We start from the raw sequence: 57671 nt of genomic DNA, 5'->3' as shown, positions 1-57671 counted from the left end.
TCATTTTAGTTTTAGCATCTCCAATGAAATCATTACAAACCTCAGCAAATTTCAAAGCTTCATCATCTGTTACTGCAATGTTTCCAGAGGTCTGATAAACCACATGAACATCGTGTCCTTGTTTTATTAATTTAGAAAAAGTTCCTCCCATAGAAATCACATCATCATCAGGATGCGGACTAAAAAGGATCACTCTTTTCTTATCAGGATTAGCCCTTTCCGGTCTATGGGAATCATCAGTATTAGGTTTACCTCCTGGCCATCCGGTTATGGTGTGCTGCAATACATTGAACATATTTATATTCAAGTCGTAAGCGGAACCTTCTAATGCTAAAAGATCAGACATTCCGTTATTATTGTAATCTCTGTCGGTCAATTTCAAAATAGATTGATTGGTACTTTGACACAGCCAAACAATTGCTTTGCTTTTTAACTCTTGAGTCCAAATACATTCGCCCACTAACCACGGTGTTTTAAAACGGGTTAATTCCGAAGCTGCCGATTGATCTAAAACGAACGTAGCATTAGCATGATTTTGCAAAAATGTCGCAGGAACTTCAGAGCTAATATCGCCTTGAATTGTTCTTTTTATTATATCTGCTTTGTTTTGGCCCCAAGCCATTAATACAATTCTTTTAGATCTTAGAATAGTTGAAACTCCCATGGTAATTGCTCTTTTAGGAACATTGTCAATCCCATTAAAATCAGATGAAGCATCGACTCTTGTAATGTGATCCAAAGTAATTATGCGAGTGCCCGAGTTGATATGGGATCCTGGTTCATTGAACCCTACGTGACCCGTACGACCAATACCTAATAATTGAAAATCAAGTCCGCCAGCATTTTTAATATTCATTTCATAATCAATACAGTATTGATTCAGCTCTTCAATGGCTATAGTTCCGTCTGGGATATGTATGTTTTCAGGCTTAATATCAATATGATTAAAAAGATGCTGATGCATAAAATAATGATAGCTTTGATTGTTCTCTTTAGTCATTGGATAATATTCATCCAGATTAAAAGTGATTACATTACTAAAACTAAGGCCTTCTTCTCTATACATTCTAACTAGTTCTTCATACACTTTAATAGGTGAAGAGCCAGTAGCCAAACCAAGAACACAAGATTTATTTTGCTTTTCTTTTGATTTAATCAATTCGGCAATTTCCTGCGCTACAATTACAGAGGCTTCTGTTGAGTTTTTGAAAATTTCATTATGAATTTTTTCAAATCTAGTTTCTTCGAATTTACCGGCACTTTTATAGCTGATGTCTGGTTTAATTTCTAAAGCACTTTTCATTTTTATTTTATTTTAATTCTACTTTATAAAGATATGCATTTTTTTAAATGGTGTAAGTAATAGGAATCACTTACACCATTTCTATTTTCAATCTATATTATCTTTTTAGAAGTTAGGTCCGGTAGTATCCCACCAAAGTCTAGTTCCTCCAGTATCAGCTCCGCCAAGTTTTGTTAGTCCAGTGGCTACACCACCTGCATTTCCATCTTTTTCAGACTGTACAAAGTTTACCCTTCTTACCCCTAAATTAGAATCTATTTTACCTCCACTTGTGTTTTTAAGAACCGGTAATAATTTTGGATATCCTGTTCTTCTATATTCTGACCAAGCTTCTTGTCCTTCCGGAAAACTAGCAATCCATTTCTGAGTAATGATTTTTTGCAACTTCACTTCATTTGTGGCAGCAACATCCCAAGCAACAGTCACATTATTTAATGCTGCACCATTATTTGCTGGAAAATTAGGATCTACATACGCTTTTGCTGTTTTCACATTATCAGCAATGTAAGCCGTAGCGCCTGAAACTCCATGTTGACTGAAAGAAGCAGTTATACCCATTTCATACAAACTTTGAGCTGTTTCACCCATATTCCAACCTCGTAAAGCTCCTTCAGCTCTTAATAAATATACTTCGGTTGTATTCATCAAAACAATCTCTTTTGAATTGACAATTGGACCAATCGCTGAAAAATCAACATGGTCAGCTTTAGCAGCAATTTCTATTCCAGTACGAACTCCTTTGAACTGACCAGGAAATTGAACTGATGTATTAAAGAAAATTGGTAACCTTGGATCAGCATAACCACCCATTATTGATTCCATATCTGCTGACATACGAATGTCTCCCCATGCTGTGCTAATTGTAGCAATTGGATTGTTGTATGTAGGAGATACTACTTTGAAAGTATCAGCATTTACAGTCATAACTCCATATTTTTGAGTAATGGCTTTTTCTGCTTGCGCTTTCGCCAAAGTTGAATTCTTTTTAACAATACGCATTGCTAATCTTAGACGTAATGAATTAGCAAATTTAACCCATTGTTTATAATCCCCTTTATAAGATGAAAGATCAGTAGTTACAAATGTAGAAGTTTCATTTGCATCTACTCTTTTTGTTAATTCAGCAACTGCAACATCTAATTCTTTAAACATCTGATTGTAAACTTCGTCTTGAGAATCATAAGCAATTACCGGATCAGTAGTTCCAAATTTTGAATATACAATAGGTCCATAAGTGTCCGTTATCCTATGCATTCCTTCAACTTTCAAAATCAAAGACAACGCATAAAATTGATCGTATTTCCCTTTTGCTTTTTGTTCTACATTGTAAGCATTAAACATTACATCGCCATAAGCGGATCCCCAAGCAAAACCATTCCAACCGTCTACAAGATCATAAGTAGTGTTGTTTGTTCCTCCTCTAAAAGCAGTTCCTGTAGCCATATAACCTGACCAAATATCTCCTTGTAATCCTTGTTGAACTTGGTATTTCCATTCTGGTGTAAGAACTATTATATTATTGAACATTGGTCCAAATGAACCTTTTATATGATTAAAATCTTGTTCTAATAATTCTTGGGTAATACCGTTTGGATTAGTATTTATTTCTTCAAAATTATCTGTACAACTCACTACAGCAAGCAAGGAAATACAAATAGCTGTTCTTTTTATAGTATTTAATTTCATGATTTTTTGATTAGAAAGTTACGTTTAAATTAAGACCGATACTTCTTGTAGATGGCATTCCGTAAACATCAATACCTTGTAAACCTTCCCCTGTACTTAATGAAATATTAGGATCAAATGGAGCATCTTTGTAAATAAAACCTAAATTTCTGGCAATTAATGACAAACTGGCGGTTTGTAAGAAAGGTAATCTTTTAGTATTAAATGTGTACCCTATTGAAACTTCTCTTAAGCTTACATTAGTAGCACTATAAACATATTCTCCTGTTGCTCCTGCTCTACCGCCGGTTTGTTTATAATAACTTTCGGCTGGATATTTTCCTGCATAAGCAGAACCATCAGGATAAACTGCATTAATAGCAACTCCACCAGCATTTCTAGCATCTCCTGTAGCTTTTGAAACTCCAAATTCGTCATTTATAGCTTCAGTTAAACTCATTACGTTCCCACCAAATCTTCCATCAATAAGTACATTTGCAAAGAAAGAACCAAATTTAAATGAGTTAGAAAAACCTAACATAAAGTCTGGATTTGAATTTCCTACTTCTTCAAAACCTGTTTTTTGAATTGTCCCGTCAGCATTTAACAGCACTCTGCCTTGAGCATCTCTTTTAATATTTACACCTTCGATAACACCATAGGGTTTACCTTGTTCTAAAACGTAACGGTAGTTATTCACTCCAGCTTCAGTCAAAATTACTTTTCCTCCTAATTCAGCTGGAATTTCTTTAACTGTATTTTTATTTTGAGAATAATTTACCGTTGCATCCCAAGAGAACTTATCGGTTTTGACAATTTTTCCGGTAACTACAGCTTCAAAACCTACGTTTTTAATACTACCTGCATTAATACCGTAGTATTTTACACCAAGCGGATTCGTTAGTGGAGCAAGAATTTGTAAATATTGATGTTTAGTTTCTGAATTATAATAAGACAATTCGAATCCAAGTCTGTTATTAAAAATTCTCCATTCTGTACCAATTTCAACTTCTGATTTTAATTCTGGACGCAATGACGTTCCAGGTTTTGGAGCTGCAATAGCAGGCTTATTACCTTCTGAAGTAAAACCATTAGTTGGAGAAGTAACAAAAGGAAAAATATCATTCCCTACTTGTGCATAAGTGGCACGAACTTTTCCGAAATTAATAAAATCTGGCAAAGTTGTCATTTCGCTAATAATAGCAGTTACACCCACAGATGGATAGAAGAAACCTGAATTATTCGTATTGACTAATGTAGAAGACCAGTCGTTTCTTGCTGCAAGATCTAAAAACAACATGTCTTTGTATCCAAAAGTAGTAGCTGCAAAAACAGATTGTACTTCTTTCGAAGAATCTAGCGTTTGTAAATTTCCGGCATTGTTCACAAAATTACCCAATGTAAACCAGTTTGCTATTTGTAAACCTCCACCAATACCAGAATCCAAAGTTGTTCTTTGATTTCCTATTGTATTGGTAATACTTGTTCCTACATTAGCATTAAAACTAAAATCCTCATTGAATTTAGTATTAATTGTAGCAATCAAATCACCATAACGTTGCGTGCTTAAAGTATTCACGTTTATGTATCTTCCGTTTGTGTGAGATAAAGTACCTTGTGTAGTGGCATATATCTTTTTATCAAAACCACTTTCTACACGATTGTAACTGTATCTTGAAGCAACACTTAACCAGTTATTTACTTTATAATCTAAAGCAATTGATCCGTTAAAAAATTGATTGGTATCTTCTGACTTATTTCTATTGATTCCCCAATATGGATTTTGAAGAATGTCTCTGTTAGTCATCCAGTTTTGAACCATCATATTTCTTGAAGGATCAAAAACTTCGAAGTTCTCTTTGTAGGCATTAAAATCATTGCCTCGTGGCATCAAATAAACGCCGGTTAAGGGATTAAAATACAGTCCATTTACAGGTCTATTAATGACTTTTTGAGTAGTATAATTTGCATTCGCGGCAACATTCAATTTATCATTGAAAAATTTTGCTGTTTGACGAATCCCAAAATTATTTTTCTTTAAACCACTTCCTGGTATAATTCCAGATCCACTAGTATTAGCATAAGATAAAGTAGTAGATGATATTGCCGAAGCCGAAGAAAAAGCCAATGAAGTAATTTGTGTGTTTCCGGTATCAAAGAAATCTTTCACATGGTCATTAGAAGCTCCTTTTGCTCCCCAAGTTTCTTCGCCTCCTGCTACAGCAACATATTCATTTTGAAATTTTGGTAAATATGCAGCCGACTCAAAAGTAGTTACTGAGGAAGCTTTAAGATTTGATTTTCCTTCTTTTGCTTTTTTAGAAGAAAGTAAAATTACTCCATTTGCACCTTGACTTCCGTATAATACAGATGCAGCAGCACCTTTAAGAACTGTCATCCCTTCGTAATCATCTGGATTAATAAGAGATACAACATCTCCTCCATCACGGTTTCCACCGGCAGTGTCGCCAAAAGCAGCATTAGGTTGACCTGAAGTTCCATTAAACAAAGGAATACCATCAATTACATAAAGTGGTTGGTTGTTACTCACGGAAGAATTTCCTCTAATAACCACTTTTGTGGAACCACCCGTACCACCAGCACTTTTTGTTACGGCAACACCAGCAATTTTACCCGCAATTGTATTAATGATATTTGCATCTTTAACACGGGTTAATTCTTCTCCTTTTAATTCTTGAGCGGAATACGTTAATGATTTTCTGGTTTTCTTGATACCAAGCGAAGTTACCACTACTTCAGTAAGCGCTGTGGAAGCAGCTTCTTTCAATTGTACTTTAATAGCACGATCGTCACCCACTAGAACTTTTTGGGTTTCGGAGCCAAGGTAAGAAATAACCAAGGTCTTTCCTTTTAGCACTTCAATAGAGAAATTACCGTCAAAATCGGTAATAGTTCCTTTTGATTCTCCTTGTACTGTAATAGATGCCCCAGGCAATGGTGAACCGACAACATCGGTCACTGAACCTTTGACAGTTTTTACTTGTGCAAGCATAACTTGCGAAGTAAGAATAATCATAAAGATTAAGATAATTTGTTTCATTTTCAAAGGTTTTTGTTAGTTATGGGGTAAATTTATCTTTAAGGGTATTCTAAAAAAAATAATTTATACCAACTGTACTTTATTTTAAACCAACGACATAATTTTATCAACAATACGTTTTTCAAGTACACTTTTTATGTGTTTTTTTTACCTGTTTTCTGTTTTTTGATATTTTTATTTAAAAAAAAGTGTTTTTTGTTATCAAATTGATTAAAGTTGTAAAAAAATTAAGAGCCAATATTTTAATGCATAAACCATTAATTATTAAGTAAAAAAAGTGCGCAAAAAAAAAGAAATAAAATTTGATATCAGACATCAGAACCATTTTTGGTTTTGGGGATTGTTTTTTTTAATGAACTTTCTTCGTTGGGGCGCTTATTTTAATGATTATACATATTCATTAAAATCTAATATTTTAGAATTTTCACTTCACATTCCATTAGTATATTTCAATCTATATTTCCTTATACCCCGCTATGTATTAACTTCAAAGTATTTTAAATATAGTGTAGGATTACTATTGAGTCTAATGGTGGTTTATTTATTGAAAACTGAATTAACCTATTATATCATTTCTGAAGATATTTGGCCAGAAGCCAACAGAGAATACAAACCTTTTGAATTGAATCATATTGTAGCTGTATGCATTGGTGAAATTTATGTCCTTGCGATCGCATCCTCGGTATATTTAACTTTAATCTGGCTTAAGGAAAGGGAACGAAATAGAGCCATAAAAGAAAATCAATCTAAAATTGAATTAAAATATTTAAAAAATCAAATTCAGCCTCATTTCTTCTTTAATACTTTAAATAATTTGTACGCTTTATCGCTTGAATCCTCTGATAAAGTTCCAGATGTGATTATAAAACTTTCAAAATTGATGGAATATGTCCTATACGATATTGAAGGAACTAAATTTGTTCCCTTGATAAATGAAATTAATTATATTCAGAATTATATTGAAATCGAAAAACTTCGTTTTGAAAACGTAGAAGTAGCCATAAATATAGATTCTAATATTGATGAAATTAAAGTTCCACCTTTACTTTTTATATCTCTTGTAGAAAATGCGTTTAAACATGGTGGCATAAATAATGGCAACCTCAAAATAAAGATTAACTGCAAAGTCATTAATGGAACTCTCTTGAGTTTTGAAATTCTGAATAATTTTGTACTTTCACAGCATACAAAAACAAAAAAAGGTATCGGTCTAATAAATACTAAGAAGCGGTTGAAATTAATTTTTAAGAACCAATACACTTTCGAACATAAAATAAAGTTCAATTATTATATCATCTCTTTACAAATACCTATTCATAATGAAGATTAAATGTGTTTTAGTAGATGATGAACCATTAGCTATAAAAGTACTTCAAAATTATTTTACCAATTTTCCTGATTCTGAAATTATTGGCACGTTTAGCAATGCACTGGAAGCACTTGAGTTTATCAATAACAATAGTGTAGATGCCGTATTTCTTGACATCAACATGCCTATGATGACAGGATTTGAATTGATCCGATTAATAGAGTATAAAACTAAAATTGTAATCACCACAGCCTTTAGGGAATTTGCTGCCGAAAGCTATGAATTAGACGTTTTAGACTATTTAGTAAAGCCAATCCCCTTACCCCGATTTATTAAGTGCATCAATAGGATATCAACAGAAATCAATTTAAAGAATAACATAAAAATTGAAGCACATCGAATTGAACCCCATGTTTTTATCAAAGTAGACAAGAAAATGGTAAAAGTAACAATAGATGAAATTCTGTTTATCGAAGGAATGAAAGAATACATTAAGGTCGTGACAATTGATAAAACTTACATTACACACAAGTCATTAACTTCATTATTCGAGGGATTGCCAATTGATCGATTTGTAAGAATTCATAAATCGTTCATCATTGCAATAGACAAGATAAAATCGATAGAAGGAAACCGAATTCAAATACTTTCTTACACTTTGCCCATAGGACGAAATTACAGTAAAGATGTAAAAAGTAAAATTTTAGAATAGAAGTCATTTTAATATTTTACGTGAAAGCTTAAAAAAATAAAAAAAAAGCATCATTTTCTAATAAAACGTGATTATTCTATAATTTTAAAAATATTTATTCTAAATAATTTTTTTTTAATTTACTTAACAAATATATTTACCCGTCGTACTGCAAAAAAAACAAAAAATTAAACTAAAAAAACCAAAAAAAATTATGAATTCAGAACAGACGAAGTCGAATAATTCGGCTCTTTATACCTTAATTACAGTATTCTTCTTTTGGGGATTTATTGGAGCATCAAATGGTGTTTTTATCCCTTTTTGTAAAGCTAAATTTGGTTTAGACCAGTTCCAAAGCCAGCTTATCGATTTTGCCTTTTATGGTGCTTATTACATAGGAGCTTTACTTCTTTTCATTTTTAGTAGTTTAGCCAAAAATGATATTCTAAATGCTTGGGGATTCAAAAAAGGAATTATATACGGATTATTGATTAGTACTTTTGGAGCCGCTTTAATGATATTAGCTGTTACACAAGGTAGTTATTTATTCATCTTAGGTGCTTTATTCATAGTTGCTTTAGGTTTCTCTTTACAACAAACTTCCGCACAACCTTTTGCGGCTTCGTTAGGTGAGCCGCACAGCGCATCAAGCAGATTGAATCTTGCTGGAGGAATCAATTCCTTTGGAACTACAATAGGACCAATAGTTGTTTCTTTCGCTTTATTTGGCGTTTTTTCTGGAGTGAGTATTGAAGAATTCGCTCAAAAAGCAAATTCATTGGATTCTATGAGAATTCTATATGTGTTTGTTGGCGGACTTTTTTTATTGGCTGCAGCATTATTCCATTTTTCTAAAAAATTACCGTCAGGAAAAAGTGATTCATCTTTTGAAACAGCTCGTAATGCAATGAAAACACTTATTGCTATTACAGTAATATTAGTAGCTATTTTTGCTTATATCTTCTCCCGTTATGAAGATCCTGAATTTATAACTCGTTTTATAGATAATAAAGAAAAAGATTATTTAGGTTTAAGTCTTTCTGTAGCAACATTATTAGTTGTTGTAATGGGATTATTATTCTCTAATGTAACCGCACAAAAAAATGCTGAAGGTTGGGGCGCAATGAGATATCCTCAATTAGTTTTAGGAATGTTAGCGCTATTCACTTATGTAGGTGTAGAAGTAACTATTGGTAGTAATCTCGGTTCATTATTAGAAACAGATGTTTTTGGTAAAATTACAGGACCGGCTTTAGCTCCATATATGTCTATGTATTGGGGGAGTTTAATGATTGGTCGTTGGGCAGGTGCAATTTCTGTTTTTAACCCATCATCTCAACTTAAAAAAATATTATTAATCGTTATTCCTTATTTAGCTTTTGGTGTGGTTTTGGCCGCTAATGCAGTTTCAGGTCAGGATGTTACCCCATTATATGGTTACGCATTCGTAATTGTATTCCAAATTGCTGGTTTCTTTTTAGGTAAAGATCAACCTTCTAGAACCTTAATGATTTTTGGTTTAATGGGAATGATTGCTATGTTAATTGGTTTATTCACTACTGGGACAATCGCTATTTTTGCTTTTATGAGTGGTGGTTTATTTTTAAGTATCATGTGGCCATGTATTTTCTCACTAGCAATTGCAGGTTTAGGAAAATATACATCTCAAGGATCTGGATTCTTAGTAATGATGATTTTAGGGGGTGGAATTATACCACCATTACAAGGAAAACTTGCCGATATCATTGGAATTCACGCTTCATATGCAATCCCAGTGCTATGTTTTGCTTTTATAGCATTCTACGGTTGGAAAGTAATCGGAATACTTGAAAAACAAGGAATCGGTCACGAAATAGAAGTTGGTGGAGGTCACTAATTTTCAAATAGAATAACAAACCAAAAAACCAAACCAACTAAAAAATCCCATTCGCCGCGGCGAATGGGATTCTTTTATTTAATTCAATGAGCTTGATCAACTGTTTCCTGAAAACAAAAATATTATTTATTACCTTTTTCGAAATCAGCAACAAACTGCGCTAATCCAATATCAGTCAATGGGTGTTTCAACAAACCATAAATTGCAGAAAGTGGCCCAGTCATAACATCAGCACCAATTTTAGCACAATTTACAATATGCATCGTGTGACGAACAGATGCAGCAAGAATTTGAGTTTCATAACCGTAGTTATCATAAATCAATCTGATTTCTTCAATCAAAGCTAAACCGTCCGTAGACACATCATCTAAACGACCAATAAACGGAGAAACATAAGTAGCTCCAGCTTTAGCAGCCAATAAAGCCTGTCCTGCAGAGAATACTAAAGTCACATTCGTTTTTATTCCTTTATCCGAGAAATATTTAGCAGCCATAACTCCTTCTTTAGTCATAGGCAATTTTACAACGATTTGATCGTGCAAATCAGCTAATTCTTCCCCTTCTTTAACCATTCCGTCGTAATCCAAAGCATTCACTTCAGCACTTACATCCCCATCAACAAGATTACAAATATCCACATAATGCTTCAAAATACTGTTTTTTCCAGTAATCCCTTCTTTAGCCATCAATGATGGATTTGTAGTAACTCCATCCAAAACGCCTAATGCTTGTGCTTCCTTAATTTGAGCTAAATTAGCCGTGTCAATAAAAAATTTCATAGTATTTATATATTTAATTGTGTGTGTGTTTTATTTGGGCGTGACCACAAGGGTCAGGCTTTTCGCTGTATCCTCGCTAAAAAGCGAGGGATGCCGCTACAATCCTTCACGCAAATTTGGTGCAAAATTACAACTTATAATGGTTCATTAGCATTTTTTCATATACTTTATCTGGTAAGACTCTTTTGAGAACAATAGAGAACTTTTGCATAAAAGCCCCTACTTTGTAATGAATTTTAGGTTCCGGAGTTTGAATTATTTTATACACCGCTTCTGCCATTTCATTTGGATTACTACCGCGATCTACATGCTCATCCATTGCTTTCAATGTATTTCCGTATGGACTTTCATAAGCAGAACCTTTAATTAAAGGAGCGTGAAAACGTCCCAAAGCGATATTTGTGGCAAAATCGCCTGGTGCTACATTCGTAATATGAATGCCAAAAGACTTTACTTCCATTCGCAAGGCTTCTGTAATTATTTCAAGAGCTCCTTTTGAAGCCGAATAAATACTTCTGTAAGGCAAACCCATATATCCGGCAATAGAAGTAATATTAATAATAAGCCCAGATTGCTGTTGACGCATTTGTGGCAACACCGCTTTCATCACTTCAATAGGTCCAAAGAAATTCGTCTCAAAATTATTTTTGATTTCGTGCATTGGAATTTCTTCCAACGGTCCGGTAATTCCAACACCAGCATTATTGATTACAACATCCAGTCTTCCAGAAATCGCAATTACTTTGGCTACAGCCGCATGAATCAAATCCGTATCCCGAACATCTAAAGCGACCAAAGGAAAAACCGAATTTAAAACTCGTTCCGGATTTCTGCTGGTACCATAAACCATAAAACCCTTATGATGCAAAAATTCACCTATTGATTTCCCGATTCCCGACGAACCTCCTGTAATTAGAACAACTTTATTATTCATCTTAATAGCTATTTCTTAGTGTTTATGATACGAAAGGTCCAAAAATAAAAAAATCCTCCCGAAGGAAGACCACTTTTGTACGAAATAATTCAAAAAAAAAATCTTCCGCAATGGAAGATTAAAAAAAAATGGCAAGCGACCTACATCGCACCGCTCAACCACGTACCCTTGCTATGTTCCCATCCTGGGGGAGTCTGCAGGAGCTGGTCGTGTAGGACTTGCCGGTGCAAATATACAATACTTTTTATATTTTTGCAATACCTTTGCACCTATAAAATAACGTTGTATATTGGGGTATTAAAATTTTAAACTATGAAAAATTATAACTTCCTAACTATCATTTTATTAGGAATTACGTTAGTAAATTGCAACGATACAAAAAAAGACGAAAATTCTATATTTACCATCGATAATACTAAATTTAAAGCACAATATCAGCCTCAAGAGTCACTACAAATTGGGATTTTAAACCCAAATGACAAGGCTGTAGATAGTATTATTTACTATGTCAATGATAAAAAAATTGCTTCAAAAAAAGATCTTGATAAAGTAGCTTTTGAATTGAAAGATCAAAAATTAGGGTATCAAAACCTAAAAGCTTTAGTTTATTTCGGAGGCGAAAACTCAGAAGCTACCGCCAGAATCGAACTAGTTTCCAATGTCACACCAAAATTATTGAGCTATAAAATTATAAATACGTTCCCTCATGATACAGCGTCTTTTACCGAAGGATTAGAATTTTATAAAGATACTCTATATGAAAGCACCGGATTAAAAGGCAATTCATACTTTAGAAAATACGATTATCGAACAGGAAAAGTTTATAAACAAATTAATCTTGATGCCAAATATTTTGGAGAAGGAATTACTTTTATAAATGATAAAATGTACCAACTGACTTGGCAAGAAAAAACAGGTTTTATTTACGATGCAAAAACATTAAAACTAGAAAAAACTTTTACATATGATAAAGATATTGAAGGTTGGGGAATGACAAATGACGGGAAATACATTTATCAAACGGACAAAACGGAGAAAATTTGGAAAATGGATCCAAACACTCAAAAAATGATTGATTATATAAACGTGTATTCTGGAGATTCTAAAATAAAATCTATCAATGAATTAGAATGGATTAACGGTAAAATTTATACCAATGTATGGCAAAAAGATGCGATTGCCGTTGTAAATCCTAACAATGGTGCGGTAGAAGGAATTTTAAACCTCTCAGGTTTGCGAAAATTAATAAATGCAACTGCAGATGATTATTTAAACGGTATCGCTTATAACCCAAAAACTAAAACCATTTTTGTTACTGGGAAAAACTGGGACAAAATGTTTGAAATAACGGTTTCCGAATAATTCTTTAGAAATGATAACATTAATCATCAATATCAAAGAATTGCTTCAAATTCGGGATTCTTCAATTTTGAAAGTTTCCGGTGCCGAAATGGCGATTCTTCCAACGATCAAAAATGCTTATTTAGTAATTCAAAATGGGCTTATTTCTGATTTTGGTTCAATGGACGATTTACCGAACATAAATCCAGAAAAGTGTATTGACGCCGACGGAAAAATAGTTTTACCCTCCTGGTGTGACAGTCATACTCATATCGTGTATGCAGGAAATCGAGAACAGGAATTTGTTGATCGAATAAATGGCTTGACTTATGAGGAGATTGCCAATCGTGGTGGTGGGATCTTAAATTCTGCTACAAAATTAAACGAAGCTACTGAAGACGAGATTTATGACCAATCAAAAAATCGTCTGGAAGAAGTGATTAGTTTGGGAACTGGAGCTGTCGAAATCAAATCAGGATACGGATTGACCGTTGATGGAGAACTAAAAATGCTTCGTGTTATCCAACGTTTAGCACAAAACTATCCAATAACCATAAAAGCGACTTTTCTAGGCGCTCATGCATTCCCTCTAGTATATAAAGAGGACCACAAAGGTTATATTGATTTAATCATCAATAAAATGCTTCCTGAAATAGCGAAAAACAAACTGGCTGATTATATCGATGTATTTTGTGAAACCGGCTATTTTACAGTTGAAGAAACAGAACAAATCATGGAAGCGGGAATTCGTTTTGGCTTAAAACCAAAAATCCATGTCAATCAATTCAACTCTATCAGAGGAATTCAAGCGGGAGTAAAACACAATGCACTTTCTGTAGATCATCTGGAAATTATGAAACCCGAAGATATTGAAGCATTAAAAAATACAGACACAATGCCTGTTGCTTTACCTTCGTGTTCCTATTTCTTGAGTATTGCTTATACTCCAGCTCGTGAAATGATTGCAGCTGGTCTTCCATTAGCACTCGCAACAGATTACAATCCGGGCTCAACTCCATCAGGAAATATGAATTTTGTAGTAGCAACCGCCTGTATTAAAATGAAAATGACTCCAGAGGAAGCCATAAATGCGGCGACACTTAACGGAGCGTATGCAATGGGAATTTCTGAAACGCACGGAAGTATATCCATTGGCAAAAAAGCCAATTTGATTATTACAAAACCTATTTCCTCCTATTATCAATTACCTTATGCTTTTGGGAGTAATCTAATTGATATTGTAATTCTAGAAGGAGAAATAATTGCATAAAAAAAGAGGAACCCAAGTTCCTCTTTTTTTATGCAATTATTTAAAATATTATTTTAAAGAAAAACTTGTTTTAGAAACCAATTGATCCTTATCAAAAATATTTACAAAATAAGTTCCTTTGGGAAAGTCTTTCCCTCGTAAATTCTCTGTTACATCAATTGTTTTGTTTTCATAATTAACATTAGATACAAAACTGTAAGTTAAAGTATTATCACCAAAAGTTTCTGTTTTCTTGTCTCCTAAAACATTGTTTTTACTGTCAATAACTTGAACATAATAAGATTTAGTCCCTGATTGCGCTACTTGATTTTCAGCAATAGTAAAACTAATTTTAAGAACATCCGCTCTACTTGCTTTATCTGTAGCAACTTCTTTTCCAGAACTTTTTAATTTATAAGCTGAACCTCTTGTATTCAAAACAGTTAATTTTGCTGCTTTTTCAACTACTTTAGATAATTCTTCATTTTGCCCAGCTAATGCTTCATTAGATTTTTTTGCTTCTCCTATTACAACTACTGCGCTATCACGTTGTGTTGTTAAGGTTGTATTTTGTTTTTTCAACCCTTCATTTTCAGCCATCAAAACTTTCATTTTTGACTGTAAAGCAATTGATTGCGTTTTGTATTTTGCTAATGAAGCCACATCTCCTTTTGATTTACTAAGATCATTCATTAAGTTTACCACTTTATCTCTCTCTTGAGTTAACTCATCAGACATTGAAGTGTTTTCTGAAATTGCAGCATCATAAGTAGATTTTAATTCCTGCAAATCTTTCATGACGGACTCTTTTTCAGTTAATGTTGTTTTTAATTCTGTTTTAACAACATCAGTATCAGAAGTCATTTTAAAAATATATACTAAACTTCCCACTAATAAAACTGCTAAAACTGCAATAACCGCTTTTAGACTTGAACTGCTTTTTTGATTTTCCATATTCTATTTAATTTATTTTTTACAAATTTAACAATATATAACTACCATATAACGTAAGTTAACACAATTATAGTATTTTTGGAAAAAACATTTTTTTAAAATGGAAAAGATTACCCCTTTTACAATCAATGATCTTGCTAAAGTTACCAACCATAGAAGTGGCGAAATAAAATTTGGTGAGAAAATGATAACAATACCGAAAGACAGCGATGCATTAGATTTTCTTAAAGCTTCCGATGCTAAATATGTATTATTTGGAATCCCGGAAGATATTGGCATACGCGCTAATTTTGGGCGGCCAGGAGCAGCATCTGCGTGGGAAAGTGCAATAAAAAGCATTGCTAATATTCAGCACAATCGGTTTTGCAAAGGCAATCAACTAATTGTTTTAGGCCAATTAGAGGTTAGCAAAGAAATGAAGGAAGTTGAAAATTTAGATTTTAATGACATTGATGACCGGGCCAAACTAAGTCAACTGGTAGAGCAAATAGATAAAGATGTATCTCATATAATTTTTAATATTGTAAAATTAGGAAAAACCCCAATAATCATTGGTGGTGGACACAATAATTCTTACGGAAATATTAAAGGATCGGCTCTGGCCAAAGGTAAATCTGTAAATGCAATAAACTTTGATGCCCACTCCGATTTTAGAATTTTAGAAGGACGACACAGTGGCAATGGTTTTTCCTATGCCTATGAAGAAGGTTTTCTGAAAAAATATTTTATTTTTGGTTTACACGAAAACTATACCTCTAAAAGCGTTCTTGATATAATTAAAAAAATTGAAGATCGGGTGCGCTACAATACGTATGACAGTATCAACATTAGACGAGAAAAAGAGTTTAACCAAGAAATGGAACAAGCTTTAGAATTCATAAATGATGATTTCTACGGCATCGAAATTGACTTGGATGCTATTCCCAACATAGCTTGCAGCGCAATGACGATGAGCGGTTTCTCTGTTGAACAACTACGACAATTCATTTCCTTTTTTGCAAAATATAAAAATGCTACGTATTTACATATTTGTGAAGGTGCACCGGATCTGGGAGAAGATAAAAACAATCATTTAATTGGAAAGCTTATTGGTTATCTCGTTACTGATTTTATCAAATCGAATCAGCATATCTCATAACTGTTTATGCTATAAATTGCTTAAACTCATAACCCATTTACCTAATCCATAAATAACACTATCTTTGCACCACTATCTATGTACCTAATACAAGATATTTAATATTAAAAATATGTTATTCGAAGATTTTTCACTTTCAAAAAGTATACAAAGAGCCGTATTTGAACAAGGCTATTTAGAAGCAACACCAATACAAGAACAAGCTATTCCAATCATTTTATCAGGCAGAGATATGATTGGTTGCGCTCAAACCGGTACTGGGAAAACAGCCGCTTTTGCAATACCTATAATTCACCAGTTGCATAGAATAGTGGGCTCATCTAAAAAAGCAAGCCCAATTCGTGCCTTAATTATTACACCTACAAGAGAACTAGCCGTACAAATTGGCCAAAACTTTGACCAATACGGAAAATATACAAACTTAGTTCAACTTACCATTTTTGGAGGAGTTTCCCAAGTACCCCAAGTAGAAATGCTTAAAAAAGGTATTGATGTTTTGATTGCCACTCCGGGACGTTTACTAGATTTAGTAAAACAAGGCTTTATAGACTTAGATCATTTACATACGCTGGTTCTTGATGAAGCAGATCAAATGCTTGATATGGGATTTGTAAATGACGTCAAAAAAATTGTAAAATTGACACCTAATAATAGACAAACACTCTTTTTTTCTGCAACAATGCCAATTGCCATCAGAGAATTAGCCGAAATATTTCTTAAAGACCCAGTGACTGTTACTGTTTCTCCCGTTTCTTCTACAGCTGAAAATGTAGAGCAAAGAGTTTATTTTGTTGAAAAAACAGAAAAAAGAAACTTATTATATCATTTAATTAAAAACGAAGATCTATCTGATGTATTAGTTTTTTCAAGAACTAAACACGGAGCGGACAATGTTGTTAAAGCACTTCGAAAAAATAATATTGCTGCTGAAGCCATTCATGGTGACAAATCTCAAAATGCAAGACAACGTGTTTTAGATGCTTTCAAAAATAAAGAAATTGGTGTTCTAGTTGCAACTGATATTGCCGCCAGAGGAATTGATATTGATCAATTACCTTTTGTTATAAATTTTGATTTACCAAATATTCCTGAAACTTACGTCCATAGAATTGGTAGAACGGGTCGTGCTGGAAATGGTGGAGTAGCGATTTCTTTTTGCAGTAAAGATGAGCATACTTATTGGAAAGACATTCAAAGGCTGACAAAGACCGATGTAAAAATAATAAGTGATCATCCTTATCCATGGCATTCAGGAAGTCCTGAGACAGCACCTGGCGCAAAGCAAAACAACTCTAATCGCAGTGGTGGAGCTCATAAATCAAGAAAATCTGAAGTTTCAAAACAGAATAAAAAACGTTGGTATTAATTTTCTTTATATCTAAAGCTTAACAGGTACGAAATGTCTTTTATTTTTTTATTCAAAAATATATTTCAACACTAATAGTATTTTTTTAACATTTTAAATGTTAATTTATTTTTAAGATTACATGTTTTACTGATTTTATGTTACTTAATTAAAACAATTTAAAATATAAAACTATGAAAACTTTAGTTAAAAGAAACAATTTTGATTCTTCAGTGAATACAATTTTTGATGATATTTTTACAAGAGATATTTTTGATTGGACTGATAAAAAAATTTTCTACAATTGGAAGCAATTTACCTTCTATAAATCTAAAAGAAACAGACAATAAATTAGAAGTTGATTTGGATGCAAGTGGAATGAAAAAAGAAGATTTCAAAGTTGAAATTGATGATAATATGCTTATGATTTCTTCTGAAAAACAAGAAGAAAAAAAGAAGAAAGAAAAAAGAAAATTATCTATTAAATGAATTTAATTATTAATCCTTTTACAGATCTTTTTATCTACCGGAATATATTGATGAAAATAATGTAGAAGCAAGCTACAAAGATGGTATTCTTCATGTTGAAATTGGTAAAAAAGAGAGTAATAAGAAATTAGCACACAAAACAATTACCATTAAATAAGTATTAGAATATTTATTTTCTTTGAATAAATAAAAATCGTTAGATCATCGGAATAATTAAATTCCCTACTGATTTAACGATTTTTATATTCTACAATAAAGGCTAAATCAAATTGGTTTTAATTTTTTAGAACTAAGATTATCAATACATTTAAACAATGTATTTGAATCAAAAGGTTTTACTATAATGTCATTTATTCCTGCTGAAAGAGCTTCCTCCGTTATTTCTTCTTTATCAAAAGCAGTTAGTGCCACAATTGGTGTTTTTATACCAATATTCCGAATTCTTTTTGAGGTCTCAAACCCGTTCATTAATGGCATATTAATATCCATAAATATAATATCAAAATCTTCGTCTTCCAGCAGTTTTAAAGCTTGAAATCCATCATCTACAATGCTACAGGTGTAGTTGTTTTTTTTGAGTATTTTTTCAGTTACAATTTGGTTAATTCTATTGTCTTCTACCACTAAAACCTTCAATAATTTGTTTAAGGATAAATCAACTTGAATGTTATTTATTATTTCGTTACTCTTATTAGTATCTGATTCAAAGGCTATCGTGAAGGCAAACTCGGTTCCAACACCAACGGTACTTTCTAAAGAAATATCGCTTCCAAATAATTTTAGGAGACGTTTGACGATAGACAAACCTAAACCAGTTCCTTGATAGTCGTCTTCTTTTCTTCCTACCTGCACAAATTTTTCAAATATCTTATCTTGATCCTCCATGGCTATACCTACTCCATTATCCTTAATCTTGAATTCAATAAAATGAAATTTATTTGTTATTTTTAATAAATTCACCTCAATTAATACTTCTCCATTAGTGGTGAATTTCAAAGCATTGCCTACAAGATTTATGAGAATTTGGGAGAGTCTTAATTTATCTCCAATTAAATTCTCAGGAATTGTTGACCCAATCTTCAAAACAATTGTATTGTTATTATTTTTTGCTAAAAATAAAAGGGAGTTTTTAATCATATTTAATTCATCCGAAATATTGAATGTTAAATTTTCAAGAACAACTCTATTCTCCTCTATTTTATTAATTTGGAGTACGTCATTAACCAACGACAATAAGTATCTCGCTGAAAATTTTAAAGATTTTAAATGTGGACTATCAGCTAATTCTTGATGCTCATCTAAAAGCATATTAGTAATTCCAATAACACCATACAACGGGGTTCTCAGTTCATGAGTTATTGTTGAAACAAATTGGGATTTTAATAATGAAGCTTCTTCTGCATTATTTTTTGCAAGAATTAATTTGTCATTAGTAAATGAAAGCTCTGTGTTTATTTTTTTCTTAAAATTATTATTTTTAAACAACGTATAAATAAGTAGTAATAAAACACTTAAAACAATTATAAATAAAAGAACAATAATTTTTGATTTCCTTAGATTTTGAGATTGCAATTCTTTTTCAATTTCAATTTTTTCTACCTCTCTTTTATACTCCTCCAACTCAAGATTAATTCCTGCCAATTTCGCTTTTTCATCCATCTTTTTATTAAAAAGATCAATCGTAAATTTATCGTAAAGGACTAAGTTTTCATACGCTTTCTTATAACTCCCGTTTTTGAACAAATACTTGGAAAATTCTTGATGAGTATAGGACAAATCTAATTTTTCATTTCCTTCATTTCCTAGTTTAATTCCTTTTAAAAAAAAAGCGGTGGCACTTTTATTATCTTTCTTAAATCCACAATACATACCATTAAGCATATTTAGGGCCACAATAGTACTTTCATCTCCAAATTTTTTATGGTAAGCATTAATGAACTTCAAGTACGGGAAACCATCATCGTAAAAACCAAGATCAAAAAAAGCCCATACTATATTGAGTTTTGTTAAAAGTATTTTGCTTGTATCTGCTATCTTATAACAATTCTTTAAGGAAGTTTTGTAATAGTTAATTCCTTTTTTATATTGCTTTTTTTCAAAACAATATATGTTACCTAAATTATTATTTATTCCATATTTAATGGTATCATTACCGGTCATATTAACATAAGACAGTCCTTTGTTATAAAAAAAAATAGCTTTATCAAATTGTGATAGTTTCTCAAAATTTGCACCTATTATTTTATAACATTTTGCTATAAGGTCATCATCCTTGAGCACAATAGCATGACGCAAGGCAAGTCTTGCTGTCACTAATGATTTTTCAAAATTAGAATTAGAATAATAAAAAGTTGCTTGTTTTGATAAGTCAGCAATTTCTTTATTTGAGCGTGCTGCAGTTACTGAATAACAATTTACGCTAAGCAAGCTAAGTGTCGTAAGAAATAATAAAAATCTCATTCGAAGCATAAATATTTTTTTATCCGACTCAAATGTACAATATATTAATAAAAAGACAATTTTATTTGTAAATATATTCCTAATTATATCTTATAACAGGCCTAAAACTAGGACAATATTAAATTAAGCCTTTTATTACTTCACTCGGTTTTTTTAAGGTATGTGAAGGTATAATTAAAAAAATTATTTTCAAAAAAAACCCATTTGAAAAACAAATGGGTTATATAAGACTACTATTTTTATTTTTAAATTGTATCAGTTAGTGCCGTTTCAATTTCATCTCCCGCTTCCCATTGTCCTACAACTGAAGTGGCTAATGCATTTCCTAAAACATTAGTAGCACTACGAAACATATCACAAAAATGATCTATAGGTAAAATAAGTGCAATTCCTTCTATTGGAATTTTAAACATACCACAAGTAGCGGCAACAACAACTAAACTAGCTCTTGGTACACCGGCAATACCCTTACTGGTAAGCATTAATACTAATAACATGGTCATTTGTGTCCCTAAATCTAAATCAATTCCGTACGCCTGTGCAATAAAAATACTGGCAAATGTCATATACATCATACTGCCATCTAAATTGAAAGAATAACCAAGCGGTAACATAAAAGAAACGATTCTATCTTTAACCCCAAAACGTTCCAATTCTTCTGTAAGCTTTGGAAAAACAGCTTCGCTACTAGTTGTACCAAACGCTATGATTAATGGACTTACAATACGTTTAAGCAAAATAGTCATTCTACTCTTTAGGAAAATATACCCTACAAGTATTAAAACAACCCATAAAGACGAAATTCCGATTAAAAAAGATCCAAAAAATTTAAAATAAGTAATCGCTAATTCCTGAAAATCTCGTACTGCAAATACACCCGAAATAGCACCAAAAACACCTATTGGAGCAAATTTCATTACATAGTTTACCATTTTTAAAACGATATGCGAGGTTTTATCCAAACCATTTATAACTGGCTTTACATATTCTCCTAATGCAGCTGCAGCCAAACCAAAGAAAATAGAAAAAATTACAATCTGTAAAATTTCATTAGTTGCCATTGCTTCAAAAATACTTTTCGGTACAATATGCTCAATAAAATTTTCGAAGGTCAAACTTTGTGTTTTAGCGGTAACTTCTGTAGCTGATGCTAAATCAATATTCGATAAATTAAGTCCAACTCCTGGTTTTAATATATTCACAAAAAACATCCCTAATAACAAAGAAATGAATGAAGCTGTAAAGAACCATCCTAATGCTTTACCGCCAATTCTTCCTACCGCTTTAATATCCCCTAATTTTGCAATTCCAACAACCAATGTCGTAAAAACTAATGGAGATATAATCATTTGAACCAATCGAATAAAAACGGTCGCCAACATCTTTATTTTGCCACTAAAGGATTGGGCTGTGGCGGCATCTGTTGAATTATGAATTATAATTCCTAAAACAGCCCCGAAAAGCATTGCTATTAGAATTTGACCTGTTAAGCCTTTAAAAAATGATGGTTTCTTAGTTGTAGTTGTATTCATTAATGTGACAAATTGATTTCAAGGTTATGGTTCAGGATTTAGCTCGTCAAAATCCTGAGTATGCATTGCTATTTTAAATAGGTTTTGTTTATTAAATAAAAATCTGCAAGAACAATCGCTGCCATGGCTTCAACAATAGGAACAGCACGAGGAACAACACAAGGATCATGACGTCCTTTACCGGTCATTTCAGTAATATTACCTTGATTATCCAGTGATTCTTGTTTTTGCATTATCGTTGCAACAGGCTTGAAAGCGACACGGAAATAAATATCCATTCCGTTACTGATACCGCCTTGAATTCCGCCTGAAAGGTTAGTTTTAGTGGTTCCGTCAGGATTGTACAAATCGTTGTGCTCGCTACCTTTCATTTTAACACCTTTAAATCCGCTTCCAAACTCAAATCCTTTTACGGCATTTATAGAAAGCATGGCTTTACCCAACTCAGCATGAAGTTTATCAAAAACAGGTTCTCCTAAACCAATAGGCACATTCTGAATTACACAAGATACCGTTCCTCCCACGGTATCTCCTTGTTTACGTATGTCACGAATATAATCTTCCATTTCGATCGCCATGGCTTCGTCTGGACAACGAACCGGATTATTCTCCGTTTTAGAAAAATCCAATTCTTGGTATGGTTTTTCTAAAAATATAGGACCTACAGAAGAAACGTAAGCATTAAATTTTATTTCAGGTAACATTTGTTTTGCTATAGCACCAGCAACAACTCGACTGGCTGTTTCACGTGCAGAACTGCGTCCTCCGCCACGATAATCACGAACACCATATTTTTTTTCATACACATAATCGGCATGACTTGGTCTGTAATTATCTTTTATATGAGAGTAATCGTCTGATTTTTGATTGGTATTCGGGATAATGAAACCGATAGGTGTTCCAGTCGTTTTCCCTTCAAAAATTCCCGATAAAAATTGTACATCATCTGGTTCTTTTCTTTGGGTAACAATTGCTGATTGACCAGGCTTACGTCTAGACATTTCCAGTTGTACTGCTTCAAGATCAATTGTTATTCCAGAAGGACAACCGTCTATTATTCCGCCTAAAGCTTCTCCATGTGATTCTCCAAAAGTTGTAATTCTAAATAGGGTTCCATAGCTATTTCCTGCCATTGTAGTTAGTTTTGAACAAATGTATGATTTTAGTTTAAAGTTCAAAAGTTTATCCCAAGATTTCGGGATAAACTTTTAAGAAACCTCTAATAATTATTGCCTTTATAGTAATCCATAATTCCATTTCTTAATCTTTAATTAAATTTCAAGTAATATTAACATCCTTAATTTGTTAAAATTCAAAAAAGAATCAATTGAAAAAAAGAAAAGTTGAAGTAGTTGTGATTTCTGATGTACATCTTGGAACTTACGGAAGTCATGCTAAAGAGCTTTATAATTATCTGTCTTCCATAAAGCCAAAAATTTTAGTGCTAAACGGCGATATTATAGACATCTGGCAATTTAGGAAATCCTATTTTCCAAAAACGCATTTAAAAATTATTCAAAAGATTATAAGCTTGGCGACCAAAGGAACTAAGGTGTACTATATAACAGGAAATCATGATGAAATGCTACGAAAATTTAGTGATATGAACATGGGAAATTTTACTTTGGCAGATAAATTAATACTAGATTTAGACGACAAAAAAGCTTGGATTTTCCATGGAGATGTTTTTGACGCTTCCGTTCAACAGGCTAAATGGATTGCAAAATTAGGCGGTATGGGATATGATTATTTAATACTCCTGAACAGATTTGTTAATTGGTGTTTATTAAAAATAGGAACAGAGCCTTACTCTTTTTCTAAAAAAATAAAGGTAGGTGTGAAAAAAGTGGTCAAACAAATTTCAGATTTTGAAAAAACAGCCACCGAATTGGCCATTGAAAAAAAATACGATTATGTTATTTGTGGTCATATTCATGAGCCCAAAATGGTGCTAAAAGAAAACAAAAATGGCTCAACTATGTATTTAAATTCAGGAGATTGGGTAGAAAACTTAACAGCTCTAGAATACAACAAAAAAAGATGGAAATTATATCATTATGCAGAAACTAACTACCCCGAAGAAGAAAACCTGCTTGAAATGGAGAATATTTTGAGCAACCAATTAATATCTTCCATACTATTTTCTAAATAAAAATATTTTAATTTAATTTGCGTTATTAAAAACTTAAAGATTTCTAAAAGTGGGAATTATATAACAATTAACAAAAATTTTATAAATCGGCTCAACGACTTTAAACCTATCTTTGTACAACAAAAAATCACTTATGAAAAAAATTATTTTATCAGTAATTATGCTAGTTGGATTAGCATTTACTGCTCAGGCTCAAGATATTTCAAAAAATGCATTAGGTCTTCGTTTAGGAGATAATAATGGATTTGGTGGGGAACTTTCTTACCAAAGAGCATTAGGAAGCAACAACAGACTTGAATTAGATTTAGGTTGGAGAAATAGAACTAATTACAACAAGGATGGTTATGATGACAATGCTATCAAAATAGCTGCGTTATATCAATGGGTTTGGAACATTGATGGTGGATTCAACTGGTACGCAGGTATTGGTGGTGGTTTAGGGAGCGATAATAGAGATTATTATGATAACAGAAATTATGACAATGGAGTTTTTGCATTTGCAGCCGGAGATATAGGAATTGAATATAATTTTGACATTCCGTTATTAATCTCTTTGGATTTCAGACCTGAATTTGGTTCAAATACTTATTACAAAAACAATTATGGTTCTGATGTAGCTTTAGGTTTAAGATACCAATTCTAATATCTAGAAAGTATGTTTTAAAAGAGAGCTCCATTTTGGAGCTCTCTTTTTTTATGAGTAGAATTATCCAAATAAATGGTAATTAAAATATATTGGCATAGTTCTTGGATTTACAGAAAAAGTATTAACGCCGAGAGTTAATATTAAATGATTTACTAATTAAATATCTGAAAAGATGAAAACATTAAAACTACTCGCCTTAGGAATAATCCTTTTTGTCTCAAGTTCCATACATGCGCAAATCTCCGTCAGTTTGAATATAGGAACAGCTCCTGCATGGGGCCCCGTAGGATATTCTGATGTAGACTATTATTATTTACCTGATGTTGAAGCCTACTATGACATCAGAGCTACACAGTTTATTTATTTCAATGGTGGAAGATGGATACGATCTAGATATCTACCAGGACAATATAGAAATTATGATTTGTATAGTGGATACAAAGTTGTCTTGAATGATTATCACGGGTCAAGACCTTACCACAACTACCGAAATGACAGAATTAAATATTACAGAGGATATCAAGGTAGACAACAAAGAAATATAGGGTACCGCAATAATGACCGTCGAGAATATGAAAATAGCGGTAACTACGAAAATCAAAGACACGACAATCGTGAATATGAAGGACGCGAGAATAATGGAAATGAAGGGCGCGGGAATAACGGTCATGGAAATGGACACGGACGTGGCCATGGTAGAGACTAAATAATTACTGATTAAACTAAAAAAAAAGAGAGAACCTTTATTGGTTCTTTCTTTTTTGTTATATACCATTTCTTTTTTCAAACAAAATCAAAAACATTTCAAACAAAATTAATTAATTCCTACATTTGAAGCTATTGCAAATTAAATTCTAAAAAATGCAAAATAAATATATACAGATCTTTATAATTTTCCTTTTTTGTTTTCAAATAGCAATTGCCCAACAGCCTCAGAAATTGAATTCTGTTGAAATTTTTATCCAAATTCAAAAACTTAATTTTTTAGGATCGGTACTTTATATAGCAGCGCATCCTGATGATGAAAATACCCGATTAATTTCCTATCTATCAAATGAGACTAAAGCAAGAACCGGTTATTTATCTTTGACTCGTGGTGATGGTGGGCAAAATTTAATAGGTTCGCAGTTGCGGGAATTGTTAGGAGTAATTCGCACACAGGAACTTATTGAGGCCAGAAAAATAGATGGTGGCGAACAGTTTTTTTCACGTGCCAATGATTTTGGGTTTTCTAAAAATCCGCGGGAAACATTAGAAATTTGGGATAAACAAAAAGTACTTTCTGATATTGTATGGGCAATTAGAAAATTTCAGCCTGATGTAATTATCAATCGATTTGACCATCGTTCATCGGGAACGACACATGGTCATCATACAGCATCAGCACTACTAAGTGTAGAAAGTTTTAATTTAGCAAACAATCCAAGTATTTTTCCGGAACAATTAAAATTAGTGGAGCCATGGCAACCTAAGCGCCAATTTTTCAACACCTCATGGTGGTTTTATGGAAGTAAGGAAAAATTTGATGCAGCAGATAAATCGAATTTAACGGAGATAAAAACCGGTGTTTATTATCCAACCATCGGTAAATCAAATCAGGAAATTGCCGCATTAAGTCGAAGCAGGCACCAGTCTCAAGGTTTTGGAAGTACGGGAAGTCGAGGTGAGGACATCGAATATCTAGAGTTTATAAATGGAGAAGCACTTCAAAACAAAGCTTCAATTTTTGAAGGGATTGATACCAGTTGGAACCGTGTAAAAGGAGGGAAACCTATTGGAAAATTATTGACAGCCATCGCTTCTCAATTTGATTATAACAATCCTTCGGCCAGCATTCCAAATTTGGCGAAAGCCTACACCATGATGCAATCTTTAGAAGACAAACATTGGGCAAGTCTGAAATCTTCCGCAATAAAAGAAATTATTGCCTCTTGTTCCGGTTTGTATCTAGAGGCAGTAGCCCAAAATCAGGAAACAACTCCCGGGAGTACTATAAAACTAAAGCTTGAAGCAATAAATAGAAGTATAATTCCGATGCAATTACGGAGTGTAACCACTTTGCCAGAACAAAAAAGCACTCCCCAAAACGTGGTTTTAAATAGTAATATTTTAAAATCCTTAAACCTTGATTTACAATTGCCTTCAACCTTGGAATATACGCAACCGTATTGGCTAAAGGAACGAGAAACAGTGGGAATATACACAGTTGCTGAACAAAAAAACATCGGAATTCCTGATATAATTAGAGAAGTAACCGTAGTTTTTAATGTCTTAATTAATGACATCGAAATTCCTTTTGAAAGAACGGTTGTTTATAAATACAATGATGATGTAAAAGGCGAAATGTATAATTATTTAGATATAGTTCCTGAAGTAACTACAAGTATTCTTGATAAAGTTTCTCTTTTTAAAAACGGGAAAAATAAGGAAATAGCCGTAAAAATAAAATCTGGAAAAGAAGCTTTAAAAGGAGATTTAATACTCGAATTACCTGATAACTGGATTGTTTTACCAAAATCAATTCCTTTTAATTTAGATAAAAAAGGAACCGAACAAATCGTTTATTTTCAAGTAACGCCACCTAATCAGATTGGTGAAGCTGTAGCCAAAAGCATTGCCGTTGTTGATAACAAGCGATACGATAAAGACCAAATCAGTATTAATTACAGTCACATTACGAAGCAACAAGTATTGAAACCTGCTGAAGCAAAATTCATCAAACTGGATTTAAAAACTAATGAAGAAAGAATTGGTTATATCATGGGAGCAGGAGATGAAGTCCCTAAAAGTTTATCTCAAATGGGGTATAAAGTAACAATATTAAAACCCGAAGAAATAACTCTTGAAAAACTTGCGAATCTAGATGTTGTCATGACTGGAATTAGAGCTTATAATACGGTACAAGAATTAGCAAATAAACAATCGATACTTTTTGATTTTATCAGAGAAGGAAAAACAATGATTGTACAATATAACAACCCTAATGATCTTGTAACTAAAAACATAGCGCCTAACACCCTGAAAATTTCTGGTGACAGGGTAACAGAGGAAAATGCAGAAGTTCGTTTCTTAGCGCCTAATCATCCTATACTGAATTTCCCAAATAAAATCACAGCTAAGGATTTTGAAGGATGGAAACAGGAACAAGGATTGTATTATCCTAATGAATTTGATAAAACCTTTACTCCTATTTTATCATCCAATGACAAAGGAGAAACGCCTAAAAATGGCGCCTTATTAGTCGCTCCTTATGGAAAAGGATATTATATTTATACCGGTTTAAGTCTTTTTAGAGAATTACCGGAAGGAGTATCAGGCGCTTTTAGATTATTATCCAACATGATTTCATTGAAAGCCAACGTGAAAATTTCTGCTCAAAGTATTAAGCCCTAACATCTTAAAAAATGGAAACAAAAAAAATAAAAACCTGGAAAAAAAACTACACTTGTGTTCTTGTAGTCAACGCCATTTATATTTTGATTTTTTATCTAATAATGCACTTATACTCTTAACTTATGCAACTATTTGATTGGATTGTACTTATAGTCACACTACTATTTATTGTTATTTATGGCGCTTGGAAAACCAAAGGAAGTAAAAATGTAGAAGATTTTATTCTTGGCAGCAACGAAACCCCTTGGCATGTTGTCGGACTTTCGGTTATGGCCACGCAGGCAAGCGCTATCACTTTTTTATCTACACCGGGGCAGGCCTATCATGACGGAATGGGATTTGTACAATTCTATTTTGGACTGCCTATTGCTATGGTCGTTATCTGTGTGACTTTTATCCCGATTTACCATAAATTCAAAGTATATACCGCTTATGAATACCTTGAAAAAAGGTTTGATCTTAAAACCCGCTCTCTGGCCGCAATACTTTTTCTATTTCAACGAGGATTAGGAACTGGACTTACCATTTATGCACCAGCCATTATTTTATCGGCATTGTTAGGATGGAATCTTACTATTATGAACATTATTATTGGTGTATTGGTCATCATATATACCTTTTCCGGTGGAACAAAAGCGGTAAACGTGACTCAAAAACAGCAAATGTTTGTTATCATGTCTGGAATGTTAATCACGTTTTTTCTGATTTTGCATTACTTACCCAATGATATGACTTTTACTAACGCTTTGCACATTGCTGGTGCAAATGATAAAATGAATATTGTTAGTTTTTCAACAGATCCAGAAGAAAAATATACTTTTTGGAGTGGTATTACGGGAGGTTTTTTCTTAGCATTAGCTTATTTTGGTACTGATCAATCTCAAGTTGGACGCTATTTATCTGGAAGATCCGTTCGGGAAAGCCAAATGGGATTGATCATGAACGGACTTTTAAAAGTTCCAATGCAGTTCTTTATTTTACTTACCGGCGTTATGGTTTTTGTTTTTTTTCAATTCAACCCTGTTCCATTAAATTTTAATCCAAACAATAAAATAATAGTAGAGAAATCCGCCTTTAAAGGAGAATATCATGCACTAGAAAAAAAATTGGATGATTTATCCGAAGATAAAAAAGTAATTAATCTATTATATATTGATCAATTGAATCAAGATTATGACAATCCAATTCTTCGAAAAGAATTAATTACTTTATCTAATAAGGAAAAAGATTTAAGAGACAGAGCTAAAGAGATTATTCTAAAAGCCGACAGTGGTAGTGAAACGAACGATAAAGATTATGTTTTTTTCCATTTTATCTTACATTATTTACCTAAAGGACTCATTGGATTATTACTGGCAGTAATCATTTCTGCGGCCATGTCTTCAACTGCTTCAGGACTTAATGCGCTGGCTTCAACCACTGCAATTGACATCTACAAACGCAACTTGAAAGAAGAAAAATCAGAAAAACATTATTTGAATGCTACTAAGTTTTTTACATTGCTTTGGGGTATCATAGCGATTCTTTTTGCTTGCATTGGCACTTTATTCGAAAATCTGATTCAATTGGTAAATATTATTGGATCTATTTTTTACGGTACAGTTCTTGGAATTTTTCTTGTGGGATTTTATATAAAACAGGTACAGTCCAAAGCTATATTTTATAGTGCCGTATTTAGCCAAATTACAATTTTCATTATATACTATTATGCCATTTATATTTTCCCTAGCGGAGAAGAAAAACTAGGCTATCTATGGTTGAATTTCATTGGAGCAATGCTGACAATTATAATATCGTCAGTATTACAATCGACTATTTTTAGAAAAGAAAAAGCAGTAGCATAACTAACTATGCGAACTTTTATAAATTAATCATTTAAAATAGAAAATCCCGTCTTGAAATTAACGAGACGGGATTTCTATTTAGTTAAAAAATAAAGCATTAATTTTTACTCCACTCTGCTATACTTTCTTTATTCATTTTTACATAGTCTTGGTTTTTTGCCTTTTCAGCTGCAGCCAATGAACTTTTTGCCGTTTCAATAGCTCCTTTTTTATCCCCAAGTTTCGCTTGTATCAATGATTTTAAACGATAGTAAAAAAAGGGTTTTTCCTGATTCATATCTAACGCTTTATTTACATGAACTAATGCTTTAGCATTATCTCCATTAGATAGATATAGAAATTGTGCTGCCGAAAAATAATCGCCAGCAGTTGGCCCAGCTAATGCTTTTTCAATGCTTGCCATTGCTGTTTTTTGAGTAGGCACATCAAATTTTAAAGCTACATAAGAACTTTCCCAATACATTTCTAAGTAGGCAAAATTATTATCTAAACCACTAATCCCAATAGTAAAAGTTTCAACTGGTTTTGGCAAAGTTTCTTCCTTTACAGTAGTTCTCAATACTACGTTGGCTTCGTTCCATTCTTCTGGATTTCCCCAATTATCAGTGGTAGAATAAAATATTATGTCCCAACTTTCTATTTTAGGAACCGTATATAACGCGTATTTTCCTTTTTTTAAAGTTTTTCCATCGATAACTACATCATCACTAAATGATATTGTGGTATTTTCATTAGCTCCAGTTCTCCAAACTTTTCCAAAAGGGATTAAATTACCAAAAACAGCTCTTCCTCTGGCACTTGGTCTGGAATAATTAATTTCAACTTGGGTTAAACCAACTGTTTGATTGATTATAGCTCGAGGACTTGCTTGAGGTGTTTTCACCTGTGCCTCAATGGTAAAACTTGCAATAATGATCGCAAATGCAATTAGAATATTTTTCATGATTTTTATTTTTATCTTTTTCAAATTTACAAATTCAGTAATTCCTAAATGTTAAATATTCCTTAATTTGGAGTCAATATTTCTAACATCATTAAAACCTAACTCATTAAAATGATTAATTACTAAATCTGCTTCTGATAAATCTTGGCCTTTTGAATGAATACTGTTATAACCCAAACAGAAAATCCCGGCTGCTTTTGAAGCTTTAACTCCGTTAGTACTGTCTTCAATTACAATACAGTTTTCTTTCGGGACAATCGATAAACTCGCTGCATGCTCAAAAATGGCAGGATGTGGTTTTGATTTAGGAAAATCTTCACCACTAACCACATGCGTAAAATATTGATGCAACCCAAAGCGAGTAAAAACACGCTCGATGGTAACTTTCGAAGCAGAAGAAGCCAATATCAATTGCATTCCATTTTCGTGTAATTCTTTGATTAAGTTTTCAACGCCTTCCAGTAATTCTAAATCTTCTTTACTATCAAAAGCATCATTAAATATGTTTCTTTTTCTTTGAATTAAATCCTCAACATCATGATTCAATTGAAAAAATTCCTTCAGAGTCTGGAATGTATTTCTTGTTGAAAATCCTGTAAATGAGGTATACATTTCTTCCGTAACAGCGATATTTAATTCTTCAAATTGTTTGAAATAAGCATAACGGTGCACTGGTTCTGTGTCGACAATTACACCATCCATGTCGAAAATTACTGTTTGTATCATTTTTTATATTTTTAGACTTGTTAGATTATCAGATTCGTTAATTTAGGAAGATTCCTTTCTAGGAATCCAAGTAAAACACCGTGATTAAAACCTTAAAAACTACTCTTTTTTAAGTAAATACCGAATCACCGTTTCCGCAGCATACAAACCAAATAATCCCGGCATATAGCTGTTCGTTCCATAAAACGATTTTTTAAAATTGGAACCATCAGTCATTTTTAAACTGGATTCATCCTGAATTTCAGAAGAAAATACCACTTTTAATTTATCAATTTTAAATTCTTTTAAACGTCTTCGGATTGTTTTCGCAAAGAAACAATTGACAGTATTAGTAATGTCAGTTACTTTTACTTTAGAAGCTTCCATCTTACCGCCAGCTCCCATGCTACTTATGATTTTCACTCTTTTTCTTTTGGCTGCAATAATCAAATTCAATTTTGGAGTCACACTGTCAATACAATCCAAAACATAATCAAATTCCTCCGAAATAATTTCAAAAGCACGCTCGGGCGAAAGAAATTCCTGCACCCGAGTCAATTTTAATTCTGGATTAATATCCATTAATCGATCGCCCACAATCGTAACTTTAGGTTGTCCTACCGTAGAATGCAAAGCTGGTAATTGTCGGTTTATATTGGTAATATCAACTACATCTCCATCTACAATTGTCATTTTCCCCACTCCTGCTCTCGCCAAAAATTCAGCCGCAAAAGATCCCACACCACCAAGTCCTACGACTAGTACATTTGCATTTTGCAATTTATTTAAACCTTCTTTTTTAAATAAAAGTTCGGCTCTTTCTGTCCACTCTGCCATTGTTTTTTTGTTTAAAGTATTAATGTCTAAAGTCTAAAACTTCAACATTGAAATATGTTATTTATTTTAAAAATTTGATTTTAAAAACATTTGAAAAATTATCATTCACCAGATTCTGCATTTCTTCCACCGAAACACCTTTGTATTTTGCTGCCAATTCATAAACAGTTTCGATTCCTTCTTCAACTGTATCCGTCTCTAAGAAAAATCGACCATTCGGCATGTTTTTAAAAACCAATTCCAGTTCAGTCCCGAAACTTCGGGATTGCAATAAATATTTCCCAAAAGAAATATAAAATCCGTTTTCCAATAACTGTTTCGCTAGCTGTTCACTTTTGGAAAATCCATGAATTAATATTGGAACCGTAATATTTAATTTTTTCACAGTTTCGATTAATTCCTGAAAAGCGGCAACACAATGAATCACAACGGGTTTTTGATATTTCTGTGCCAAAAGCAATTGCTTTTCGAAAACAAACTGTTGTAATTCGATGGGAACTTCTATTCGTTTGTCCAGTCCGCATTCTCCCATAGCCAGACAACTCGGTTCCTGCAGTTTACTTTCGATTATCGCAAAATCATTTTCAAGACGCTCTTCAACAATAAACCAAGGATGAATTCCAATGGAATAAAATGGAATCGTTTCATCAAATTCCCATGGATATTGATTGACTAACTCTAAGACATCAGGTTGATTGGTAAACTTATGGGTATGTAAATTAAAGAACTGCATTAGTTGTGAAATTTTTTAACTCCTGCTTTTATTTCGATATTTAAATCGTTTTCCAAAGGTGCTTTTGGACAGGAATATTTGTGACTATAAGCACAATACGGATTATACGAAGTATTAAAATCAATAACCATCGATTCGCCTTGAGGCACTTTTATATCGATGTATTTTCCGCCTATATAGCTTTCATTTCCACAAGTCAAATCTGAAAACGGTAAAAACAAATAGTCTTCATATTCCTTTTTCTTTGAAAGTTCAATATTTTTGTAAATATTCAATTTAAAATCTTTTCCCTCTAAAACAAAATAAGCTTCACCATATTTGATATACATTGGTTTTCTTTCCCCAGTGGTCTTCATTTCAAATGGTTTTTCATTTTCTGTTCTAACAAATTTTGCGGTCACAAAGAACTTCTCATTTACAGGGTAAAAATCTAACGTTTTGAATACCGCTAAATCTTCCGCAGACAAGGGGCTTGTCTTAGCATCAGCATATTCCGAGTTGATTACCTTTTGAAATTTGGCAACAGCCGAAATATCGAATTTGTCTTGGCTAAAGCCAAAATTAAACTGCACTAAAAAAACTAAAGCGAATAGCATTCTCATTTTTATAATTTTAAGCAAAAATAGTTTAAAAGTTACAATGCTACAAAGACGCATCGGTACAAAGTTTTCTACCTTTGTAAAATTAGAACTTTATATATGATCCAAACCGCTTTCCAACGCTACATTAATAATTTTAGAGGATTCACAAGAGAAGTATGGATTCTTACCTTGATTACTTTTATCAATCGCGCCGGAACGATGGTTTTGCCCTTTTTATCTAAATATTTGAAAGAAGATTTACAATTTTCCTACGCACAAGTAGGATGGATTATGGTCGCTTTTGGTTTTGGGTCCATGCTGGGTTCTTGGCTTGGCGGTAAATTATCAGATAAAATTGGTTTTTATAAAATCATGGTTTTCAGTTTATTTACCAGCGGAATCCTATTATTCTTAGTGCAATACATCCGCACTTTTTGGGGATTGTGTATTGGAATGTTTGTTATCATGACCGTGGCCGATATGTTTCGTCCCGCCATGTTCGTTTCACTAGGCACGTATGCCAAGCCTGAAAATCGCACCAGAGCTTTGACTTTAGTTCGACTAGCGGTTAATTTGGGTTTTACTGCCGGACCTGCTTTGGGAGGTTTAATCATCATGAATTTAGGGTACAGTGGCCTTTTTTGGGTCGATGGAAGTTCTTGTATCGTTTCCATTTTAATTTTTGCATTATTGGTAAAAGAACGCAAAAAACCTGTTGATTTAAATACAATTAACAGTGAAACCGAAATCCCAGCTTCCGTTTTCAAAGACAAAATATTTTGGATATTCCTATTTGTATGTTTTGCAACAGCGATGTTATTCTTCCAACTTTTCACTACTTTACCCTTGTATCACAATGAGAAATTTGGCTTGACCGAATTTCAAAGCGGACTGTTACTATCCTTGAACGGATTATTAATTTTCTTTTTGGAAATGCCAATTGTTAGTTTCAGCCAAAGAAAAGGCATCAAAAAACTCAAAATTATCCTTTGGGGATGCGTTCTGATGTCCATTAGTTTTTATCTCCTTTTGATCAACACTTGGGCGGGAATTTTAGTAATCAGCATCATTATAATCACTTTTGGGGAAATGTTCATCTTTCCTTTCTCTAATTCTTTTGCTTTAAGCAGAGCTCCAAAAGGACATGAAGGACGCTACATGGCTTTGTTTACCATGAGTTTTAGTTTAGCGCATATTGCGAGTTCCAAGACTGGACTGGAACTCATTGGACATTTTGGTTACCAAACCAACTGGTTTTTCATGGGTACCTTAGGACTTCTTTCTGTGTTAGGTTGTATTTGGCTGCAGAAACTCGTTCAAATAGAACAAAAATAATCCTACTTTAATACTGTGGGCGTGACCGCCTTGATAAAAGGGGCATACTATCTAGTTGCTTATACTGCCCCTTTTATCAAGGCGGTCGTCCCGAACTTTCGGGATATACACGCTACTTTGGTAGCTTGCTCCTATCCATCACCTCGTTTTCAAAACAACACATCTGAAACAAAGAGCTTCTATCATTCCAAATTAACTCCCTAAACAATAAAAAACCAGCAACGTGAATCCTTAATTTAGAAGTCAAAACATATAAAAACTAAAAAATTAGTTAAATAACTATAAAAACAGTTTGTAAACTATAAATATAGTTGTACGTTTGATTTAAATAAAAAAATCATGCAAAAGTTAACCAATAAAGAAGAAGAAATCATGCACATTTTATGGAAGCTAAAAAAAGCATTCGTAAAAGAAGTTATGGCAGAAATCAGTGAAGACCAACCTCATTACAACACACTTTCCACCATTGTACGCAACTTAGAAGAAAAAGGATTTGTGTCACACAATGCCTTTGGAAACACGCATCAGTACTTCCCAATAGTAAGTATTGAAGACTACAGAAAACGCTTCATGAACGCAGCAATTGATAATTATTTCAATAGTTCCTATAAAAATATGGTGTCTTTTTTTGCCAAAGAAGAAAAAATTTCTGCAACAGAATTGCGTGAGATTTTGGCAATGATTGAAAGTCAAAAAGAGGAAATATAAACTTTACAGTAACAACATTAATTATGGAAGCATTCTATATTTATCTTATCAAATCCAGTGGATTAATTGCTCTGTTTTATTTAGCTTATCATTTTATGTTGCGAAAAGAAACCTTTTTTACGAGCAATCGTTGGTTTCTATTATTGGGTTTATTTACTTCAGTTGTTTTGCCAATAGTATTTTATACGAAAATAATCTGGGTAGAACCTACTCCTGTAAATTATGATTGGTCATCATTGCCCATAAACACAATTGTTGATGAAGATCATACGGAAGAATATTTTTATCTGGGATTAGCAATAATGTACGGTATTGGAACATTGTATTTATTAACTAAATTTGGTTTTGATTTCTACAATTTACAAAAAGTACTCAAAGGAAAAACAATAAACCGTCAAGATGATTTTAAATTTATAGACGTACAAGAAAACCTCGCTCCTTTCTCTTTTTTTAAAACTATTGTTTATAATTCTTCTTTATACAGCACCCTTGAATTAGAAAATATTTTGGAACACGAAAAAGTTCACAGTGAGCAAAATCATACTGTTGATGTATTGATTTCAAGACTATTTTGTATCCTTTTTTGGTTTAATCCGTTCATTTGGTTATGCAAAAAAGCAATCATACAAAACTTGGAATTCATTGCTGACAGCGAAGCTACAAAAAAAATATCCGACAAAAAAGCGTATCAGTTCACGCTTTTGAAAATAACAACATACAAAAATTGTGTTGCCATTACTAATCATTTTTATCAATCATTAATCAAAAAACGAATCGTTATGTTAAACAAAAATCAATCAAAAAAATCGAATTCCTGGAAATATGTAACAGTACTTCCTGCTTTAGTGGCATTTGTGATGCTTTTCCAGATAAATGTAGTTGCTCAGGAAAAAGCAAAAGAAGAAACCATTAAAGTGGAATCGAAAAATCCGGTTATTGCTACTTTAGAAATGCAACAAGAAAAAGACAGTATTAAAAAAATTAAAGAGTTATTAGTCAGTAATTCCAAAAATGAAGGTATTGATCAAAATACAGAAATTTTTATTGATGGAAAAAAAGTGAGCAAAGAAGAATTAGACAGAACCAATCCAGATGACATAACCACAATGAATGTCACTAAGGATAATAACAAATCTATAGTACGAATTGTAACGAAAGGTAAAATCGCAGAAAGTACAAGTATATTTAATTCTGATATACAAACGACGGATTTGGGATTAGAAAATGTGGATCCAAATAGTTTAAATATTCTTGAAAAACCAAAAAATACGTATACGATTACAAAGATAACGACAGAAAAAAATGGCATTGCTGGGGATGCAGAATATTATATTGACGGAAAAAAAGTAAGCCCACTAGAGGCCGAAAGCATGAATCCGAACCAGATAAACTCAGTAAATGTACAAAAATATGGTACTTCGACTAAGAATTCAATCCGTATAATTACTAAAAGCTATTTAGATGGTAAAGAAACAATACCAGAGCCACCAACACCACCAACACCACCAACTTTTAAATCTACAGCTCCAAAAGTAGACCCTGTTAAAAAGGATAACAAAGGTTGGGAGATTAGTTTTGGAACGTCTAAACCAGAAGATAATATCAAAAGAATCCAAAATGATAAGAATGTAGACTATAAAAATGCTGTTATCATTATCAATGGAAAAATAAGTGATTATAATGTACTTGCGAAATTAAATCCTGAAGATATTACTTCAGTAGGTGTACAAAAACCATCAAATGGCCCCGAAAGCACAAAACAGAATGCGTTAAAAAAATATGGAGAAAAAGCACTAAATGGAATCATTGAAATTAAAACAAAAGAATTCCAAGAAAAATAACAGCTTCCATAAATAAACGAAAAAGAAGGTCTAAATTAAGACCGTCTTTTTTTTTATATATTTGAAAAAAAATATCATGTATAAAATCCTGGCAAAAATCAACAAAGTCATTTTACCTAGTTTTACCAAACAGCGGTTAGATATAGGTAAAGCCAAGAAATGGCAAATGGCAATCATTGGTTTTAGATATTACGTTACCACACGTGCATTAGATTAATACGCAATCGCAGCAAAAATTTCATTCCCTTTCATTTTTGCAATTCCATTTAGGAAAGCTAATTCCATCAGGAGATTGCACTGCACTATTTGACCGCCTAATCGTTGCACTAATTCACATATCGCTTTTGCCGTTCCTCCGGTTGCTAAAACATCATCATGAATCAGAATTCGGTCTCCTTTTTGAATCGCATCGATGTGAATTACTAAAGTATCCCTTCCTTATTCCAAATCATACGTTGCAGAAATAGTTTCATAAGACAGTTTATTTGGCTTTCAAATCAGAATAAAACCAACATTTAATTCCTGTGCGATAAGCATCTCAAAGAAAAACCCCCGACTCTCCACTCCTATTACCTACTCTATTTTTTTATCTTTAAGTGCTGAAACCAATATTTCAAGGCATTTATTCCTTGCTTCGGGGTCAATTAGTAAAGGAGTTATGTGTTTAAACAAAATTCCTTCTATTAGAAAACCCTGAATATCAAGTATGTAATTCTTAAGTGGTATATTTTTTTATTTTTTTATAAATTTAGACTTGCAAATTACACAATTATCCCTATATTTGCACCCGCAATAAGGCGCTTTAATAAGCCCTTTAATAGCAAAAAAAGGCCTTGTGGCGCAACTGAATAGCGCACTTGATTACGGCTCAAGAGGTTACTGGTTTGAATCCAGTCAAGGTCACAAAAGTTGATTTTTTTCAACTTTAAAATTTATTAAAGCCCCAGTTTTACTGGGGTTTTTCTTTTTATATTCTATCATTACATACTATCTTATACCAAAATAATTACCCCTAATCTTACCCCCCTTCTATTATAAAATTTATTTCATAAATTCTATCTAAAAAAATCACTTTTTCAAAGTTAAATAAAACTATCTCTAAAATGGGGTAACAAATTTATAATGTCTAAAATTCATAACAAATTGGGATTTACCAAAATATGTTAAAAACAAACTTTTAAACCATTGTTTCACTGTATTTTATATTTTTTTTGTAAGATTTTTCTTTATATATTTATTCTTGAAAATGTTTTCAGCGTCTATTATATAGAAAAATACAAATACTATGAGCAATCAAAATTTTTCAGTTAAAGCTATCCTACGAAAGGATAAAAAGAGAATCGACGGAACATGTCCAATTAATTATCGAGTTACAATTAACTCTAATGTATTAAAACTTTCCTCAGGCGAATATTGCGAGGAAAACAAGTGGAATCCAAAAGAGGGCGCATTTAAAGGTTCTAAATCTAGTTATGAAAATAGCTTACTAGATAATGAAATGAGCCGAATTAAAGATTATCTAAGGGAGCAAAGGTCAATAGGGAATTATTTGGATATTGAGCTTGTAAAATCGTTCTATTCTACGAATGATAAAGATGATTTTTATGAATACTATGACAAATTCTGCGAAAAAAAATTCACGGAACTAAGCGAAGGAACGCAATACCATTATGAAATATTGTTAAAACGCCTAAAGCAATTTAAAAAGGAAATAAAATTAAGTCAAATTAATTTAAGTTTTATCGAAAAATTTGATTCTTTTTTAAGTACAAAATTTAATACTGGAAACTCTGGTAGATGGAGCAGACATAAAAATTTAAAAGCGGTTCTTGGAAATGCTTTAAAAAACAATATCATTAAAAAAAATCCATATGATGGATTCAAATTAATACAAGAAGAAACTAAAATTGATTATTTAAATCCTATCGAGTTAATGCTAATTGAAAAAATAATATTTAGTAATTTCCCTAAAGGTGAAGGTCTAAATATTACCCGAGATATGTTCCTATTTTCTTGTTATACAGGATTGAGATACTCCGATGTAATAGGTCTTTCAAAAAATGATATTCTCGATAGCGAAACTATTTCGATGAGAATGCAGAAGACCAAAAATATGGTAAAGGTTCCGATTACAAATAAGGCAAAATTAATATTAAAAAAATACAGCTCATCAGGTAATGAAAGCATTTTTCCTAATCGATGTAACGTAACCGTTAACAGGGATTTAAAAACAATCGCTTCTTTGTGTAAAATAAAGAAAAAAGTCCATTTTCATATGGGACGTCACACTTTTGCTTCTACAATGGCTAATAGCGATGTCAACTCTTTCAAAATAATGAAATTGTTAGGTCATAAAGATATTAAAATGACTCAACGATACGTTGATAATAGTGTTGAAGATTTATCAAAAATGCTTAAAAGCATTAAAACATTTAACTAAAATCCTTGAAAAACTCTTCTGGGGTTAGGTTATGGATTTGGAGAATTTTGAAAAAGGTTTTTAGCGTAATGTTATGACCTTTTTCCACTCTCCAGTATTGTACTCTATTAATATCGTTGTCAAACGCAAAGGCTTGAAAACTGGTATAGCCTTTATCCTTTCTGAGTTGCTTTATTTTTTGGGCAACTTTTTCTATTTTGTCTGATAATATGTCGGTTTCTTCGTTACTCATTTCAATCCGTGAAATTGAAGCTTTTGAGCAATGTAAAAAACCGCATTTATTAGAATTAATTTTATATCTTAGCTTAAAATTAATATGGAGCAAAAATCTTACAGTTCATTTCATGAATGAAAAAAAAAAAAAAAAAAAAAAACCAAACGGAACTTTAAATGAATATTATAAAGTTCTTGGCAGAAACCATAACCTAAGTGCTCCTTATGCAAATATTACTCTTACTAACGAATCACAAAGAATGAACAATAAATCGTTTTATATTAATCCAATGATTAAATTATTTATTGGCTGTGTTGTAGTAATTACCCTTTTTAGATACGAATATATTGGTGATAAAATCAGTCAAGCTAGAACTTTTATAGCGAAAAAAACAAATACAATTGGTACAACAGAAGTTGAAGTAGTTTACTCGATACAAAAACCAGAACATGAAAATAGGAAGCGTATTAATGCAGCTGGAGATTATAAAACCCTTGATGAGATAGTAGATCAATCGATCAGTCAATATCCATATTATACCGCAAAAGGTTCTATGTTTAATCATGAAGAGGATGAATATGTTACTGGTACTTTCTATATAGTTGTCGATGTCGCTCAAGAAAAACATTACATTGATCAGGATGAAGAAAATGGAAAATATAAACACTTAAATATTATCATTTGGACATATTTTGTAAAACAAGGTGAACGTTATAAAACCTTTTTCTCACAAACACAAGAACCACTATTTACTGATAACGAGGGAGCTGAACATTACACACAAATGATGGTTGATAAATATGTATCGAATGCAAAGAGTTACATAGTGTATAAAACAAATAAGAGCAAAAAAGATTTTGATTTTAAAACCATTGATGAAACATCAATTGATTAACGATTAACATTAAACAAAATGAAAAAATTATTATTGGGAGCTATACTATCATTTAGCGTAATGAGCTGCACGGATTCAAGTTCAGATTCGGTTACAGGTTCAACCGTCGAATCATTCGAAATTCATACCAAAGGATTAAAAGGCTGGCATGTAAAATTAGACGGGACAATTATTGACACCTACAGCGAAGCGAATGTAATTGAATATTTCAAATATGTAAAAGATTCTAAAAAATTTAGTGAATTTCAGATGAGATCAACAGGCTGGGACGAATTTGCATCAGATATTGAAAAAATGGAAGGGAAGAGATTTTTCTTAACATATACAGAGCCAGGCAGAGACCCGAGTAATACATCTAAAGAGATATTTGATTTTACAAAATCAGGAGTAGTTGTTAGAGAATTTAAAAACACAAAAGATAACTATAGCGACAAAAAATATGAAGTTGGGTCAAAAGATTTCACTGAATATTATTATTAAATGAAAAACATGAAAGCACTCAACAAAATATTAACATTACTCATTTTATTCTCAACAATGTTAATGGTTGCACAAACAAAGATTTCTAGCATTCAAGCTAAACTATTTTATAACGAAAAAAACGACAACTTTGAAAATGAAGATTTTAGCGGTACATTTTCAGATAACGTAATTGACAATGATGGAATCGGTCTCAACAATGTGATTATCGGTGAAGGCTTTGGCGTAAAAGGTAATTCACATCAAACAATAGTGATAATCGAAATTACATCCAATAACCAGATAACAAGAAATCAAATCATTAAGGTTACTGCTACCGCAGGTACAAGGGTTTTGCTACAGCAAACACAAACATTTAACTTTCTTTCAGATGATGCAATAAAAAAACATAAATTACTATTTCTACTCAGTGATACAGGTTGCGAGAAGATTTATTTAAAAGCCGAGATATTGAAAAACAATAAAAGCATTTCAACTATGATTAAAACCATTGACTTTGAATGTGCAGAGTAATTTACAAACTCTAGATAAGCTATCTTAAATTAATAAAAAAAATAAAAAAAACTCATGAAAAAAATACTTTTAACAATCGCAATAACCCTTTATTTTGGGAATGCAAATTCTCAAATTAATAATTTATCTGATTTATTACAAGTTTCGGAATTATCCGTATTTGGGTTAACTGAAAATTTACAGCATACTTGGGAAATCAGTAAGCCTTTCGAAGGATATTCCAAAGACAAAAAAAAAATAATAAATAGATACACATACTCATATTTCAAAGATAAAAGAAATCAAATTTTACATAGAAATATAACCGTTGGACTAGAGACAGATTATAGGTCAGAGATAACTGAATTTGTATGTAATGATTTAGAATTACAAAAACTAATATTAAAAAATCTTCCTTATCAAGGTTTTGAACTAAAAGAAAAAAAAGGGGACAAATCTGTTTATGAGGATGGAAATCGCAAAGTTACTATTGATTCTAATCAATTAACAACAGGATTAGCCAAAGGATACTACTTAGTTAGTGTTGAATTAAATTATATACAAAATAGCGGTAATTAAAAAAATACAATTGATGTGCTATGACAAATAAAACTTTAATCTTTTCTATGATTTGTGGAATTATTTTACTCTACTTCATATACAATTTGATTGTACATATTTTAGATACAATAAACAGAAATAACGAAATTGAGATTGCTGAAAATTCAATGTTAAAAGCAAATAAAGAAATGCATTCAGCAAAACAAGAACTTATTGCTGAAATTGAAAAACAATATAATTCAGATTACGCAGAAAAAGTAGCAAAAGGAACAATTTGGATGGGAATGCCTGACATTTTACTTTCAGTCGCATTGGGAAGAGCAGGAGAAATTAAAGAAAGTTTTTTCAAAGATAAAGTAACTGAAAAATGGTATTATAACGGTTACAGAACTCGATTAAACACTTACAAATACAGACTTGAAGTTATCGTAGAAAATTATAAAGTTGCAGGTTGGAAAGACCTTTAAAAAAATAAAATATGCCAAATTGTAGCAATTGCGGAGTTTACATGCAACCGACAGAAGTTTATAAACGAGAAATTTATGTGGGAACAACAAATAGAGTCAATTATGGAAAAAGAGTTTCGTTTGGTAATTCAACACATTATAGAAAACAAAGTGTTTGCGTTAATTGTGTAAATATGATTGACAAAGCAAATGAGGCACGTAAAAGAAATTCAACAATCGTATTATTAATTATTGCTATCGCAATAATTATATACTTTTCATTTAGAAGATAAATATGACTCAAAAGAATTACTATGATATTTTGGGATTGCAAAAAAATGCAACTCAAGAAGAAATTAAACAAGCATATCGAAAATTATCTTTAAAATTTCATCCAGACAAAAATGACGGAGATAAATTTTTAGAAGAAATGTTCAAAAATATAAACGAAGCAAAAGAAATATTGTCAGACACTACAAAAAGAAAATCTTTCGATTTTACTTTGAATAACAATAACTCAAATTATCAAAGCACAAATAATTCAAATAACTATTCAGATCCTACTGCCCAAAAACCGAAAGTAGATTATCCAAAAGTAAATTCTTTGACGGAGATTTATTTTGAGAAACAAGATTTTGCTAAAAAAAGACAAAATGAATTTCAAAAAGCAGAAAATATTTCTAACCCTAACAATATTACAATTTCAAAAATATTATGGCTAATTTTAATTGTTTTTGGTTCTTATTTTGTGCTAAAACCAAATTTGAATAATTTTGGAATAAATCAAAGTGAAAATTATGAATATATTGCTACAGAACAATCAAAAATTTATATAGAACCTGATAAAAATTCCGAAGTTATTGGAAATGTTGAAAATGGAACAAATTTTAATAGTCTGGAAGAAACAAATTATTTCATAAAAATGGAATTTACCAACGAAAATGGAATTTTGACAAGAGGGTATATTAGAAAAAAGAATATTAATCGCAAAGACTAATTTTGTCAGCCACTAAGCAAAAGTACCGACACTAAATACGAATAATTATTTACAATAAAAAAAGTATAATTTTTTAAAACTAAAAAATACTAGCCTCCACTTCGGAGGCTTTTATATATTCACCCTTGACTTAATTCTTCCCATACAGATTATACTTTGGCAATTGCCTACCCTATTCTGACTTCAATTCCATAAATAATAAATACTCTTTGCTCCTCCCCATACCGTAAGCTTTTACAATCCCGTTTTGGTTTTCTTCCTTTCAGAAAAATTAAGTAATTCAGTTAATTGCGTTATCTTTTTTTTTCCAACGCAAAAAGCTTTTTATCGCAAATGCTCATGTTTTTTAACTAGATTTGGGTATAAAACAGAATTTATCAAATTCGTATTTATTTTTTTAAAAAAGAATAAAACCCTCAATTACAATGTATTAAAATTTAAAAATTGCGTAAGGCATTCAAAAAAGGCTTTCTTGTAAAATCAACTTAGTTATTATAATTATAAACATTTAAAGAATTTATTATGACTAATGAAAAATTTGCTGGCAAGCCATCTGAACAGCTACATCTTTCAAGAAAAGAAGAGCTGCTTGAGCTTAAGGAAGAAATTATCTGTGAAGTGATTAACAGAATTTCTAAACTCCCTAAAGATGAAGAACAACACACTTCAAAACAAATTTGTACAATCTATAATATCAGTTCTTCAACATTAGAACGGTTTGTCAGAAGTGGACTGAAATTCAGAAACACAGGCAAAAAGACAAAACGGTTATTTACGAAAGCCGAGTTTGAAAATTATTTAAAAAAACAAAATTATGGTAGACGTTACTAAAATGCATTTAAGAATAAAAGATGATTCAAAATGGTTCAATACCATGTCAATAAATTTAGAATTAAAAAGAACTAATTATAATAGCGAATTTAAATATTATGAAGGGAAACTTTTCTTTCATGACGACAAATCATCAACAGATTTTGATGATGACAGATTTTTGAAAATACAATTGACTAAGCACCATGATTATTTTAGAATTAACATTTTGGATAGTATACAGGATTGGTATTTGGGTGACAACGCAAGTGAAGATTTCTCAAAATCGTCTTATAATGATTGTATCAATTTACTTTCTAAAAAACTGTCAATTGCAAGTTTTACATCTCATGCAACAATTAGTGAATTGACTTGGAAAGCAAAAATTGCTTTTAGAAAAGAGCATGCTAATTTTATGAGTTGCATTTTTGATCACAAAACCTTAAAAAATAAATCAACAACAGGAAGAACAAAAATTAAATTTTGGGGCAAGGACAAAAACTGCTTAATTATAAAAAAAAAGAACCTCCCTGAAATTGCGAACGAAACAAAAATTGATTTTTATATACATTTTCAGATAGAATCCAAAAATGTACCTAATGACAAATTTTTAAAAAATAATGCACGTTATCTGGCAGATGTCTTAGAAAATTGGAATCAAATGGTCGACGAATGGGAAAACCAACTAAACAATCTTGTGATTATAGACAGTTTCAGTCCCGCAATATCGGATTATTTAAACAATGCAAATATGACGAAAATGAGTGGTTATCTTATATATGTTGGAATCAAGCATTATGGACTTGAAAATTTTAGACAACTAATCAACGACAAGATGATCTCAAAAAAATTATATGAGTATCGCAAGAAATACATTGACATTTATGAAAAATTCGAGGATTCAAATACTCCAAATTACAGAAGCTACTTTAAAACCAATGTTGAACTAATCGCTGAAAAACTAAAAAAACAATCGCTATGATTAATAAAATTATGACTTACGAGCAAGAATACAAAAAATATATTAAGATTCTTACTCCTTTGAATGATATCGAACTATACATTGAAAATAAGGATGCTGGTATGCTTCGAGCAATACTTTCAGAATATAAAGCAAATTATAAAAAAGTAAGAACTGATAAAGCTATAGCTGATTTAATTTCGGGAATATGTCCAATGAAAAAAGCTTTGAGAAAACTTGATGCAAGAACAGAAGTACAAGAAGAAGCTGATCTATTGATAAGGGAAGACCTTGAAAGAGCCATGTATGGATAGGATTATAATTAAAAATAAATCCATAAAATTAGACTTAACTACATTGGGCAACCCGTTCAATGTAGTTCCTTGTCCAATTTCCGACAGTTTAAATTTTAAATTTAAATTATACCGTAACCAAACCTACACAGAAAAAGATTCTTTTTTGATAATTAGTGCCAATGAAGAGTTCAGGGGATTTACAGTATCTGGTAGTTTAAGAAAATGGTATTTTGGGAACACAAATGCTGTAATGGACTTCAATTATAAAACGTTCCTGCATTGCATTGCGATTTTATCTAAAAGGCTAAACGTAAAACAGATTGATTTTTGGGAATCGAAGGTAACTTATTTGGAGATTGGAGGTAACATCAAATTAAAAAGAAAATATGATTGCATTATTCCCAGTATGTCATCGTACCCTAGATTAGGAAAAGCCCTAATAAAAGACGAAACTGTTTATTTCAAAGCTCTAAATTATGAACTAATCGCTTATGACAAAATCAAAGAGATATTCAAAGATAGAGGTGCAAATAAGTCCCTTAGAGACAAAATTACCAAAGGTGTGTTTGTACTCCGCTTCGAGATAAAATTAAAATGCCCAAGCAATACGCCTTTAAAGGAAAAAGTAAAAACATTGAATCACATAAAAAACAACTGGGGCTTTTTGATTGATTATTGGAAAAATACTTATCTCAAAATAGAAATGGTTCAAGTACAAAGCCCAACTTTTATTCTGAAAAAGCAATACGCAACAAGAAGAGAATTGAAAGATTATTTTTCTGTAATGTTAATCAATGAAATTGGTGTCGATTCAATTTATCAAATAATTAATTCGTCGGTCAGGGACAAAAAAGAGGAACGTAATCATTTTATAAATCTTATGAAAAAATTTGAAGCAAATACACTTTCTGACTATCATAAAGTAGTCCGTGAGGCGGTTGAAGAAAAAGCAATAATCATGAGCCGATATTCAACCGATATATAACTATTAATAATATAGCAAAGGAAACCCCTCTAATAGGGAAATGGAACAAATACGAATAGTAAACAAGTACAACCATATCAGACTAAAATATAAAATCACATATACTAATCTATATACTGTAAGTAAAACTGATATAGAACTTGATTTAAATTAAAAAACAACTGCTTGTGGTATAATTAAACAGCTTAAAGTGCTAATTGAACTACTAGATTTTGAAAATAATACATATACAATTAATGAATGCCAGAATATAATCTAAAAACAAAAATACAAATTATGCAAAATAACAAATACTATGTAGTCTTTAAAGGCTACAAAACAGGGATTTATGATAATTGGAACGAGTGTAATAAACAAGTTAACGGATTTAGCGGTACTCTGCATAAATCATTTGAATCTCTTGACGAAGCGGAAAAAGCATTCGCAGAATATTCTGAATCCACAAACAGTACTTCAACTTCTATACCGCCTTCACCCTACTCTACTAAATCATTTATCGTTAATGGAAATTGTCCAAATAATTTTGGCGAAATGTCTTATCAATGGAATCTGTCGACTTCTACAAATAATGTAAAAAAGAAACAGTTACCGATTATTGGGACTAAGAACATAGCTGATTTTATAGCTATTATTGATTTGATAAAACTCTCAAAAAAAGTCAAGCGTAATTTACCTATTTACACTAATTCCAAAACTGTTAAGAATTGGATTCTAAACAAGAAATGTAATCATCAACTTTTTGCTTCGAAAAAAACGGAGGCTGTTATTGCTATGATTAGAGAAGCGGAAGAATGGCTTTCAAACAATGCGGTCGAGAACGAAATTCTACTTTGGAATTCTGTTGCTTGGGGAAATTTCCCTTTAGTTAGTAAAAGACGAAAGCGAATTAGAAAATTAAAATCAAATTAATGCCTTAATCTGCCTTTTTAAAAGATAATTTATTATTCTGAAAAATAACGTGAGCTAGATGAATTTTTCAATGATTCTAGCTCATTTTTTATTAAAGCTATTTTCTCATATAAGTACTAAATCATACAGCAAATAAAAAGTCCTTTCGATGATTTGTAAGTATTTATTCTTATTTTTGAAAAAGAAATAAAGCGGAACAAACCTACGCCAATCTACTTGAAAGTGGGTGTATAGTCGCTAGTTTGTGGCGAATATATACTAGTTACCAGTAAGCGTAAAAAAACGTAATGTAACAAAATTCATTAGAAAAATCTGTAATTAAAACAAAAAATGGAAACACTAAAAATATTCAAATGTTTTATTTCTTCACCTGGTGACTGTGAAAAGGAAAGAGAACTTTGCGAAGCAATAATAAATAAAATAAACAAGGGTGCTTTAGCAACCCATCTCAAAATTAATTTTAAAACTTTTATGTGGGAATATGACGTTCTTCCAGATATGGGGAGAAATGGGCAAGAAATTATTGATGAATATATCCTAAAATCAAATTATGATATATTCATAGGAATTATGAAAAACCGATTTGGTCATGCTACAAAAAAAGCAGGAAGTGGAACTGAACATGAATTTAATGATGCCTTAGAACGCAAGACAAAATCAGAAAATTCAATTCCAAGAATTATGTTTTATTTTGGTAAAGATGAAGTTGATATAGACCATCCTAAAATTAATGAAATTTTAGAACAACGTAAAAAGGTGATTACTTTTAAAAATAGCATCAGTAATAATGGGTTATACATTGACTTTAATTCTTGTGAACAGTTTGAAGAAAAATTAGAAGCAAAACTAAATATGTTTATATCTGAACTTTCACCAATTACTAACCCAAATGAGAAAATTAAAAAAGTTGATATTATACTTAAAAAATTAGAAGACGAATTAAATCAATCACTTAAATCATACAATGAATTAAGTCCAGTTTGGATTGAGCCAATTATTAGTGCCCAGCGAGAAATACCAATTAATCCAACAAAAAATGAGGAAAACAGAGTTGAGTTATTTTCTTTAATTGAAAATCCAACAAATATTATAATTAAAGCACCTTCGGAATTTGGTCTAACATCGTTAGCTCATTATTTAAAGTTAAATGCTTGGAAAGCAGGAAAGAAATTTGTTTATATCGATTCAAAAACAACCAAAAAGCATAAAATAGTAAAAGATATACTTAGTGTATCACAAAATTGCTTTTTAAAAGATAGCGAAAATATTGATTGCATAATTGTAGATTCCGTTTGTTTTGATGAAAATGGAATAATGCAAATGATAAAAAATGTTTGTGATGAATATAAAAGTATTCCAATAATATTACTTAACACTCTTGATAACAATTTCTTTCTAAAATCAGATGATGATAAAGTTGAAATAAGAAGAACTTTCAATTCATTATATTTACTACCATTACCACAAGCAGAAGTAAGAAAAGTTGTTTTATCATACGCAAAAGCAAAATCATTTGTTGAAGATTGTGAAAACACATTATCTAAGGTAACGAAAGATTTGGAGACTTTAAATATGCATCGGACAGTTAAAAACTGTATTTCAATATTAAGGGCAACTTCAAAAATGGTTGATGATTACAGTCCGATTAATCGAACAAAATTATTAGAAACTATTCTAAATGGAATTTTTCAAGACTATGAATTACCTACTTATCATGACAAAAAGCCTGATGTAAAAGATTGTAGCTTCGTTTTGGGATATTTATGTGAGTTGCTAATTTTGAGAACCGATTTTGAATTCAGCGACCAATATTTTAAAGAAGAGTTAATTAAATTCTGTGATGACAATTTTATTAATCTTGATTTAAACTATCTATTAAATGCACTAAAAGATAATTCAATAATTGGGAGTACCAGTTCAAATTTAAATTATTTTAAAAACTCGTATTGGGTATTTTATTTTATCGCTCAAAGAATGAATATGAATCTAAAATTCCGTGAAAAAATATATACAGAAAAAAAATACATTGATTATCCAGAAATAATTGAGTTTTATACAGGAATTGATAGAAATAAAGAAGATGCTTTAATTTTACTAAATAAAGATTTAGAGGAAACTCTACAAATAGTTAGAGCAAAAGTACAAATACCAAATGATTTAAATCCTTTTAAAGCTATTCAATGGGTTCCAGATATTCAAACTTTAGAAAAAGAAGAAGAAAAAATTGGTTCTAATGTTATTTCTTCTGGTTTACCAGACGAAGTTAAAGACAAATATGCTGATAAACATTATAATCAAGCGAAACCATATAATCAAGTTTTCAATTCTGTAATGAGAGACTATTCAGTTTTAGTGTTAATGCGTCAAATTTCAGCAACTTCACGAGCACTTAGAAATAGTGATTTTGTTACTGATTCTCAGCTAAAAAAAGAATTAATAAATCAAATAACACAAGGTTGGAATGAGATTAACAAAATATTAATTGTGTTAGCACCATTTTTGGCTGATAATGGTAATGTTGCATTTGAAGGAGCACGATTTAATTTAAATGAAGATGATTTTAAAATTGACGACCCAGTCCAAAAAAGATTAGCAGTATTATTAGCAATACCAACAAATATTGTAAAAATTTTCAAAGATGACATTTATTCAATTAAAATTGGTCCACTTATTATAGATAAGGCTATAAATGAAACAAATAGTTTACTTAAACATGAACTTATGTTACTAATTATGGCCGAAAGACCAAAAAAATGGCGTGAGGTTATTGATAATTATATAGTTAGTTTGGATAAAAACTCTTATTTCCTTTCAGATACTCTATCAGTTTTGAATTTTAACATTGAATATAAAGCAACTGAAATTGAAGATTTACAATCATTAAAAATGCTCTCAAAAAAATGCAGAGCTAAACATATTTTGAAAAATAATAACCCAAATATTGGTTTAATAAATCGTCTTGATAAATTAGAAAAAGGTTCAAAATATTAAATAAAAACGTCAGCCACTAAAAGCCATTGAGCTAGCTAGAATTTAGTGGAATTATCGTTTCGCATCAAGTTTTCGTTAAGCCGAAAATTGAGCGGTTACGAACTTCCAGCCATCTCAAAGTGGCATAACGTTGGGTGTAATGCTCCGAGAACCGAAATACCCGAGAAAAATTCGATTAAAAAATTATCTTTGTATTTCACAATAATTGACAAAAATTAAATGAATTTAGAACAATATATTGACAATATAAACCGAAGATATAAACTTGGAAATGCGACGGAACATACTTTTCGTGGAGATTTGCAACAACTTATAGAAAGTTTAATTCCCGAAATCAGAGCGACGAACGAACCGAAAAGAATTACTTGTGGTGCGCCTGATTATATATTGACAAAAAAAGATATTGAAATCGGTTACATCGAAGCCAAAGATATTGGCGACAAAGATTTATCAGGTGTAAAGAAAACAGGGAACAAAGAACAATTCGACAGATATAAATCAGCTTTACCAAATTTAATTTTTACCGATTATTTGGATTTTCATCTTTATATTGAAGGTGTTTTCATTACTAAAATTGCAATTGCAGAAATTCAAAACGGGACTATCGTTGCGTTACCTAATAATTTTGCAACATTTACCAATTTACTAAAAGACTTTTGTTCATTCGTTGGACAAACCATAAAAAGCTCAAAAAAACTTGCAGAAATGATGGCGGGCAAAGCCCGCCTACTTTCTGATGTTATTGAATTGGCTTTGACTAACGATGAAAACAATAGTGAAGACAGTACTTTGAAAGACCAAATGAACGCTTTCAAAGAAATCTTAATTCACGATATTACTCCAAAAGGCTTTGCCGATGTTTACGCTCAAACAATTGCTTACGGAATGTTTGCTGCACGTTTACACGACCCAACTTTACCAACTTTTTCAAGACAAGAAGCATCAGAATTAATACCAAAATCAAATCCTTTTCTACGAAAATTATTTGGCTATATCGCTGGACCAGATATTGATGACAGAATTAAATGGATTGTAGATAGTTTAGTAGAAATTTTCTTGGCGTGTAACGTTGCCGAAATCTTGAAAAATTATGGGAAATCAACAAAAATGGAAGATCCAATTATCCATTTTTATGAAACTTTTTTGAGCGAATACGACCCAAAATTGCGAAAAGCTCGTGGTGTTTGGTACACACCAAAACCTGTTGTGAATTTTATAGTTCGTGCAGTAGATGAAATTTTAAAAATAGAATTCGATTTACCACAAGGTTTGGCTGATAATAGCAAAACCAAAATAAAAGTAAATCTTCAAGCAACAGACAAACGATTTAAAGACAATATTAGAACAGTAGAAGAAGAAGTTCACAAAGTGCAAATTCTTGACCCAGCTACAGGAACAGGAACATTTCTTGCTGAAGTTGTAAAACATATTCACTCGAAATTTAAAGGGCAACAAGGTGTTTGGAGCAATTATGTAGAAACACATTTATTACCACGTTTAAATGGATTTGAGTTATTGATGGCAAGTTATGCAATGGCACATTTGCAAATGGATTTATTGCTAACCGAAACAGGTTTTAAACCAACCAAAGACCAACGTTTCAAAATATATTTAACCAATAGTTTAGAAGAAAGTCATCCTGACACAGGAACGCTATTTTCTAATTGGTTAAGTAGTGAAGCCAACGAAGCTAATTTTATAAAACGTGATACTCCAGTTATGTGTATTGTTGGTAATCCTCCTTATAGTGGCGAGAGCAAAAACAAAGGGGAATGGATCACGCAATTAATGGAAGATTACAAAAAAGAACCAGGAGGAAAAGAAAAATTAAAGGAACAGAACTCAAAATATATTAATGATGATTACGCAAAATTTTTACGTTATGGTCAACATTATATCGAGAGAAATGGTGAAGGAATATTAGCGTTTATAAATCCTCACGGATTTTTAGACAATCCAACATTTAGAGGTATGCGTTGGAATTTATTAAAAACTTACGACAAAATTTATACAATAGATTTACACGGAAATGCCAAGAAAAAAGAAACGGCAGTAGATGGTTCTGCTGATGTAAATGTTTTTGATATTGAGCAAGGCGTTTCTATTAATATTTTTGTAAAGACGGGGAAGAAAAAAGCAAATGAATTAGCTAAATATTTCATTTATGATTTATTAGGTAAAAGAGAAATGAAATATGATTTTTTAACAAATAATAAATTAAATGATATTGATTTTTTAGAAATCAAGCCATTTTCCCCAAACTATATATTCAAGTTTCAAGATGAAAAATTACTTAAAAATTATAATTATGGTATTGATTTATTAAAGTTATTCCCTGTAAATGTTGGTGGTTTTACCACACACAGAGATAATTTTGCAGTTGATTTTGATAAAACTGTAATAGAAAAAAGAGCATTAGCTTTAATTGACAATCAAATTGACGATTTATCAATTCAGAAATTATTTGATATTTCTGATAATCGTGATTGGCAAATAAAAAAAGCAAGAATAGAAATTCAAAAGGATACTAATTGGGAAAACAAAATTATAAAATGCAATTATAGACCTTTTGATAACAGAAGCTGTTATTTTAGTTCAGTGATGATGGATTATCCAAGAAAAGAGTTAATTCAACATTCTTTCAATAAGGATAATTTATTGCTTGGAATTGGAAGACAAGGTTTAGCAGTTGGCGATATAGAATGGTGTCTAACAACGGTTTCTAAAAATCCTGTTGACGCTAATATCTTTCGTCGTGGTGGCGTAAATCTTTTTCCTTTATATCTTTATCCTGATAATAATGGGCAATTAACAACTGAATTAAACGAAGAAAGAATTCCGAATTTAAATACTGAAATAGTAAACAAAATCGCAAGCGATTTGGGTTTATCTTTTTCACCAGAAAAAGCAGATGTAAAAATTCAAACTGTCGAAACTAATCAATTTTCGCCAATTGATATTCTCGACTATATTTATGCCGTTTTACATTCGTCAAAATACAGAACTAAATACAAAGATTTCTTAAAAACAGATTTTCCAAAAATTCCATATCCAAAAAATATCAGAGCTTTTATTGACTTAGTAGATTTGGGTTCACGATTGAGAGAACTACATTTATTAGAAAGTCCAAAAATAGAAGATTACATTACAGAATTTAACATTGACGGAGATTGTATTGTAAGAAAACCAAATTACAAAGGCGGAAAAGTTTATGTAAATGAAACGCAATATTTTGAAAATGTTCCAGAAGTTGCGTGGAATTTTTATATTGGCGGTTATCAACCAGCACAAAAATGGTTAAAAGACAGAAAAGACAGAAAGTTAGAGTTTGACGATATTGCACATTATCAAAAAATCATAGTTGCGTTATCAGAAACCGACAGAATAATGAACGAAATTGATAAAATAGAAATAGAGTAAAAAAAGATGAATACATTTGAAACACAAACAGGATTTTCAATTGAATTAATAGATAATAGGCTCATATTAAGAGGAGAATACAATAACTTGCCATTATATGAATCAATTGGCGGTACAATAACTGCAATTGCAATCGTGAAAACACCTGCTGTCGAGATAAATTCAATTGCAGACGAAGATACTAAAATGCTTTATGGAGTAGTTATGAGACCAAATCTTAATATATTTAGAGATACAGGACGTAACGGAATAAAAGAAAATTGTTATTGGTATTTTTCGGAACATACGATTAAAAAATTACACGAAAACTATAATGGAAAAATAAAAATTGGACATTAATCAAAATATATTTAAACGACAAAGATGATTTGGCAAATCCGAAAATAGGGCTTAATTTAGTCTCAAAACGTTGTTGTCCCAAAACGTTATATACTATGCAAACTAATTCATAATAAGATAAAAAAATGTATTCAGAAAATTACAAGGCTTGTGATACAATATTTAATAATATCCCAAATATAGATATTGCGAATGGAGTTCATTTAAGAAGTATCTTTTTAAAAGAGATAGAGCTTGAATCAAAAGCATATTTTACTAATTCAAGTGATTCCTTAACAAAAAAATATATCCCTGGAGCATATTGCTCAAATGAAGCTGAGGCAAAAAAAAAATTATTAGACTTCAGAGGTAGATTTTTACATAAATATTGTGTACCATTTGCTGTTGCAGTAGGGGGAGAATCTGTGCCAATAGGTTATATTATATGTTTTTCTCCTTTGACAACCGATAGAGACAGTGGAGAGAAAATTGACGATTGGACTATTGATATTTGGCTTGGCGAAGGTGTTAGAGGAAAAGGAATTATGGAACATGTATTATATCGTGTTCTTGAATATCTGCACTCAAAAGAAGTAGATAGAGTTTATATGTATGTTGATAAAGATAATTATATAAGTATTCATATAATTGAAAAATTGGGTTGTACTCTTTTAGGAGATAGTGGTGACGGAAAATTCTACCAATATGGTGTGAAATTTTAGCCAAATGTTTGACTATGGTTTTATCACGATATTAACAGTTAATTACCCCCGTAGTTACCCCCGTCAAAAATAAATAGCTCTTACAGGCTATAATCTGTGAGCATACAGAGGTTCGGTTATAATCCAGTCAAGGTCACAAAATATGAAAGTAGTCAACTTTCGAAGATACTAAAACCCCTGTAAAATAGGGGTTTTTTCTTTTTTATACCTTTAATCTTTTATCATTTTTATTACCCCCATTCTTACCCCCTATTGTATATATATATTTTAATGTTTAAAAACAGAGAATTTTTACCTGAAATCTTTATTCCATAAAATAGGGTCTGTTTTACTAAAAATCTTATATACTTTAAAACAAGTCGTTTTTACTTGAAATCTATATTCCCTAAAATAAGATCTGTTTTACTAAAAATCTAATGTACTTTAAAACAGGTAAATTTTACTTAAAATCTTTATTCCGTAAAATAAGGTCTGTTTTACTAATAGTCTGATTTACTTTAAAACAGGTAGTTTTTACTTAAAATCTTCATTCCATAAAATAAGGTCTGTTTTACTAATAATCTGATTTATATCTAAAAAGAGGAAAATGTAACATGAAATCTAAATTCTGTTAAAAGAGGGTATATTTTACTAACACTTGTTTTTATTTCCCCAAAAAAAAAGAATATTTTACTGTAAATCGTTTTTTTGTAATTCGTTGGAAGCTAAAAAATTATGTTAAATTTTTAAATACAAAACACTGCATCACTGATACTTAAGTTAATTATATTATTTTTTTGTAATAATTTTCTTATTAATTTTATTCAGAAATTATGGCTACTGTCTATAATATAAGAAAAAGAGAAATCATGATAAAACAAAATTTTACTGTAAAAGCAATCCTGAGAACGGATAAAAGAAAAATGGATGGAACTTGTCCAGTGAACTATCGAATAACAATTAATTCAGTAGTCCTAAAATTAACATCTGGAGAATATTCCGAAGAATCAGATTGGAATGCTAAAGACGGATTTTTTAAGGGTTCTAAATCAAGTATTCAAAATAGTCTGTTAGATAATGAAATGAGTAGAATTAAAGATTATTTAAGAGAGCAAAGGTCTATAGGAACTTATTTGAATATTGAGCTTGTAAAATCGTTTTATTCTACAAAAGATAGTGATGACTTTTATGAGTACTATGATAAATTCTGCGAAAAAAAGTTTACCGAGCTAAGCGAAGGCACACAATACCATTATGTTCTATTAAGAAAGCGCCTGAAGCAATTTAAAAAGGAAATAAAATTAAGTCAAATCAATTTGAGTTTTATCGAAAAATTCGATAATTGTTTAAGTACAAAATTTAACACTGGAAACTCTGGAAGATGGAGTAGACATAAAAATTTAAAAGCGGTTATTGGAAATGCTTTAAAAAAGAATCTTGTTAAAAAAAATCCCTACGATGAATTCAAATTAACCCAAGAAGAACCGAAAATTGAATATTTAAATCGCATTGAATTAAAACTGATTGAAAAGATACGATTTAGTAATTTCCCAAGAGGAGAAGGTTTAAATATTACCCGAGATATGTTTCTTTTTTCTTGTTATACAGGCTTACGATATTCGGATGTAATTGATCTTTCTAAAAAAGATATTTTAGATAACAAAATTATTTCTCTGAGAATGCAGAAGACCAAAAATATGGTACAAGTTCCTATTTCGGACAAGGCACAAATAATATTAAAAAAATACCTATCAACTGATAACGATACTGTTTGGATATGCAAATAAAAGGTGTACATTAAGTTAAGCTACATTTTTGTAATTAATTTGATTGTTAAATTCTTCAATAGTTGCATAATTCAAAGCAGAATGTCTCCTTTTTCTGTTGTACCAAATTTCAATGTATTCAAAG

General features: G+C 31.5%; 50 protein-coding genes, 1 tRNA gene, 1 other RNA gene and 2 pseudogenes (1 of these 54 running past the window's edge). 37 read left to right on the top strand and 17 right to left on the bottom strand.

The annotated features are described in order from the left end of the window. The 3 genes from nagB to ACFX5D_RS14860 form a co-directional block, all read right to left on the bottom strand. A protein-coding gene (gene nagB, locus ACFX5D_RS14870) for a glucosamine-6-phosphate deaminase (RefSeq protein WP_379858996.1) crosses the window boundary here: on the bottom strand, positions 1-1303 show its 5' portion. The gene continues 635 nt to the left of window position 1, outside the view; only the first 1303 of its 1938 coding nucleotides appear in the window; the start codon lies at positions 1301-1303; its stop codon lies off the left edge, out of view. A gap of 105 nt (positions 1304-1408) precedes the next feature. Continuing rightward, complete coding sequence (locus ACFX5D_RS14865) at positions 1409-2989, bottom strand: RagB/SusD family nutrient uptake outer membrane protein (RefSeq protein ID WP_379858995.1); 1581 nt, start codon at positions 2987-2989, stop codon at positions 1409-1411. A 10-nt stretch (positions 2990-2999) separates the two neighbouring features. Continuing rightward, complete coding sequence (locus ACFX5D_RS14860) at positions 3000-6029, bottom strand: SusC/RagA family TonB-linked outer membrane protein (RefSeq protein WP_379858994.1); 3030 nt, start codon at positions 6027-6029, stop codon at positions 3000-3002. Positions 6030-6306: 277 nt separating this feature from the next. On the opposite strand from ACFX5D_RS14860, the gene ACFX5D_RS14855 reads away from it, so the two are divergent. The 3 genes from ACFX5D_RS14855 (at position 6307) to ACFX5D_RS14845 (ending at position 9905) form a co-directional block, all read left to right on the top strand. Further along, complete coding sequence (locus tag ACFX5D_RS14855; protein ID WP_379858993.1) at positions 6307-7359, top strand: sensor histidine kinase; 1053 nt, start codon at positions 6307-6309, stop codon at positions 7357-7359. Further along, positions 7349-8050, top strand: coding sequence for a LytR/AlgR family response regulator transcription factor (locus ACFX5D_RS14850; protein WP_379858992.1), 702 nt, complete (start codon positions 7349-7351; stop codon positions 8048-8050). Before ACFX5D_RS14855 ends, ACFX5D_RS14850 begins: the two co-directional genes overlap by 11 nt. A 193-nt stretch (positions 8051-8243) precedes the next feature. Then, on the top strand, positions 8244-9905 hold the full coding sequence (locus ACFX5D_RS14845; protein ID WP_379858991.1) for an MFS transporter: 1662 nt from the start codon (positions 8244-8246) through the stop codon (positions 9903-9905). 122 nt (positions 9906-10027) lie between these two features. Here ACFX5D_RS14845 and fsa read toward each other — a convergent pair whose 3' ends face one another. The 3 genes from fsa to ffs all read right to left on the bottom strand — a co-directional run bounded on the left by fsa (position 10028) and on the right by ffs (position 11842). Continuing rightward, entirely contained in the window at positions 10028-10684 is a 657-nt protein-coding gene (gene fsa / locus ACFX5D_RS14840) for a fructose-6-phosphate aldolase (protein WP_379858990.1), read from the bottom strand. Between the two features lie 127 nt (positions 10685-10811). After that, on the bottom strand, positions 10812-11618 hold the full coding sequence (locus tag ACFX5D_RS14835) for an SDR family oxidoreductase (RefSeq protein WP_379858988.1): 807 nt from the start codon (positions 11616-11618) through the stop codon (positions 10812-10814). A gap of 126 nt (positions 11619-11744) precedes the next feature. Beyond that, positions 11745-11842, bottom strand: an RNA gene (gene ffs, locus ACFX5D_RS14830) — signal recognition particle sRNA small type. A gap of 88 nt (positions 11843-11930) precedes the next feature. On the opposite strand from ffs, the gene ACFX5D_RS14825 reads away from it, so the two are divergent. Then, complete coding sequence (locus ACFX5D_RS14825) at positions 11931-12980, top strand: glutaminyl-peptide cyclotransferase (RefSeq protein WP_379858987.1); 1050 nt, start codon at positions 11931-11933, stop codon at positions 12978-12980. Between the two features lie 10 nt (positions 12981-12990). Then, the gene (gene hutI / locus ACFX5D_RS14820) at positions 12991-14229 is read left to right on the top strand and encodes an imidazolonepropionase (protein WP_379858986.1); all 1239 of its coding nucleotides are present in this window, start codon (positions 12991-12993) and stop codon (positions 14227-14229) included. 48 nt (positions 14230-14277) lie between these two features. Here hutI and ACFX5D_RS14815 read toward each other — a convergent pair whose 3' ends face one another. Beyond that, complete coding sequence (locus ACFX5D_RS14815; protein ID WP_379858985.1) at positions 14278-15162, bottom strand: hypothetical protein; 885 nt, start codon at positions 15160-15162, stop codon at positions 14278-14280. Positions 15163-15262: 100 nt separating this feature from the next. Here ACFX5D_RS14815 and ACFX5D_RS14810 point away from each other — a divergent pair, with 100 nt between their 5' ends. The 4 genes and pseudogenes from ACFX5D_RS14810 to ACFX5D_RS14795 all read left to right on the top strand — a co-directional run. Then, positions 15263-16300, top strand: coding sequence for a formimidoylglutamase (locus ACFX5D_RS14810; RefSeq protein ID WP_379858984.1), 1038 nt, complete (start codon positions 15263-15265; stop codon positions 16298-16300). A 112-nt stretch (positions 16301-16412) separates the two neighbouring features. Next, positions 16413-17666, top strand: a complete 1254-nt coding sequence (locus tag ACFX5D_RS14805) for a DEAD/DEAH box helicase (RefSeq protein ID WP_379858983.1) — start codon at positions 16413-16415, stop codon at positions 17664-17666. Between the two features lie 228 nt (positions 17667-17894). Next, positions 17895-18134 carry an Hsp20 family protein gene (locus ACFX5D_RS14800; protein ID WP_379858982.1) on the top strand — a complete coding sequence of 80 codons (240 nt, stop codon included), beginning with the start codon at positions 17895-17897 and terminating at the stop codon, positions 18132-18134. Between the two features lie 25 nt (positions 18135-18159). After that, positions 18160-18291, top strand: a pseudogene (locus tag ACFX5D_RS14795) (Hsp20/alpha crystallin family protein); the annotation flags it as partial. A gap of 107 nt (positions 18292-18398) precedes the next feature. Here ACFX5D_RS14795 and ACFX5D_RS14790 read toward each other — a convergent pair. From ACFX5D_RS14790 to aroC, 3 genes are all read right to left on the bottom strand, one after another. After that, complete coding sequence (locus ACFX5D_RS14790) at positions 18399-20594, bottom strand: response regulator (RefSeq protein ID WP_379858980.1); 2196 nt, start codon at positions 20592-20594, stop codon at positions 18399-18401. A gap of 245 nt (positions 20595-20839) precedes the next feature. Next, complete coding sequence (locus ACFX5D_RS14785) at positions 20840-22126, bottom strand: dicarboxylate/amino acid:cation symporter (protein WP_379858979.1); 1287 nt, start codon at positions 22124-22126, stop codon at positions 20840-20842. Positions 22127-22194: 68 nt separating this feature from the next. Continuing rightward, positions 22195-23259, bottom strand: a complete 1065-nt coding sequence (aroC, locus tag ACFX5D_RS14780; protein WP_379858978.1) for a chorismate synthase — start codon at positions 23257-23259, stop codon at positions 22195-22197. A 194-nt stretch (positions 23260-23453) separates the two neighbouring features. Here aroC and ACFX5D_RS14775 point away from each other — a divergent pair, with 194 nt between their 5' ends. From ACFX5D_RS14775 to ACFX5D_RS14755, 5 genes are all read left to right on the top strand, one after another. Beyond that, a complete protein-coding gene (locus ACFX5D_RS14775) occupies positions 23454-24278 on the top strand; it encodes a UDP-2,3-diacylglucosamine diphosphatase (RefSeq protein WP_379858977.1) in 825 nt (274 codons plus the stop codon). A 133-nt stretch (positions 24279-24411) separates the two neighbouring features. Next, a complete protein-coding gene (locus ACFX5D_RS14770; RefSeq protein WP_379858976.1) occupies positions 24412-24921 on the top strand; it encodes a hypothetical protein in 510 nt (169 codons plus the stop codon). 175 nt (positions 24922-25096) lie between these two features. Continuing rightward, a complete protein-coding gene (locus ACFX5D_RS14765) occupies positions 25097-25630 on the top strand; it encodes a hypothetical protein (protein WP_379858975.1) in 534 nt (177 codons plus the stop codon). 155 nt (positions 25631-25785) lie between these two features. Then, positions 25786-28317 carry a PIG-L family deacetylase gene (locus tag ACFX5D_RS14760; protein WP_379858974.1) on the top strand — a complete coding sequence of 844 codons (2532 nt, stop codon included), beginning with the start codon at positions 25786-25788 and terminating at the stop codon, positions 28315-28317. A gap of 122 nt (positions 28318-28439) precedes the next feature. Beyond that, on the top strand, positions 28440-30161 hold the full coding sequence (locus tag ACFX5D_RS14755; protein ID WP_379858973.1) for a sodium:solute symporter family protein: 1722 nt from the start codon (positions 28440-28442) through the stop codon (positions 30159-30161). Between the two features lie 97 nt (positions 30162-30258). Here ACFX5D_RS14755 and ACFX5D_RS14750 read toward each other — a convergent pair whose 3' ends face one another. From ACFX5D_RS14750 to ACFX5D_RS14730, 5 genes are all read right to left on the bottom strand, one after another. Continuing rightward, complete coding sequence (locus ACFX5D_RS14750) at positions 30259-31104, bottom strand: DUF2911 domain-containing protein (protein WP_379858972.1); 846 nt, start codon at positions 31102-31104, stop codon at positions 30259-30261. Between the two features lie 51 nt (positions 31105-31155). Then, positions 31156-31830, bottom strand: a complete 675-nt coding sequence (locus tag ACFX5D_RS14745; RefSeq protein WP_379858971.1) for an HAD family hydrolase — start codon at positions 31828-31830, stop codon at positions 31156-31158. 99 nt (positions 31831-31929) lie between these two features. Further along, positions 31930-32646 carry a tRNA threonylcarbamoyladenosine dehydratase gene (locus ACFX5D_RS14740; protein WP_379858970.1) on the bottom strand — a complete coding sequence of 239 codons (717 nt, stop codon included), beginning with the start codon at positions 32644-32646 and terminating at the stop codon, positions 31930-31932. Positions 32647-32707: 61 nt separating this feature from the next. Continuing rightward, on the bottom strand, positions 32708-33379 hold the full coding sequence (locus tag ACFX5D_RS14735; RefSeq protein WP_379858969.1) for a TatD family hydrolase: 672 nt from the start codon (positions 33377-33379) through the stop codon (positions 32708-32710). Continuing rightward, a complete protein-coding gene (locus tag ACFX5D_RS14730; protein ID WP_379858968.1) occupies positions 33379-33981 on the bottom strand; it encodes a DUF1684 domain-containing protein in 603 nt (200 codons plus the stop codon). Before ACFX5D_RS14730 ends, ACFX5D_RS14735 begins: the two co-directional genes overlap by 1 nt. Positions 33982-34077: 96 nt before the next feature. Between ACFX5D_RS14730 and ACFX5D_RS14725 the strand changes: the two genes are divergently transcribed. From ACFX5D_RS14725 to ACFX5D_RS14710, 4 genes are all read left to right on the top strand, one after another. Next, positions 34078-35295: an MFS transporter gene (locus tag ACFX5D_RS14725; protein WP_379858967.1), complete on the top strand. Its 1218-nt coding sequence runs from the start codon at positions 34078-34080 to the stop codon at positions 35293-35295. A gap of 339 nt (positions 35296-35634) precedes the next feature. Continuing rightward, positions 35635-36003 carry a BlaI/MecI/CopY family transcriptional regulator gene (locus ACFX5D_RS14720; RefSeq protein ID WP_379858966.1) on the top strand — a complete coding sequence of 123 codons (369 nt, stop codon included), beginning with the start codon at positions 35635-35637 and terminating at the stop codon, positions 36001-36003. Positions 36004-36026: 23 nt separating this feature from the next. After that, positions 36027-37844, top strand: coding sequence for a M56 family metallopeptidase (locus tag ACFX5D_RS14715; protein WP_379858965.1), 1818 nt, complete (start codon positions 36027-36029; stop codon positions 37842-37844). A gap of 76 nt (positions 37845-37920) precedes the next feature. Next, positions 37921-38061 (top strand): SsrA-binding protein, encoded by a 141-nt coding sequence (locus tag ACFX5D_RS14710; protein WP_379858964.1) that lies wholly within the window; start codon positions 37921-37923, stop codon positions 38059-38061. Here the strand turns inward: ACFX5D_RS14710 and ACFX5D_RS14705 are convergent. Next, positions 38058-38570 (bottom strand): annotated as a pseudogene (locus tag ACFX5D_RS14705) (adenine phosphoribosyltransferase). The gene ACFX5D_RS14710 and the pseudogene ACFX5D_RS14705 sit on opposite strands and share 4 nt — an antisense overlap. 103 nt (positions 38571-38673) lie before the next feature. Here ACFX5D_RS14705 and ACFX5D_RS14700 point away from each other — a divergent pair. Together ACFX5D_RS14700 and ACFX5D_RS14695 are read left to right on the top strand one after the other, a co-directional pair. Then, positions 38674-38747 (top strand) — tRNA-Arg (locus ACFX5D_RS14700). Positions 38748-39129: 382 nt separating this feature from the next. Next, positions 39130-40284 (top strand): tyrosine-type recombinase/integrase, encoded by a 1155-nt coding sequence (locus ACFX5D_RS14695; RefSeq protein WP_379858963.1) that lies wholly within the window; start codon positions 39130-39132, stop codon positions 40282-40284. Here the strand turns inward: ACFX5D_RS14695 and ACFX5D_RS14690 are convergent. Continuing rightward, positions 40277-40516 carry a helix-turn-helix transcriptional regulator gene (locus ACFX5D_RS14690; protein WP_379858962.1) on the bottom strand — a complete coding sequence of 80 codons (240 nt, stop codon included), beginning with the start codon at positions 40514-40516 and terminating at the stop codon, positions 40277-40279. The genes ACFX5D_RS14695 and ACFX5D_RS14690 overlap by 8 nt on opposite strands. Positions 40517-40628: 112 nt before the next feature. Between ACFX5D_RS14690 and ACFX5D_RS14685 the strand changes: the two genes are divergently transcribed. The 17 genes from ACFX5D_RS14685 (at position 40629) to ACFX5D_RS14605 (ending at position 57547) form a co-directional block, all read left to right on the top strand. Beyond that, a complete protein-coding gene (locus tag ACFX5D_RS14685) occupies positions 40629-41393 on the top strand; it encodes a hypothetical protein (RefSeq protein ID WP_379858961.1) in 765 nt (254 codons plus the stop codon). 18 nt (positions 41394-41411) lie between these two features. Continuing rightward, entirely contained in the window at positions 41412-41873 is a 462-nt protein-coding gene (locus tag ACFX5D_RS14680; protein ID WP_379858960.1) for a hypothetical protein, read from the top strand. Positions 41874-41882: 9 nt separating this feature from the next. Then, a complete protein-coding gene (locus tag ACFX5D_RS14675) occupies positions 41883-42386 on the top strand; it encodes a hypothetical protein (protein ID WP_379858959.1) in 504 nt (167 codons plus the stop codon). A gap of 54 nt (positions 42387-42440) precedes the next feature. Then, positions 42441-42944, top strand: a complete 504-nt coding sequence (locus ACFX5D_RS14670; RefSeq protein WP_379858958.1) for a hypothetical protein — start codon at positions 42441-42443, stop codon at positions 42942-42944. A gap of 20 nt (positions 42945-42964) precedes the next feature. Then, complete coding sequence (locus ACFX5D_RS14665; protein WP_379858957.1) at positions 42965-43393, top strand: hypothetical protein; 429 nt, start codon at positions 42965-42967, stop codon at positions 43391-43393. 11 nt (positions 43394-43404) lie between these two features. Beyond that, positions 43405-43665, top strand: coding sequence for a hypothetical protein (locus ACFX5D_RS14660; RefSeq protein ID WP_379858956.1), 261 nt, complete (start codon positions 43405-43407; stop codon positions 43663-43665). Between the two features lie 2 nt (positions 43666-43667). Continuing rightward, on the top strand, positions 43668-44369 hold the full coding sequence (locus ACFX5D_RS14655) for a J domain-containing protein (protein ID WP_379858955.1): 702 nt from the start codon (positions 43668-43670) through the stop codon (positions 44367-44369). Positions 44370-44891: 522 nt separating this feature from the next. Next, positions 44892-45200: a helix-turn-helix domain-containing protein gene (locus tag ACFX5D_RS14650; RefSeq protein ID WP_379858954.1), complete on the top strand. Its 309-nt coding sequence runs from the start codon at positions 44892-44894 to the stop codon at positions 45198-45200. Then, positions 45184-46161, top strand: a complete 978-nt coding sequence (locus ACFX5D_RS14645) for a hypothetical protein (protein ID WP_379858953.1) — start codon at positions 45184-45186, stop codon at positions 46159-46161. The genes ACFX5D_RS14650 and ACFX5D_RS14645 overlap by 17 nt, the downstream gene beginning before the upstream one ends. An 11-nt stretch (positions 46162-46172) precedes the next feature. Beyond that, positions 46173-46454, top strand: a complete 282-nt coding sequence (locus ACFX5D_RS14640; protein WP_379858952.1) for a hypothetical protein — start codon at positions 46173-46175, stop codon at positions 46452-46454. After that, positions 46447-47421 (top strand): hypothetical protein, encoded by a 975-nt coding sequence (locus tag ACFX5D_RS14635; protein WP_379858951.1) that lies wholly within the window; start codon positions 46447-46449, stop codon positions 47419-47421. The genes ACFX5D_RS14640 and ACFX5D_RS14635 overlap by 8 nt, the downstream gene beginning before the upstream one ends. A gap of 276 nt (positions 47422-47697) precedes the next feature. Next, a complete protein-coding gene (locus ACFX5D_RS14630) occupies positions 47698-48330 on the top strand; it encodes a ribonuclease H1 domain-containing protein (RefSeq protein WP_379858950.1) in 633 nt (210 codons plus the stop codon). Between the two features lie 330 nt (positions 48331-48660). After that, the gene (locus ACFX5D_RS14625; protein WP_379858949.1) at positions 48661-51321 is read left to right on the top strand and encodes a DUF4062 domain-containing protein; all 2661 of its coding nucleotides are present in this window, start codon (positions 48661-48663) and stop codon (positions 51319-51321) included. A 219-nt stretch (positions 51322-51540) separates the two neighbouring features. Continuing rightward, positions 51541-54741: a type ISP restriction/modification enzyme gene (locus ACFX5D_RS14620; RefSeq protein WP_379858948.1), complete on the top strand. Its 3201-nt coding sequence runs from the start codon at positions 51541-51543 to the stop codon at positions 54739-54741. 6 nt (positions 54742-54747) lie between these two features. Then, complete coding sequence (locus tag ACFX5D_RS14615; RefSeq protein ID WP_379858947.1) at positions 54748-55080, top strand: hypothetical protein; 333 nt, start codon at positions 54748-54750, stop codon at positions 55078-55080. A gap of 125 nt (positions 55081-55205) precedes the next feature. Further along, positions 55206-55781 (top strand): GNAT family N-acetyltransferase, encoded by a 576-nt coding sequence (locus tag ACFX5D_RS14610; protein WP_379858946.1) that lies wholly within the window; start codon positions 55206-55208, stop codon positions 55779-55781. Positions 55782-56629: 848 nt separating this feature from the next. Next, on the top strand, positions 56630-57547 hold the full coding sequence (locus ACFX5D_RS14605; RefSeq protein ID WP_379858945.1) for a tyrosine-type recombinase/integrase: 918 nt from the start codon (positions 56630-56632) through the stop codon (positions 57545-57547). Positions 57548-57671 lie beyond the last annotated feature (124 nt).

This window comes from Flavobacterium fructosi, from assembly GCF_042787335.1.
GTDB classification, from domain to species: domain Bacteria; phylum Bacteroidota; class Bacteroidia; order Flavobacteriales; family Flavobacteriaceae; genus Flavobacterium; species Flavobacterium fructosi.
This window is presented reverse-complemented; position numbering and strand designations above follow the sequence as displayed.

Bases quoted from the DNA above. Each gene is read 5' to 3' on its own strand.
- ACFX5D_RS14865 (WP_379858995.1), bottom strand. From the start codon at position 2,989: ATGAAATTAAATACTATAAAAAGAACAGCTATTTGTATTTCCTTGCTT.
- ACFX5D_RS14860 (WP_379858994.1), bottom strand. From the start codon at position 6,029: ATGAAACAAATTATCTTAATCTTTATGATTATTCTTACTTCGCAAGTT.
- ACFX5D_RS14850 (WP_379858992.1), top strand. From the start codon at position 7,349: ATGAAGATTAAATGTGTTTTAGTAGATGATGAACCATTAGCTATAAAA.
- ACFX5D_RS14845 (WP_379858991.1), top strand. From the start codon at position 8,244: ATGAATTCAGAACAGACGAAGTCGAATAATTCGGCTCTTTATACCTTA.
- fsa (WP_379858990.1), bottom strand. From the start codon at position 10,684: ATGAAATTTTTTATTGACACGGCTAATTTAGCTCAAATTAAGGAAGCA.
- ACFX5D_RS14835 (WP_379858988.1), bottom strand. From the start codon at position 11,618: ATGAATAATAAAGTTGTTCTAATTACAGGAGGTTCGTCGGGAATCGGG.
- ACFX5D_RS14825 (WP_379858987.1), top strand. From the start codon at position 11,931: ATGAAAAATTATAACTTCCTAACTATCATTTTATTAGGAATTACGTTA.
- hutI (WP_379858986.1), top strand. From the start codon at position 12,991: ATGATAACATTAATCATCAATATCAAAGAATTGCTTCAAATTCGGGAT.
- ACFX5D_RS14815 (WP_379858985.1), bottom strand. From the start codon at position 15,162: ATGGAAAATCAAAAAAGCAGTTCAAGTCTAAAAGCGGTTATTGCAGTT.
- ACFX5D_RS14810 (WP_379858984.1), top strand. From the start codon at position 15,263: ATGGAAAAGATTACCCCTTTTACAATCAATGATCTTGCTAAAGTTACC.
- ACFX5D_RS14805 (WP_379858983.1), top strand. From the start codon at position 16,413: ATGTTATTCGAAGATTTTTCACTTTCAAAAAGTATACAAAGAGCCGTA.
- ACFX5D_RS14800 (WP_379858982.1), top strand. From the start codon at position 17,895: ATGATATTTTTACAAGAGATATTTTTGATTGGACTGATAAAAAAATTT.
- ACFX5D_RS14790 (WP_379858980.1), bottom strand. From the start codon at position 20,594: ATGAGATTTTTATTATTTCTTACGACACTTAGCTTGCTTAGCGTAAAT.
- ACFX5D_RS14785 (WP_379858979.1), bottom strand. From the start codon at position 22,126: ATGAATACAACTACAACTAAGAAACCATCATTTTTTAAAGGCTTAACA.
- aroC (WP_379858978.1), bottom strand. From the start codon at position 23,259: ATGGCAGGAAATAGCTATGGAACCCTATTTAGAATTACAACTTTTGGA.
- ACFX5D_RS14770 (WP_379858976.1), top strand. From the start codon at position 24,412: ATGAAAAAAATTATTTTATCAGTAATTATGCTAGTTGGATTAGCATTT.
- ACFX5D_RS14765 (WP_379858975.1), top strand. From the start codon at position 25,097: ATGAAAACATTAAAACTACTCGCCTTAGGAATAATCCTTTTTGTCTCA.
- ACFX5D_RS14760 (WP_379858974.1), top strand. From the start codon at position 25,786: ATGCAAAATAAATATATACAGATCTTTATAATTTTCCTTTTTTGTTTT.
- ACFX5D_RS14755 (WP_379858973.1), top strand. From the start codon at position 28,440: ATGCAACTATTTGATTGGATTGTACTTATAGTCACACTACTATTTATT.
- ACFX5D_RS14750 (WP_379858972.1), bottom strand. From the start codon at position 31,104: ATGAAAAATATTCTAATTGCATTTGCGATCATTATTGCAAGTTTTACC.
- ACFX5D_RS14745 (WP_379858971.1), bottom strand. From the start codon at position 31,830: ATGATACAAACAGTAATTTTCGACATGGATGGTGTAATTGTCGACACA.
- ACFX5D_RS14740 (WP_379858970.1), bottom strand. From the start codon at position 32,646: ATGGCAGAGTGGACAGAAAGAGCCGAACTTTTATTTAAAAAAGAAGGT.
- ACFX5D_RS14735 (WP_379858969.1), bottom strand. From the start codon at position 33,379: ATGCAGTTCTTTAATTTACATACCCATAAGTTTACCAATCAACCTGAT.
- ACFX5D_RS14730 (WP_379858968.1), bottom strand. From the start codon at position 33,981: ATGAGAATGCTATTCGCTTTAGTTTTTTTAGTGCAGTTTAATTTTGGC.
- ACFX5D_RS14725 (WP_379858967.1), top strand. From the start codon at position 34,078: ATGATCCAAACCGCTTTCCAACGCTACATTAATAATTTTAGAGGATTC.
- ACFX5D_RS14720 (WP_379858966.1), top strand. From the start codon at position 35,635: ATGCAAAAGTTAACCAATAAAGAAGAAGAAATCATGCACATTTTATGG.
- ACFX5D_RS14715 (WP_379858965.1), top strand. From the start codon at position 36,027: ATGGAAGCATTCTATATTTATCTTATCAAATCCAGTGGATTAATTGCT.
- ACFX5D_RS14710 (WP_379858964.1), top strand. From the start codon at position 37,921: ATGTATAAAATCCTGGCAAAAATCAACAAAGTCATTTTACCTAGTTTT.
- ACFX5D_RS14695 (WP_379858963.1), top strand. From the start codon at position 39,130: ATGAGCAATCAAAATTTTTCAGTTAAAGCTATCCTACGAAAGGATAAA.
- ACFX5D_RS14690 (WP_379858962.1), bottom strand. From the start codon at position 40,516: ATGAGTAACGAAGAAACCGACATATTATCAGACAAAATAGAAAAAGTT.
- ACFX5D_RS14685 (WP_379858961.1), top strand. From the start codon at position 40,629: ATGAATGAAAAAAAAAAAAAAAAAAAAAAACCAAACGGAACTTTAAAT.
- ACFX5D_RS14680 (WP_379858960.1), top strand. From the start codon at position 41,412: ATGAAAAAATTATTATTGGGAGCTATACTATCATTTAGCGTAATGAGC.
- ACFX5D_RS14675 (WP_379858959.1), top strand. From the start codon at position 41,883: ATGAAAGCACTCAACAAAATATTAACATTACTCATTTTATTCTCAACA.
- ACFX5D_RS14670 (WP_379858958.1), top strand. From the start codon at position 42,441: ATGAAAAAAATACTTTTAACAATCGCAATAACCCTTTATTTTGGGAAT.
- ACFX5D_RS14665 (WP_379858957.1), top strand. From the start codon at position 42,965: ATGACAAATAAAACTTTAATCTTTTCTATGATTTGTGGAATTATTTTA.
- ACFX5D_RS14660 (WP_379858956.1), top strand. From the start codon at position 43,405: ATGCCAAATTGTAGCAATTGCGGAGTTTACATGCAACCGACAGAAGTT.
- ACFX5D_RS14655 (WP_379858955.1), top strand. From the start codon at position 43,668: ATGACTCAAAAGAATTACTATGATATTTTGGGATTGCAAAAAAATGCA.
- ACFX5D_RS14650 (WP_379858954.1), top strand. From the start codon at position 44,892: ATGACTAATGAAAAATTTGCTGGCAAGCCATCTGAACAGCTACATCTT.
- ACFX5D_RS14645 (WP_379858953.1), top strand. From the start codon at position 45,184: ATGGTAGACGTTACTAAAATGCATTTAAGAATAAAAGATGATTCAAAA.
- ACFX5D_RS14640 (WP_379858952.1), top strand. From the start codon at position 46,173: ATGACTTACGAGCAAGAATACAAAAAATATATTAAGATTCTTACTCCT.
- ACFX5D_RS14635 (WP_379858951.1), top strand. From the start codon at position 46,447: ATGGATAGGATTATAATTAAAAATAAATCCATAAAATTAGACTTAACT.
- ACFX5D_RS14630 (WP_379858950.1), top strand. From the start codon at position 47,698: ATGCAAAATAACAAATACTATGTAGTCTTTAAAGGCTACAAAACAGGG.
- ACFX5D_RS14625 (WP_379858949.1), top strand. From the start codon at position 48,661: ATGGAAACACTAAAAATATTCAAATGTTTTATTTCTTCACCTGGTGAC.
- ACFX5D_RS14620 (WP_379858948.1), top strand. From the start codon at position 51,541: ATGAATTTAGAACAATATATTGACAATATAAACCGAAGATATAAACTT.
- ACFX5D_RS14615 (WP_379858947.1), top strand. From the start codon at position 54,748: ATGAATACATTTGAAACACAAACAGGATTTTCAATTGAATTAATAGAT.
- ACFX5D_RS14610 (WP_379858946.1), top strand. From the start codon at position 55,206: ATGTATTCAGAAAATTACAAGGCTTGTGATACAATATTTAATAATATC.
- ACFX5D_RS14605 (WP_379858945.1), top strand. From the start codon at position 56,630: ATGATAAAACAAAATTTTACTGTAAAAGCAATCCTGAGAACGGATAAA.